This is a genomic window from Colwellia sp. BRX8-5, from assembly GCF_014077325.1.
GTDB lineage: Bacteria > Pseudomonadota > Gammaproteobacteria > Enterobacterales > Alteromonadaceae > Colwellia_A.
On the sequence record NZ_JACGVR010000001.1, the window covers coordinates 115,343 to 173,013 of the forward strand.

Consider the following 57,671-nt stretch of genomic DNA (forward strand, 5'->3'; position numbering starts at 1 on the left):
AGATTGAAATCCACTTAAAATTGAACAATAACAGTCTTTGCACTAAGCTAAAATAAGGTAGCTATGTTATTTAGGATGAATGATGGCAACGCCAAGGAAACAACAAATTAGTTTAGAAGACACCCTTTATTATCATTGTGTAGCTCGTTGTGTTCGACGAGCTTTCTTATGTGGTGAAGATAAATATTCAGGCCAAAGCTATGAACACCGTCGAGGCTGGATAGAAGACAAACTTCATTTTCTTACGCAAGTATTCGCTATCGATGTCTGTGCTTATGCTGTAATGAGTAACCATTATCATGTAGTAGTATTTATTGATGAAGCAAAAGCTAAGCAATGGAGCATGATAGAAGTTCTTGAACGTTGGCATACTTTATACAAAGGCACTTTACTGACCAAGCAATATTGTCAGGGGGAAGCCTTAGCAAAGCCATTACTTGATATAGTTAAGTCAACCGCTAAGGTTTATCGAAAACGTCTGATGAAAATTAGTTGGTTTATGGGTTATATTAATGAGGGTATTGCTAGGGCCGCTAATCAAGAAGATAACTGCACAGGTAGATTTTGGGAAGGTAGATTTAAATCACAAGCGCTATTAGACGAAGCTGCTCTTGCATCTTGTATGGCATATGTTGACTTAAATCCTATTCGAGCTAATGCCGCAGAAACACCAGAAAATTCAGAACATACGAGTGTCAAACTTCGATGTGAACAGGCAGCAAAAAGCAAACAGCCCAGCACGCTATTACCCTTTATTGGCAATCCAACAAAGGGTATGCCAAAAGGTTTACCTTTTGAACTCAAAGATTATCTTAAATTAATTGAGTTAACAGGTCGATGCATTAGAGAAGGTACATGTGGTTTCATAGAAAAAAGCCAACCTGCAATACTTAATCGATTAAATATATCCGCTGAAAATTGGTTGGTAATCACCACTGAATTTAATACCCAGTTCCATGGTGCCATTGGTCATGAAGTTGCACTGAGTGACTACTGTGAGCATCAACAGTTAAAGCGACGACAAAACTTGAGTCATTGCAACCAACTATTTTCTTAAATAGTTAATCCATAAAAATACTTTCAGATTGCTGATCAGGTTTTTCCTGTGGACGAAAATTGTCGAAATATCGATGATTTAAGGAAAATAAAGTTGAAAACTGTTTTAGTACACTTTCATATGACTAAAAATCGATATGACTGACGACAGAATATCAGTTATTAAAATATCTATGTCTTTTTGAATTAGGGTGAGTGTCTATGTTGTTTTTTTTACTTTTTATATCGGAACGAGACCTTAACATTGTTGTTAAGGTTTTGTTGCTTTCTATAGAAGGCTATTCTTAAATGCCATCAGTAGCAGCATTTTTTTGATAGCTACCGCCCCAAAAACCTATAAAATAAAAACTTAGAGCTGTTCGCTATCTGCTCTCGTGCTACTTGCTTTAGGTGCAGTTATCACACTTTATTTTTTAACCCATTGCCCCGCGCTATTTTGGATAAAGTGGCCTGGTTGAGTTTTATCATAAGCTTTTTTACCTGCTAAAGCGGTGACTTGTTGCATGGTGATTTTATTGGTGCGCGCTAAATTCATATAAATACTTTTGCGCTTTTCGTTAACACTGGTGACTAGGCTCTTCGAGTCTGGGCTATCAATAATAAGACCTAAGTAACCATTAGACATTTCACCAACTAAACCTTGTTGTTTTGCATCGTCGAGTGAAATAGCCCAAGCGGAAAAGGCTATAGTAGAGACCAATAGAGCACAGCTTATTTTTTTTATGAATTTCTTTGTTAAATTTTTCATGGCGTTCCCCTAAAATATGTCGCTTTCAGCACTAAATATGTCGTCTAGTTGTTTATCTACCTTCACCTTTATTTCATGATCAATTTTCAAATTTAAATTAATGGTGATCGGTTCTTTTGCACTAACTTCTATCTTATGTGTACAAGCACTGATAATGAAAACAGTGAATAGCACGATTAGTATTTTACTCATACTTACTCCTTCTTTTTTTGTAAACCTTTGATAAGGCTTTCTTCAAAACGTTGTGTTATTGATAATGATTCAAGTAAGCCAAGCAAGTCGTAACTCAAATTCAAATTTAAATTAACATCGTTATCAATATCTGGATTTCGACCTTTTATTACCGTATTTAACTGCATGTAACCGTCGTCTGCCATAGTAACTGCGGAGGAAAGCTGATGATAATGCAAGTTTTGCAGTGCATCAAACGCCAGTTTTAGTTGACTGTTGTTTGCTTTAAGCTCTTCTACGGCTGGGTTATCAATGACCTGTATCAGTCCGTTGCTAATATTGTGCAGTTCACCTTTTTCAATAATATATTTATCACCATCAAAAGTAACGGGAAGTTGACCTGATATATTACCCGTTACAACAATACCTTGTTTTTCATCTAATGCTAATACTTGCTCTAAGTCTATACTATTAAGCTGAACATTAACTGAATGCCCATGTTCGACCGGCCATTGTATATTTGGAATAAAGAAGCTGCCCCCTAAAACATTCGCCTTAAGTTTGTTGGCTGAAAGCTGAAAGCTTTTATCGAATGTCCAGTTGGTGTTAATTGATAGCTTTGAAATAGGAGTCACAGTTTCAATTAATTCAACGGTTAGGTTTTCTTTAGCATTGGGCTGAGTTGTTATTTTTCCTGCGAGTAATGAAAAATGTTGTTGCCAATTGAGCTCTTGCAACCAAATGCCATTGATTTCACCACTGAGTGAGGTAATTGCCACCGAAACGTTAAAGGGGGTGTTTTCAATATTGTTTAAAGCGTTTATTTGACCAAAAATATTGTAATCTAATAGGCCATCAATCAATTCAACTTCAGTCGGCAATTGGATATTTAACGATAATAAGTCGGTAAGTTGTAAATTTTTGGCGGCGATAACTAGATTAGGTGACTTGACTGGGCCAGTCAAAACAATGTTGCCTAGCTTCACTCCGTCAGCACTGGCTTGAGCATTAAGCTGAATATCGTCAAAGTTGCCGTTGAGTTCACTAAAAATATTAAACGAAGTTATCTTTAGTTTTTTAGGAATATTCAGCTGTGAAGCGTGATTATCGACTTTTAGTTTAATGTTTAGATTGTTGTCCTCTAACAGCGCTACGCTACCCGTTAACTTTGTTGTTAATTTTTTTAGGCTCAACAGTGCTTGAGGTTTTTGTGCAGTTGACGTTTTTGTGGTGATTTTATTGTGCGTTTTATTATTATTTTTGTCCTCAGTCATCTGTTTAAGCACCACAATATTATTTAAGGTGATTGAAGAGTCTGCTGTTAAATTAATCGTTGTTGTTTGCTTGGTTTTATTTAGTGAGCCAATTAAATGTAATGCAACAGGCGCAGGAGTGTATTTCGCTATGTTAACCAGCTTCAGCTGACTATCAATAACAAAACGCTCTACTGCTAATGCATAAGGTGTTTGTGGGGTAGGTAAGGCAAAAGTAATATTATCAAATTTTACTTGGTGAGGTCGTGCACCGCTAAAGGCGCTTATTTCAAGATGACTAAGGTAGCCCTTACTATCGTTCAGTGTTAATCGTGCATCGCCTTGCGGTTTTATGGTTACGTGCGTTAACGGATTCTCTTCAAGTATTGACATCATTGTTGGCGATAGCCCGGCTTGGGTTAACTTCGCTAACAACTGTGGCTGACTATATTCCACTGATATTTCATTTTTTCCAACAAAGGTTAATGCGACTGTTATCTTGTCTTTAGCGGAAATTTCATTAGTCGTTTCTTTGGCGATTAAATCAAATTGACTATCGAAGTTCAGCGCACCTAATAGTTTAAACGGGCCGCTATTGCCTATGCCGTTTTCAGAAATTATCGAGATATTGCTTATTTGATTTTTCAAGCTAATAGAGCTCGCTCGATATTTTATCTGTGTGTTGAAATCACCTGAGATTTCGCTAGCCGTTAAGTTGTCTGTTAATGCTGCGGTAATAGGTAATCGATGGGCGCTTAAAAAGCTTTTGAGTAAACTTAATTTACTTGAGATCGCAATGGAAAAACCTTCTTTCTCTCGGGTTAGCTTAGCCTCAATAATCGCTACGCTTTCGGATGTTGTTAGTGTAAAAGACAAGTTATTAGCTAGTGTCGATAAATTAGCAATATATTTTGTCTCAGTTTTATTGCTAAGCGTAAACGGTGAATAGGAAAGTTTAGTGACATTTATTTTTGCCGGTAAATTAAACTGCTTAATTTGTTGTGCATAAGTTTGTAAGCTTGTTGAAAGCAATTGGCTTAAGTTTTGATTTTCTTGCTCTTTGTTTAAGAGAGCATCATCTTTTTTGGAGAATAAATGATCTGTACCTTTAATCTCTGCCAACCCTATATCAATATCCGTTATATTAAGGCTAGGGGATAGTTGCCATTGTATTGTCATACCTACAATTTGAATGTTAGCCTTTGGGGTCTGTAAGCATGCCTTGTTGACTCTAATGGCCATATTACTGGTAAGGCTTACATTTAGGCAAGTCAACGCTATTTTGTCTGAATTGAATTGTGTTTTTACAAGGTAATTGAGAACTGAAACTCTAGCACTGTAAGTGATAGTGAAAATAATCAGTAAGGTGATAACAGCAATTAAGATAAATTTAAGAAATCGCACTTAGGCTCCCTTGCCATAGCTACTTTTTTAACCCAAGTAGAAAATATGTTAATTGCTATTAATCGTTGATGACCGTGAGTCGACAGTCTATTTATGGTCACAACAGTTAACAGGGTAGCCTAATTTTACACAATCGAATATAGCTAGTGATTGATGAATTACAGGAAAAAACAAGATTACAGGTACTTTTTACCATATCAGTAGGTGGTTTTACTTTTCTTAAGACGAAAAAAAACCTTAACATTGCTGTTAAGGTTTCGTTCCTTCCTTTCGGAATGGATGGTGCCGACTGCCGGAGTCGAACTGGCGACCTACTGATTACAAGTCAGTTGCTCTACCAACTGAGCTAAGTCGGCACACAAAGATGTGTGCGATAAATTTATTCTATTGAACTATTTATCTTGGCACCGAACAAATGTTTCTACACTATTTCTATATTAAAAAAGTAAGCAACAAATATTCAAATAGGTTGAATAGATGGTGCCTCGACCCGGAATCGAACCAGGGACACGAGGATTTTCAATCCTCTGCTCTACCGACTGAGCTATCGAGGCAGTGTCTAATCTGCTGTCTTTTCGGCTTTGCCTTGAAGACGGGGCGTATTAAACTGTTTTTCGATTTGTTCGTCAACCCTTTTTTTTAAATAAATGTTTGTTTGCTTGTTTTTTCTGCTTATTGGCGGAATAGTCAGCGTAAAATCACCATTTAATCAAAATTATCAATAAAAAAAGTTGTTGAACCCTTACTTTTTCGGTGGAACGTAACCTTCAATTTCAGGTTCTTTTCCTTCAAAAAGATAAGCAACCATAGCCGTTTCTAAAAAAGCACGGTCATTTGGCTCCATCATGTTCATTTTTTTCTCATTAATAAGCATGGTTTGTTTTTGTTGCCAGTTTTTAAATGCTTCTTGACTGATATTATCAAAAATACGTTTACCGACTTCTCCAGGATAAAGTTGAAATCCTAGTCCTTCAGCGTCTTTTTTTAAATTTTGGCAAAATATAATACGGCTCATAAGTTAATTCTCTTGTTCTAGGTTGTAAGTTGGTCTGTGCATTTATACTTTTACCACTTTAATATTCATCTGTATCTTAAAGTGGTATCGATATATAAATATCATGGCTTTAATAAGCTGATCAATTTTTGAGTTGATGCTGCTAAGCCAACCGATGCAGTTGTGGCTAAATTGTACCACTGTTGTTGGTTGTTTTCGTTGATTTCTTTTGTTGGTAATTGTTCACAATCAATCACTACTGGCGATATATCTAAATGAAAGTGACTAAAGGTATGGCGAAATTTTACTAAGGGTACAACGGACGTTTGTTTCAAGTGGAGCTTCGCTAATAATGCGGCAATCTCTTCTTCGTGCTGGACCTCTAAAAAACACCATAAACCTCCCCATATGCCACTTGGCGGACGTTTCTCTAATAATACTTGCTGGTTAATACGAGGTATCACCATAATAGTTTGCTTTTCTGGAATGATTTTCTTTGGTTTTTTTTGTGGGTAACTACTTTGTTCATTCAGTGAAAAAGCTAAGCAAGTGTCACTTAACGGGCACAGCTCACATTTAGGTTTACTGCGAGTACAAATAAGTGCGCCTAGATCCATCATCGCTTGATTAAACTGCGCAACACCTTCTTTGGGCGTTAATACCTCAGCAATCGGCCATAACGCTTTTTCATACTTACTCTGACCATTATGGCCTTCAACCATATAACAACGAGCTAATACCCGTTTTACATTACCATCTAAAATAGCGTGATGCTTATTCAATGCCAAACTTAAAATTGCACCAGCCGTTGAACGACCAATACCCGGTAGAGCAATAACTTGTTCAATGTCCTCAGGAAAAGTACCTTGGTATTGCTGAGTAATTATTTTTGCTGTTTTATGTAAATTACGAGCTCGAGCGTAATAACCTAATCCTGTCCAGTGATGTAAAACGTTATCTTCATCGGCATTAGCTAAATCGGTAATTGTTGGGAAACTGTCCATAAAACGATGATAGTACGGAATAACCGTTGCTACCTGTGTTTGTTGCAGCATTATTTCAGAGATCCATACACGGTATGGGGTTTTATTGTGCTGCCAAGGTAAGTGCTTTCTGCCTTGGGCTTGATACCAGTCGAGTGTTTGCGTGGCAAAAAACTGTGCTGATTTCGGTGATATTTGAGTTTTATTTGTCATAGCGACTTAGTTTACCTAATAAACGGGCACGAATAAATGTGCATTTTTTATTGCAAAAATTTATAATGCCATTATGCTCTCGTCCATATTAATCTCGAGATTATCACTCGAAATATACTTGCTAAGATTTAAGGAATTAAAATGAAATTAAATGCTAAAAACCGTAACCGCCGTTTACGTAAAAAATTACGTGTTGATGAATACCAAGAATTAGGTTTTGACGTCGCTTTTAAATTAGCTGACGGTACAGACAATGATACGGTTGATACTTTTTTGAATAACTTTTTTAATGAAGTTATTCAACCTAATGGTTTAGGTTTTGGCGGTGAAGGCGATGTTTTATGGCATGGTATCGTTTGTACTCAAAATATCGGTAAGTGTACCGATGAACATCGTACCGCTGTAGAATCTTGGTTGAATGAAAATGGCGCTACAGCAGTAGCTGTTAGTGATCTTTACGATGTTTGGTGGGCTGAATAACTTTATTCATCATAAATGAACTTTACCCGGCATTGTCAGCATTTTTCAGTGCCATTACTTATGTACAATAAGTGCAGACTCTGAAAATTTTGGCTGCTTTGTTTAAAGCGCATTTATTTAGAATAAAACTTGGATTATATTGAAGAAATATATGGTAGATAAAACTGAAAACACCCACAAAAGCATTGAAGAAGCTGAAAAAGAAGGCAAATATATTCGCAAAGTACGTAGTTTTGTTAAGCGCGAAGGGCGATTAACAAAAGGACAAGCGAATGCATTGGAGCAATTTTGGCCAACAATGGGCTTAAACCATCTTGATGGAATGATTGATTTTGCTCACTTATTTAATAACAGCAATCCTATTATCTTAGAAATTGGTTTTGGCATGGGTAAATCTTTAGTCGAAATGGCAAAAAATGCCCCAGAACTAAATTTTGTTGGTGTTGAAGTGCATCGTCCGGGTGTTGGCGCTTGTATTTCATTAGCAGATGAAGAAGGCGTTCATAATTTAAAGGTTTTTGAACACGATGCGATAGAAGTGCTTGCTGACTGTATTCCTAATAGTTCATTAACGACCGTGCAATTGTTTTTTCCTGATCCTTGGCATAAAAAGAAGCATCATAAACGTCGAATTGTTTCGTTAGAATTTGTCGAAACTATTCGTCAAAAGCTAAAGGTGGGTGGTGTTTTTCATATGGCTACTGACTGGGAAAATTACGCAGAATGCATGATTGAAGATATGAACTCAGCGCCGGGCTATAAAAACTTAGCCACCGATGGTGACTTTGTGCCACGTCCTGATTCTCGGCCATTAACGAAATTTGAAAACCGTGGTCATAACTTAGGTCATGGCGTTTGGGATATTCAATTTAAACGCCAAGATTAATCTAGAATGGACAGTTAATTTAAGTACTCTTGTTCAACGTGAAAAAGATGCTGGCTATTACGTAAGTTGCCGGTGTCTTTTAACCACTGCGTACTAATGATTTCTCGTTGCAAGGCGGCTTGCAAAATACGCACTTTATACTGCGACCAATAATAAATCGTTGCTTGTTGATGAATTTCGTTATTTGGAAAAATATCACTTCTGCTTTCTTCTAATTCGGCTAAAATATCAGCAATAACTTTTGGCTTTAACTCTTTTTCTATCTGTAGCTTAAATTTAGTGAAACGTTTTGCTTTAACTAATAACCATGCCATCCACAATATTACGGCAACAGCAAAAACAAATAAAATATCTATACTCATAACTGATTTATTCTATAAAAACATTGTGGGCATCTTATCAGTCAAATTGAATTTGGCTAAAGCTTATTTTTATTTTATAACTCGGGTATTTACAAAAATTAAACCGCTAGCCCTCTTAACTCTATGTTAGGTTAATTAAACGCTGAACTGTGCTTGTTCATGCATCAGTAACTTTGCTTTTAAAGCTAAACCACCAGCATAACCTGTTAATTTTCCATTGGTGCCTATAACACGATGGCAAGGGATAATTAAAGCGATCGGGTTTTTTCCGTTTGCTGCGCCAACCGCTCGTACGGCCTTTTCATTATTAATTTTTTTTGCTATCCATAAATAACTTTTGGTCTCACCTTGTTTGACAGTCAGCAATGCTTGCCATACTTTTTGCTGAAATGGTGTACCTTGTGGTGCAAGTGCCAAGTCGAAGACAGTACGATGACCAGAAAAATATTCTGCAAGCTGTTGAACCACTCGGGTAAAATGAGTAGGGCTCTCTGTGTAACTTTCATCAATAATCAGCGGTAAAGCGCCATCTTGAAAAGCAAGCGCCGTTAGCCCTTGGTCATTAGCGGTTAATGCGATATTGCCGTAAGGAGAAGGGGTGATAGTAAAGTACATATTTATTCCTTTGTTAAAGCATAACTCATGAAATATTGTGAGGATAAATAACTATTTTAAAGATAATTAACGATAATGCACAGCACTAAAATTGCTTCTTCAGTTAAAGCGCTAAACTAAAATAAAGCATAAGTCGTTTTGTGTCAGCCATTATTTATTAGTGGCTAACTTGTTACGGTATTGTCGTGCAATAACTTTTAAAATATCACGCCAACTGATAATACCAATAGGTTGCATTTCATCATTTACAATCGGCAGACATGAAAGGTGATTGTCATGAAACATTAATACTGCGTCATTCAAACTGACTTCTGCCTTGGCTGTTGTTAGGTCTCTGTTCATGATGAGGTGTAGCTTCTTTTGTAACATTGAATGGTCACGGGGCGTTTCGTTTTTAGTGCCAATTGTTGGACTTAAATGCTTGTATATATCTCTATCGGTGACCACCCCGACAAGTTGTTTATCACAAAGTATCAAAATATGGTGAATGCTGTGTTGGTCAAATATTGCTTTTGCTTTACTTAAATCATCGTCAAGTTCTAAGGTAATTAAGTCTGTCGACATAATTTTACTTAAGCTCATCATTCTCTCCTAATATTTGATTTTTGTTTGCTCATCACGATAAACAAAACTTTGTTAATTAACAATAATCTTTTAGTCAAAACTACCTCTTTAGTGATTTATATAAAACTAATTGTTGGCTGTCACAAAAGTGTCATACAACTGTCTTATAATTCATATCGTACTAAAGTCTCCATAATTGAAGGTGTTTAAGTGGCAATTGCATTAAAATCGACTGGCCCACGTCAGTTGAAAAATACATTAGCACAATGGTTAATAACGGTAGGCGGTATAAGTGTTTTGTTTACACTGGTGCTGATCTTTTTATATTTACTCTATGTGATAAAACCTATTTTTGAGTCGGCAACAATAGAGCCTGTTGGTCAATTTGAAATCAGTACCACGGCACCCACGTTATCTGCGGGTGTTGATGAACTAAAAGAAATCGCTTTTCAGATTACTCAGCAAGGTGATATTAACTTTTATCAGCTCGTCAAAAGTGCTGCTCATGAAAAAGGTACGTTAGTACTCAGTGAAAACTTATTGAGTGATGATAAAACCTTAATTAATGTTGTTAATTCTGGTGTAGAAAAGAAACTACTCATTGATAGTGACGGCAACATGCAGCTTATTGCCGCTAAATTCTTTTCTAATTTTGATTCGGGTACACGAGAAATTATTCCTAGTGTTGCCTATCCGTTAGGAGAAGAGTCGATAGCCGTTGACGAGAGTGGCGAAGTTCTTACTGAACTTTCATTTGGTATGAATGATGAAAAAGCGGTTTTTGTTGCGTTTACGCAAGACCAGCGTTTAATTAAGACCAGCTTAATTGCAGAAGATGACTTTACTTACGACAGCGCTTACGAAACTATTTATCAAGAAATTGATTTTCCTGCTGATCATGTTAACGAAATCCTAGTGACTCCTGATATGGGCTTAGCTTTTGTTCGTAGTGATGATCAAGTTTTTGTTTTTGATCTTACCGATGAAGATGACGTTGAACTTAAAGCCACAATTATTCCCTCTTTAGAACAAACCAGAAGCAAACCCCATCATGTTACAGCAATGGCATTACTTTCTGGTAGTAGCTCAATCTTATTAGGTAGCAGTGCGGGTAAAGTTACACAATGGTTTGAAGTGGCTACTGACGATGGTCGTCAATTTAAAAATGTTCGTAGCTTTAACGTTAGTGATACCGAAGCTGTTACTCAAATTCATACCGAACAATTTCGTAAAAGTTTCTATACTTTAACGACCTCAGGAAATATGGGGGTTTTCTACACCACCAGTGAAGCTGATTTATGGCGTGGTCAACTAACAACTACCGAACCTAGCGTATTTGCAATTTCTCCTCGCGCTGATGGTTTAGTCGTGATTGACGAAAACCAGCTGAAAATATTCAGCGTTGAAAATGAACACCCCGAAGTTACTTGGAGTGCTTTGTGGGAAGAAGTTTGGTACGAAGGTTACCCAGAGCCCGAGTATATTTGGCAGTCAACTTCCGGTTCAGATGATTTCGAAGGTAAGTTTTCTTTAGTACCCATTTCATTTGGTACCATGAAAGCGGCCATGTACGCGATGTTATTTGCTGTGCCTATTGCGTTAAGTGCTGCGATTTATACCGCTTACTTTATGACCCCTGGTATGCGCCGAAAAGTTAAGCCAACAATTGAGTTAATGGAAGCATTGCCAACAGTTATCTTAGGGTTCTTGGCGGGTTTATGGTTAGCACCAATAATCGAAAATTATTTGCCAGCAATCGCAATGCTATTAATTATGTTACCGCTTTCAGTCTTTGTAACTGCATTTGCTTGGCATAAACTGCCTAAAGATATGAAAAATACTATTCCTGAAACATGGGCGCCGATCATACTTGTTCCTGTCTTGTTAATTGCCGGTGGTAGTGCATTTTTGTTATCTCCTTTCTTTGAAACCTTGTTTTTTGGTGGCGATGTTCGTCAGTATATTACTAACGACCTCGGTATTGACTTTGACCAACGTAATTCATTAGTGGTTGGTTTAGCGATGGGATTTGCCGTTATACCGACCATTTTTTCTATGGCAGAAGATGCAATATTTAGTGTACCTAAACATTTAACCAGTGGTTCACTCGCTTTGGGGGCTACACAATGGCAAACGCTTGCGAAAGTTGTTTTGTTAACCGCTAGTCCAGGTATTTTTTCTGCAGTGATGATGGGCTTAGGCCGTGCAGTAGGCGAAACCATGATAGTGCTGATGGCGACGGGTAATACTCCAATTTTAGATTGGAGTATCTTCCAAGGTATGCGTACCTTAGCAGCAAATATTGCTGTAGAAATGCCAGAATCCGAGGTAGGGAGTTCGCATTATCGAATTCTATTTTTAGCTGCTTTTGTTTTATTTGTTTTCACCTTTATTTTTAACACGTTTGCTGAGCTGATACGTCAGCGCTTACGTGAAAAATACAGCTCGTTATAGTTAAGGAACTGAGTTTATGAATAGTTGGTTTAAATCTGGTTCTCCGTGGGTGTGGTTGTCTGCTGGCGGAGTAAGTATCAGTTTAATTTCAGTTCTAGGTTTATTGTGGTTAATTGCTTCACGTGGTTTATCTTACTTTTGGCCTGCAGACATTTATCAATTTGAGACGGTTAATGAAAAAGGCCAAGCAGTTACCGTTATTGGTGAGATATACGATCGTGAAAGCCTGCCAAGCAAGCAGTTATCGCATTTAAATTTAGGTTTAGATCCTACTAAAGAAACCATTGAGCGAATTTTAGTGAAAACGGGTAACCGTGAATTAGTTAATCTAGATTTTCGCTGGTTGTTAATGCCGCTTATTAACAAAACCACCATGCCTGAAGATGTTGTGGTGATTGAACGTCGCACCAATGGTAATTTTTATGGCTTCATTGAAGGGATTATCTTAGATGGTCAGCCTGAAGGCCTAGACAAAATGGCTGAGTTGCTGGAACGTGTTGATAATTTTCAAGACGAAATGGACGAATTACAAAAAGTTGATATCGGCGCCATCAATTATCAAATAGAACGCTTACGACTGAAAAAGCGTAAACATAAACTTGATGAGACCTTAACCGTTGAGCGCGAACAAGAAATTGATGCAGAAGTTGCTCGTTATAACGCTGATTACCAAGTACTAGAAAAACAGTTAATGGCTATCCGTGACAAAGTATCTCGTGATCAACTTGTGGTACGCGCTATGGGCGGTGAGGTTATTGAGATAAATTTTGAAGAAATACTCAAAGTTACTTATAACAATAAACTGTCTGTTTTTGGCCGAGCTGCGGTATTTATTCAGCAAATAGGCAGTTTCTTAATTGATGACCCACGAGAAGCAAATACCGAAGGTGGCGTTTTTCCTGCAATATTTGGTACTGTTTTAATGGTTTTACTGATGACAGTCATTGTTTCTCCTATGGGCGTTATAGCGGCTATTTACTTACATGAATATGCGGGTAAAAATGCCCTGACTAAACTACTTCGTATCGCTGTTATTAACTTAGCAGGTGTACCGTCAATCGTTTATGGGGTGTTCGGTTTAGGTTTCTTTGTTTACATGGTGGGTGGTAGTTTAGATCAACTGTTTTATGCCGAGACACTGCCTAGTCCAACTTTTGGTACGCCAGGTGTTATGTGGTCTGCTATTACTCTAGCGATACTAACATTACCGGTTGTTATTGTTTCAACCGAAGAAGGCCTATCACGCATTCCTTCAGCTATGCGTCACGGGTCTTTAGCGCTAGGTGCAACCAAAGCAGAAACGTTATGGCGTATTATTCTACCGATTGCTAGTCCAGCAATTATGACGGGTATCATTTTAGCGATTGCTCGTGCGGCCGGTGAAGTTGCACCACTGATGCTAGTTGGTGTTGTAAAAATGGCGCCAAATTTACCGCTTGATGGTAACTTCCCATATTTACATTTAGACCGTAAGTTTATGCATTTAGGTTTTCATATTTATGATGTAGGCTTCCAAAGCCCTAATGTTGAAGCGGCAAGACCATTAGTTTTTGCAACCGCATTTTTATTGGTGACAATTATTGTCTCACTGAATATGACAGCGGTTACCATACGTAACCGTTTAAGAGAAAAATATCGCATGTTAGAGCATTAATTTTATTGAAGAATACCATTCTTATTTTAGTTAAATATACTGACATAAGAATGGCTCAAAATATAAAGTAAAAAAGTTTTAACAGTCACGAACAAAATTTAAGCATTGAAAGAGAAAACTATGATTTCAGTCAGCCCAAGAACATTAGATCCAAAAGTTAAACTTGATCTTAACAACTTATCGCCAGAACAAGTGGCGTTAGAAATTAAAAATTTAAACCTATACTATGGTGACAAACAAGCACTACAAAATATCAGCATGTCTATTCCTAAAGGACAAGTTACCGCGTTTATTGGTCCTAGTGGTTGTGGTAAATCTACGTTGTTACGTTGTATTAACCGTATGAACGACTTGGTTGATATATGTAAGATTGAAGGTGAAATTAATCTTCATGGCGAAAATATTTATGGAAAACATGTTGATGTTGCAGCGCTGCGTCGTCAAGTAGGTATGGTTTTTCAACGACCTAATCCATTCCCTAAAAGCATTTATGAAAATGTTGTCTATGGTTTACGTATTATGGGCGAAAATAATCGCCGTGTATTGGATGAAGCCGCAGAAGTTGCGCTGCGAAGTGCGGCATTATGGAATGAAGTAAAAGACCGTTTGCACGATAGTGCACTGGGACTTTCTGGTGGTCAACAGCAACGTTTAGTGATTGCTCGCGCCATTGCGATTAAGCCAGAAGTTTTATTGCTTGATGAACCTACTTCGGCACTTGACCCTATTTCAACATTGACGATTGAAGAATTGATTAATGACTTAAAAAAGCAGTTTACTGTGGTCATTGTTACCCATAATATGCAACAAGCTGCACGTGTTTCAGATCAAACAGCATTTATGTACATGGGTGACTTAATTGAATACAGCGATACTAATACGCTGTTTACCACGCCGGCAAAAAAGAAAACTGAAGATTATATTACTGGCCGTTACGGTTAATAGAGACGATTAATATTCTACTTTTAATATAGAATAACAAGGAAAAACAATGGATAACATCAATCTTGGTCGTCATATATCAGGCCAGTTTAACGAAGATTTAGAAAATGTCATCAACCATGTCATGCATATGGGTGGTCTGGTTGAAAAACAATTAAGCGATTCACTCACGGCTGTTTATGATGCGGATGAAGTCTTGGCAAAAAATGTCTTAGCGAACGATTATAAAATTAATGCCCTAGAAGTCAGTATTGACGATGAATGTACACGCATCATAGCTAAGCGTCAGCCAGCTGCTGGCGATTTACGTTTAATTATGGCTATTGTAAAAACAATTGCTGATTTAGAGCGTATCGGCGACGAAGCACAGAAAATTGCTCGGGTAGCACTCGAAAACTTCTCTGGAGAGCAAAAAGCGCTATTACTTAATTTAGATAATTTAGGTCGTAAGGTTTTAGAATTTTTACAAGCAACTCTTGATGCTTTTACACGTATGGATGTCGACTCAGCTGTTTTAACTCATGGCAATGACGAGAAGATTGATCGTGAATACGAGGCGCTAATGCGCCAATTAATGACTTACATGATGGAAGACCCGCGTTCTATCCCACAAATAATGAGTGTTATCTGGTCAGCTCGTGCTTTAGAACGTATTGGTGACCGTTGTCAAAATATTTGCGAATACATTATCTATTTTGTCAAAGGAAAAGATGTTCGCCACACAACAGCTGAAGATATTAAATCTTTGTAAATTTGGAAAAAGCCGCTACGTTTAAATAACTTTCTATATACCTGTTATGTTTCGACAAATCATAGCTATATCTAGTTAAAAGCACAGGAATTGTCAGGTGATCGTGATAAAACGCTTGAAGATCGTGTTAAATGGGTTAATATCCGCGACGAATAATAACAAAGAGCAATTTGGCTCTGGGAATAAATTATGGCTAGAAATTCAATACTAGGTGTCTTTGCAAAATCACCTATTAAACCATTAGAAAAACACATTCGATTGGTCACTAAGTGTTGTAATCAACTAACTCCTTTCTTTGCTGCTTGTGCTGAACAAGATTGGTCAAAAGCAGGGAAACTTCGCAGTAAAATCTCAAAATATGAACGCGACGCAGACAAATTAAAACGCGAAATACGCCTTGAACTTCCGGGTGGCTTATTTATGCCTGTTGATCGTGCTGATTTGTTAGAGTTACTTTCACAACAAGACAAAATTGCTAATAAAGCAAAAGATATTGCCGGACGTATTTTAGGACGCAAACTGATAATACCAGAAACACTACAAGATTCTTTTGTGGCGTATGTTGCTCGAAATATTGAAGCCGCAGAAAAAGCAGCTGACGCGATTAATGAATTAGACGACTTATTAGAAACAGGTTTTCGTGGTCGAGAAGTAGCATTGGTTGAGAAGATGATTAACCAATTAGATGAAATAGAAGATGATACAGACGGCATGCAAATTAAATTGCGTAGCGACTTATTGGCGATTGAGAATGACTTAAATCCTATTGATGTAATGTTTTTATATCAAATTATTGAATGGATAGGTGATTTAGCCGATTTAGCCGAACGTGTTGGTGCTCGTTTAGAAATTTTACTGGCTAGAAAATAAGGCTTATTCATGGATATATTATTAACACATGGCCCTATGTTGGTCATTATTGCCGGCGTTGTTGGTTTCTTTATGGCGTGGGGCATTGGTGCAAACGATGTGGCTAACGCAATGGGTACATCAGTTGGCTCTAAAGCGCTAACGATTAAACAAGCTATTATCATCGCGATGATTTTTGAATTTGCTGGTGCATATTTAGCGGGTGGTGAAGTTACTTCAACTATTCGTAAGGGTATTATTGATGCTTCTTACTTTGTTGATAGTCCGGAATTACTTGTTTTTGGTATGATTTCAGCATTATTTGCTGCTGCTACTTGGTTACTTATTGCTTCTATTTTAGGTTGGCCAGTATCTACAACACACTCAATTGTTGGCGCCATTGTTGGTTTTGCTGCCGTTGGTGTTAGTGTTGATGCTGTTGAATGGGCTAAGGTTATCGGTATAGTAGGTAGCTGGATAATTACGCCACTTATCTCAGGTATTATTGCATTTATTATTTTTAACAGCGCACAAAAATTAATTTTTGATACGGATAACCCATTAATTCAAGCTAAACGTTGGGTACCTTTTTACATGTTTTTAGCGGGCTTCGTACTTGCTTTAGTCACTATTAAGAAAGGTTTGAAGCATTTAGGCTTAGACATCGGCTCTGTTGAGGGTTATGTATATGCAATTATTGCCGCAGTTATTGTCGCTATTATAGGTAAAATATTCATAAACCGTTTAGAATTTGATGAAAGTGCTGCGAAGAAAACACATTATGCCAACGTAGAAAAAGTATTTGCGGTATTAATGATCGTTACTGCCTGTGCAATGGCATTTGCTCATGGTTCAAACGATGTTGCTAATGCGATTGGTCCACTAGCTGCGGTAGTAAGTATTGTTGGTAATGACGGTCAAATTGCAGCTAAATCAGCTATCGCATGGTGGATTTTACCACTAGGTGGTTTTGGTATTGTTGCTGGTCTTGCATTATTTGGTCACAGAGTTATTGCAACCATAGGTAATGGCATTACACATTTAACGCCAAGCCGTGGTTTTGCAGCTGAATTAGCAGCAGCATGTACAGTTGTTATCGCTTCAGGAACAGGTTTACCTATCTCAACCACACAAACGTTAGTAGGCGCTGTGTTAGGTGTAGGTATGGCTCGTGGTATTGCTGCAATTAACTTAACGGTTGTGCGTAATATTGTTGTTTCTTGGGTTGTTACCTTACCGGTTGGTGCAGGTTTATCTATCATTTTCTTCTGGGGAATGGTGGCAATTTTCACCTAGGCACACTTAGAAAATTTACTTTTAAAAAACCAACATTGATGTTGGTTTTTTTTATTTAAACTCCTGAATTTGTAAACTTTCAGTGGTAACCACTATATAATTAAAAAGTGATTAGGTAATGCTTGCCTGAACCACTATTACCCTATATTATAACGCCTCTTTGATGTTCTTTAGAATTTCAAACTGCCTTGATAGCTCAGTCGGTAGAGCAGAGGATTGAAAATCCTCGTGTCCCTGGTTCGATTCCGGGTCAAGGCACCATATTTCTCTTTATTGAGACGAAAAAGCCCACAAGCAATTGTGGGCTTTTTTTGTTTACACAGAAAAATTTATTTTCAATTAAATGAGTATCACTTCACTAAATTCCCGTTTTATATCAAACTTTCTTAATAGACATTATGTTATAAATATTGCCCTTGATATCTCTAGAACTTAATGATGATGAGTACAAAACAAGCGGATGAATCATTAGGCATTTTTTTTGCTTCATGGAGTGAAAAAAGAGCAGGGCGAATACCTGGTAATATCCCTATTTGGGTAGGAATATTATCTGAGTTAACAGAGTTTGGTATTTTTTTTGTCGCCTATTTTATCGCTAAAGTATATTATCCTGAGATATTTTCTCGTGGCCCACAAAGCTTAAATACAACTATAGGTGTATTGAACACTATTGTTTTGTTGTCTAGCAGTTACTTTATGGCTAAGGCCATGGCTAGTGTCCGAGTTAATAATTTAGTGAAATGCGAACGGTTTTTATGGCTTGCTCTACTTTGTGGCTGTAGTTATTTATGCTTAAAAACCTGGGAATTTCACTGGAATGACTTACAAGGATATAGCACTAACACCAATGAATTTTTCACTGTCTATTACTACATGACGTTTAATCATTTTTTACATGTTGGCTGGGCCTCATGTGCCATATTATGGGTGATCTTCAGGCTAAGAAAAGGGGCATATTCAGCAAAAAGTCACACAGGTTTAGAGGCACTAGCTGTGTATTGGCATATGATTGACTTAATGTGGATCCTGATTTTTCCATTATTATATGTATTAAGGTAGCGTTGAAATATGAAAGGTATTGGAAAATTAGAATACTACTTAGTGGTATTAATTTTAATTACTTTGTTGAACACTTTTTTAGGTGAAAACTTTCAGTCAACGACAGTTGTTAGTGTTTTAGTTGCAATAACAATAATGTGCAAAGGTATTGTCGTTATTGATCACTTCATGGAACTTAAGGGGGCACATAGGTATTTGAGACTAATGATGAAAACTTACTTTGTAATATTCCCTTCGTTAATCATATTAACTGTTTTTTACTGAGCTAAGCGTCTTATTGACGTTTACTTAGTTATGGGTTTAATCATCCAAATTGAAAACTAATACCACTCACCGTTTTATTCAGGTTATTCATCGCAATAAATTTTTTGAAAGTAAACTTTTGTAAAGTCATTACAGCTTTTGATTAATACTGATTACAATTAAAGCATTAAAAATACTATAAGTGGTTTCATCTTTTATGGAAAACCGTTTTCGAATACAGATCAAACACAGTGTTATGACTGTCCTAGCAACAACCCTGTTGTTGGCTTGCTCGAGTACATCTGAGCTTGATAAAAATATTAGAAATATTAACTTACCTGCGACTTGGCAACAAAGTGAACAGAATTTGCAAGTTGAAAATAACTGGCTAGAACAGCTTGATAGTCCTCAAGTTCAACAATTAGTGAGAACAGCACTAGCATCAAATCACCAATTAAAAATTCAAGCGTATAATGTTGAAATTCAAAAGCAACAACTGATCATTTCTGGCAGTACACTTTGGCCATCGCTTGACTTGTCTTTGCGTTCGGGTCGAAATAAATACAATGACTCTGATACTTACACTAATTCAAGTTCAGTTAATTTGAATTTAACTTATGAACTTGATTTATGGGGGAAACTATCTTCAGCTGACCAACAAGCTAACTTAACGTTTATGGCTGAACAGTCGAATTTTGAGCAAAGTAAACAGCAATTAGTGGTTGATGTTGTCACTACGTGGTTCGCGGTTGTTGAGGCAGAAAAGCTACTGTCACTTTATCAAGCTCGTGTAAAAAACTCCCAACAAAATTTAGACATTATTGAATCAGGCTATAACAGTGGCTTAAGTGAAGCACTTGATGTTTACCTAACACGTAATGAGCTAAACAATGAGTTAACTCGTGTTTGGGAACAAAAAACAGTAAAAACTCAATTAATTAGACAGTTGGAACGTTTAGTTGGTGAGTATCCCACAGGAACATTGTTAGTTGATGCTGATTTACCGCTACTAACCTCTGATATTCCCTTAGGATTGCCATCGGAGCTTATTAGCAGAAAACCTGAGTTAAAGTCTAGTTGGTATTTACTACTTGCTAAAGATGCTGGCCTCGCTTATGCACACAAACAACGTTTTCCAAGCCTAAGTTTAACAGCGTCGGTAGGAGACAGCGGTATTGATATAGATGACTTGCTATCAGGATCATCATTAGCATGGTCATTGTTTGGAAATATTTCTGCACCACTATTCAATGCTGGTCGTTTGGCTGCTAATGAAGAACAAGCGCGGTTAGCATTGAAACAAAACGAACAGCAATATCTTGAGCACTTATATAATGCATTTACTGAGGTTGAGAATGCGGTGACCCAAGAAAAAAGTTTAAAAAATAGCTATAAAAGTATGTTAGCTGCACAAGAAAATGCCAAAGTTGCCGCGACACTTTCTTTTGAACAATATCAAAGTGGTTTGGTTAATTATACTACGGTGCTTGATGCTCAATCACGATCGTTTGATGCACAAAGTACCTTGATAAAGCTTAAAAATCGCTTGATTGCCAATCGCATACAACTACATTTAGCACTCGGTGGCGACTTTACTGTGCCTGAGAAAACTGCCACAACTATTAATCCAAAGGCTGAATAATAATGTCTTCACAACCAAGTTTACATACAGAAATAACACAAAAACCAAGCACGCTAAAAAAATTGATCATCCTAGCTGTTATTATTGGCGTTACATTATCATTAGTCGCTTTGATTTATAGTAACCCGCCACAATCGAAAAGGGCTAAACCCTCAAAAGCGCCCCAGATGACAGTAGCAACAAAGATTTTAGCGCCGCAACGTTATCAAGTTATGGTGGAAAGTTTTGGTACGGTAAAACCTCGTACACAAAGCATACTTTTTGCGCAGGTTGCTGGCCAAATCACTCAAGTTAGTGGTCAATTTCGTGACGGAGGTTTTTTTGAAAAAGGTGATGTTTTAGTACAACTTGATGATCGAGATTACCGGTCAGAAGTAAAAGTATCACAAGCAAACCTTTTATCTGCCAACCAAGTATTACTTGAAGAACAAGCAAGAGTTCAACAAGCAGAAGCTGACTGGCAGCGGTTGGGAAATGGTAAAGTAGCCGGTGTTTTAGTGTTACGTCAGCCGCAACTTGAGTCAGCAAAAGCAAAAGTACTTTCTGCACAAGCACAATTAGATAAAGCTAAGCTATCGTTAGAACGCACCCAAATAGTGGCACCTTATGCGGGACGCATTTTGAAAAAACAAGTTGATATTGGTCAAGTTGTTACCAGTAACAGTCAACTTGCCACCATTTTTGCTGTTGATTATGTAGAAATTCGCTTACCGATTAATAATAAAGATCTTTCCTTGATTAACTTACCTGAAGTATATCGAGATATTGGTGAACAGGGTAATAAGGACGATGTAAAAATAAGCTCTGATTTAATTGGCCATCAATCATGGAATGGAAAAATAATTCGCACCGAAAGTGCTATCGATGAACAGTCTCAGCAGCTCTATGTTGTAGCACAAATTAATCGCCCCTATGATGCAACAACCTCTTTGGGATCACCGATAAAAATAGGTCAATATGTTACTGCCCAGATAACAGGGAAAGAACTAAGCAATGTTTTGGTTATTCCCAGCAATGTTATTTATCAGGGAAGCTATGTTTACACAGTCGAAAATGGCTTGTTAATTCGTAAAGAGGTTTTACTAGGGTGGCAAAACGGTAAAGAGTCAATTGTTGAGTCTGGGCTCGTTGCCGGTGATGAACTTGTGCTAACTTCTTTAGGACAAGTGAGCTCTGGAACTCCCGTAGCCATTGAAGGAAATATCCCGAGTAAAGCAAGACAAAATAACCCAAAAGCTCGTCAAAATAAGGCAAAACTTGAAGGCACTAAAAGATCAAAGGGTGAAGCACAATGATCGCCTGGTTTGCTCGAAATCACGTAGCTGCGAATCTGTTATTAATTACTATTTTAATTTTAGGTCTATTTAGTCTATCTGTGCGGATACCGGTTGAGGTTTTCCCCTCATTTGCCTCTGATCGTATCAATGTGAATGTCTCGTTACGTGGTGCTACGCCAGAAGATGTTGAAAAAAGTATTTCTATTCGCATAGAAGAGGCGATACAAGACCTAGAAGGTATTAAGCAAATTGCTAGTCGTTCATCTGAAGGCTCTTCAGCGGTTAATATCGAAGTTGAAAGTGGCTACGATGCACGAGAAGTTTTGGCTGATATTAAAAGTCGTGTCGACTCTATCAATACTTTTCCATCAGATGCTGAAAAACCTGTAGTGTCGTTAGCGACTCGAAAAAGAGAAGTTATCTCGGTTAGTGTCGCCAGTATTTATGGTGAAAAAGAAACGCGCGAGTATGCAGAGAAAGTACGCGATGAGTTGTTAAAAATATCTGAAATTACTCAGGCAGAGCTTAGTGGTGTTCGTAACTACGAAGTTTCTATTGAAATACCTCAAGATAAATTACAACAATATAACTTAACTATCTCCCAAGTGTCAGCCGCGATAAATAATTCTAGTACCGATGTTTCTGCGGGCAATCTAAGAACCGAAGGAGGGGATGTTTTATTATTGTCAAAGGGGCAAGCTTATCGTAAAAATGAGTTTTCTGACATCGCGATAAAGACTCACACTGATGGTTCTATTTTACGTTTGTCTGATATTGCGTTGATCACCGATGCTTTTGAAGAAACACCGGTAAGAACCCGCTTTAACGGTAAGCAAGCCGCCTTTATCGACATCTATCGTATTGGTCCACAAAGTGCCATTGACGTTGCCGATGCAGTAAAAAACTATATTGATGAACAACAAGGAAATGTGCCGGTAGGTGTTGAGTTAAGTTATTGGGATGACGACTCTCAAATTGTAAAAAATCGTATTGCAACGTTAACAACAAGTGCGTTGCAAGGTGGTATTTTAGTCTTAGCACTACTGAGCTTATTTTTACGCCCGTCGATCGCCTTCTGGGTTTTTATTGGCATTCCTATTTCATTTATGGGGGCTTTTATAGCAATGCCTTTTTTTGGCATTACCCTTAATGTTATGAGCCTATTTGGCTTTATTCTAGTACTCGGTATTGTCGTGGATGACGCCATTGTCACCGGAGAAAATATTTATACCCATTTAAAAACAGCTAAGTCAGGGGAAGAGGCAGCCATAAGAGGTACTGAAGAAGTGGCTACACCAGTCACTTTTGGTGTATTAACCACTATTGCCGCTTTTTTACCTCTGGCATTTATTGAAGGTGCGCGAGGGGCATTGTTCGCACAAATTCCGGTTATTGTTATTCCTGTTTTATTGTTTTCTCTAATCGAGTCAAAGTTTGTTTTACCGTCACATTTAAAGCATTTAAAACTCCGTAGTCAAAAAACAAAAACATCTAAATTTAGCCAATTACAACAACGCTTTGCGGATGGCTTTGAAAACACAATTTTACGTTATTATCAGCCTTTATTAAAAAAAGCCATTAATTTTAAAACAGCGACATTTTTTGGTTTTGTTGGTGTTTTCTTAATTATCATTACCTTGGTCATGAGTGGCTGGACTAAATTTATCTTCTTTCCAAGAATACCCAGTGAGACGGTAAGAGCTTCATTAACCTTACCAGCAGGCTCACCATTTGAGGTAACGAATAAACATATCTTAAAAATGACAGAGAAAGCGGAAGAGTTACGTGAGAAATATATTGATGAGGCGACGAATGAAAGTATCATTATTAATATTTTGGCGACAACGGGTGGCAGAGGTGGCACAACCAATCAAGGCAGTGTTCGTTTTGAAATAACGCCGCCAGAGTCTAGAAGCTTATCAATTGGTTCAACACAGTTAGTTCGAGAATGGCGGGAGCTTATTGGGCCAATTCCTGGCGCTGAAAGTATGACCTTTAGAGCCGAAATAGGTCGGTCATCAGACCCTATTCAAGTACAGCTAAAAGCAAGCTCTTTGGACTCGCTTAAAGAAATTACCGATAAGGTAAAGATACGCTTAGCCACTTACCCCACTGTTTTTGACATAGAAGATAGTTTGTCTGACGGAAAAGAAGAGCTACAAATCGAATTAACTGAGCAAGGCAAAGCGCTAGGGTTAACCAGAGTAAGTATATCAAATGAAGTACGCCGCTCGTTCTTTGGCTCACAAGTTCAGCGTATTCAAAGGGGTAGAGACGATGTCCGGGTAATGGTTCGTTTACCTTTGAGTGAGCGTCGCACGACTGCTGATTTAGAAAATATTCTTATTGGAACTCCCAATGGTGGTTCAGTGCCTTTGGCGCATGTTGCTCGCTTAATTCCAGGGAAAAGTCCATCAACCATCTCTAGAATCGATCGTTATAGAACGGCAAATGTCAGCGCTGATGTCGATAAAGAAAACACCAATATGACAATATTACAGGCCGATTTAAAAACTTACTTGGATGAGCTTCTTTTACAATATCCTGGTGTCAGTCATTCGCTCGAAGGTGAAGCTAAAGAGCAACGTGAATCATTTGGATCGTTAGCTTGGGCATTAGTTTTTGTTTTCTTTATTATTTATGCTTTGCTGGCCATTCCATTTAAGTCTTATCTACAACCTATTATTGTAATGAGCGTTATTCCTTTTGGTATGATAGGTGCCGTTATAGGTCACTGGATCATGGGCATGGAATTAACGATTATGAGCTTATTGGGCATGCTGGCATTAATTGGTGTGGTGGTGAATGACTCCTTGGTATTAGTTGATTTTATCAATAAAAAACGAGCCGAAGGTATTAAGCTTATGGAAGCAGTACTTACCGCGGGCGCTTCACGTTTTCGTCCTGTGATGTTAACTAGCTTAACCACCTTTATTGGTTTAATGCCGTTACTTTTTGAGCAATCAACTCAAGCACAATTCCTTATTCCAATGGCTGTTTCTCTTGGTTTTGGTATATTGTTCGCGACATTTATTACCTTGATTTTAGTGCCGGTTAACTACTTGCTTGTTGAACAGATAAAGGCGTTTTTTGGTGTTAAGCCTACGGGGTATGTTCTAGAGCAAGTTTAGCTTTTACATTTATGGTATTTCAAGCAATAAAAAACCCAGTTAAAAACTGGGTTTTTTCATTTGAAATAAAACTAGAAATCTTCCAGCATAAATTCTAACGAGTCTTCATATGCTTTTAGCTCTTTTTCTAATTGGAATCTTTCTTTTATAAGTTCTATTTCACGCCATTTTCTTTTCTTATTAGTGCTTTCTGAGGACTTAGGTCTTTTACCAAACGAGCCCATTACTTGTTCAAGTTTATCCATAGAACACTCCTTTTTATTTAACAGCACCTTTTTAATAACACATTCAAGATGATAAGCAAATAATTAAAGCAATAAACTCCGATAATACTTGGTGATAAAGTAACTCTTTTTAGGCTTTATTTTAAACTAACCGTATGAAAAATAGCTATTAAAGTAACTCAGCAAGCTGTTTTTCTAATTTTATCTGGTCAAGGGTAAAATTTCTGATCCCTTCAGCAAGTTTTTCTGTGGCCATAGCATCTTCATTCATTGCCCAACGATAGCTACTTTCTGATAATTTTTCTTGAACGGCTAATTTGGGTTGCTCACTAAATAATTTTTGCTCAAGCGGGTCATTACACTTTGATAGTTCGTCTAATAGGTTTGGACTTATCGTTAAACGATCACATCCGGCAAGTTGACGTATCTCATCTATGTTTCTAAAACTTGCTCCCATCACCACCGTTTTATAACCTTTACCTTTGTAATAGTTATAAATGCTAGTTACCGAAATCACACCAGGGTCTTCATCCGCTGCGTATTCACTTTTGCCGCTATCCTTTTTGTACCAATCTAAGATCCGGCCAACAAAAGGCGAGATTAAGTAAACCCCTGACTCGGCACAAGCTTGTGCTTGAGCAAAACTAAACAATAAAGTTAGGTTACAGTTAATACCAACCTTTTCTAGTTGCTCTGCCGCTTTAATACCTTCCCAAGTTGATGCCAGTTTAATAAGGATACGATCGTTATTAATACCTGCTTCTTTATACATCGCCATAAGCTTATGCGCTTTGGCAATTGAAGCTTGAGTATCAAAAGATAAACGTGAATCTACTTCTGTTGAAATACGACCTGGTACAGTTTTTAAAATTTCTAAGCCAATTAATACTGATAGTTTATCAGCGGCATCAATAACTTGTTGTTCTGTATTTGATGACTGTGCTTTTGCCCATGTTACCGCTTCGGTAAGTAAATGTTGATAACCTTTAAGTGATGCTGCTTTTAATAATAGCGATGGGTTTGTGGTTGCATCTTGTGGTTGAAAATTTGCGATTGCTTCAATATCGCCGGTGTCAGCAACTACAGTAGTCATTTTTTTTAATTGAGAAAGCTGGTTAGTCATGTCCTTTACCTTTTTACGAAAAACTTAAAATTGGAGAATTATTACAACATAAATGGCTGAAAAAGTGATAAACCTTTGATGTAATGCCTAATATGACTATATTTGTAACAAATTTTCAATATATAGCAAGTATGTTCGACATTTTTTTAACTATGACGGTAATTGGCTTATCATTTATCTTCATGTTTAGCGGATTTATTGTATTATATGGGTTATATATTTTGATATTGTATTAAACGGGACCGTTATGCTACTTGTTGTTTCTCCAGCTAAAAACTTAGACTTTGAGTCACCATTACCCACTAATAAATTTTCTCAACCTGAGCTTTTAGCGCACAGTAAAGATTTAATTGACCATTGCCAAAAATTAACACCTGCAGAGATATCAACCTTAATGGGCATTAGTGATAAACTTGCTGGGTTAAACGCTGCTCGATTTGGTGAATGGTCAATGCCTTTTACTGTTGATAATGCTCGCCCAGCGGTATTAGCGTTTAATGGTGATGTTTATACCGGATTAGACGCCAAAACATTTAATGAAGATGATTTTGATTTCGCACAAAAACACATGAGAATTTTGTCAGGATTATACGGTTTACTCAAACCTCTTGATTTAATGCAAGCCTACCGCTTAGAAATGGGTTCAAGGTTAGCGAATGATCGTGGCAGCAACTTGTATCAGTTTTGGGGAGACATTATTACTGACCATGTCAATGAAGCATTGGCCCAGCAGGGTGATAAAGTGTTAATTAACCTAGCCTCTAATGAATATTTTAAATCAGTAAATAAAAAAAAGCTTCAAGGTGAAATAATTACTCCAGCATTTAAAGATTGGAAAAATGGTCAATTTAAAATGATCAGTTTCTTTGCCAAAAAAGCACGAGGTTTAATGGCACGTTATATCATTGAACATCGCTTAACAGAGGTTGAACAACTTAAATCCTTTGATGTTGCTGGCTATCAATATAGTGAAGAAATGAGTCAAGGTAATGATTTTGTTTATACCCGTAAAGAAATGCAATAGTAGCGCTAATGCATAAGCCTGCTTTAGTTTATTTACTTAGTTATACTTAACCCACTAAGCTTTAAGTGGTAAATACATAGCAAGAGAACACAAAAAAGGAAAAGGAATGCTTACATTACTCGCTAAACTGTTCAATGCACTGAACTCAGAAAGCTCTACTCGGCAAATATCATTGGCCATAGCGTTAGGTTTTATCGTTGGACTATCGCCACTGCTTACCTTGCATAATATTGCTTTTATATTCGTGGTTTTATTTTTAAGAGTCAATATCGGCGGTTTTATAGTCGCTTGGGGATTCTTTAAAGGGTTAAGTTATTTGTTGTCATCATTGATCGTTACTGTTGGTGAGTCATTACTAACAGCAAAGTCATTACACCCTTTATTTGATGCTTTATATCAGTCTTCGTTATTTAAACTAGGCCATCTTCACCATACTTATACGTTGGGTGCTTTGGTGCTTGGCTGTTTATTAGCGGTGCCGTTATATTATCTAAGTAATTTTTTAATTGAAAAGTATCGACTACATATTAAAGCCTTCTTTGAGAAGTTCCGTATTGTTAAGGCATTAAAAGCATCAAAGTTCTACCGTATTTATAGCCACGTTTCTGGCCAAGGAGAGTTGTAATGAGTCGTTTTATTCGTTGGAAAGGGCTAGTTGGTTTTTTTGTGGTCATGGGATTAATGATCGCTTTTATTTATTTATTTGCAGACGCTTTAGTTAAGAAAGGTATAGAAAAATCAGGCGAATGGTATCTAGGTGCAGAGGTTAATGTTAGTGAAGTTGAAATTAACTATTTACCCTTAACACTGAGTATTGAAGGTTTCCAAGCAACCGATCCTGAAAAACCTAGCCATAATTTGGTGAGTTTTTCACAAGCCTCAGCCGGTGTCGATGTTTGGCAATATTTATTTGGTAAGTTATATATTAGCGAGTTAAACGTTGCTGAGTTAAGAATCGATCAGCCTAGGCAGTCTGTAGGTGAAGTCTATAGGCTTGGTGATGATACTGAAAATGGCAGTGACGGTGTAGGTGATTCAATGTTACCTAAACTTGATGTTAGCCTACCTAAAGCTGAAGATTTACTCAATAATAGTGATTTGCTAACGGTCAAACGTGGCAAAGCTTTAGAGCAAAGTTATCAAATCGAAAAGAAAAAGCTGCAAGCTGCTTATGAAACACTTCCGACTAAAGACGCGTTAGCAGACTATAAAAAGCAAGTAGAGCAACTCGCTAATATTAAGATAGAAAGTTTAGCCGATCTTGAAAAGCTTAATAAAGATTTTACTGCGCTAAAAACGAAGTTCGAAGCTGATCAAGTGGTCATGAACAAAGCAAAGCAGCAAGTTAGCGCTTCAAAAACATTATTAAGCGAACAGACTAAAGCTTTAAAAGATGCGCCAAGCGCGGATTGGAAAAACATTGAGAGCAAGTACCAACTTGACAGTGTCGATGGTGCTGATTTTGCTCACTTGTTGTTTGGTGAGCAAGCAAGAGAATACTTTGGTTATGCTGATACTGTTTATCGAAATATAGCACCGCTAATTAAATCTTCAAAAGTCGACAAAGAAGCACCAGTAGCAAGTGATCAAGGTCGTTATGTGCAGTTTAATGATGAAACACCTTTGCCCGACGTACTTATCGAACAAGCAAATTTTTCTTTAATATTGCCACAAGGTGAATTTGCAATTAGCGGCAAAGAATTGACACATCAGCACTGGGTACGAGGTAATAACAGTGTTATTAACGTTAAAAGTGACAATGTACAGGGCTCGGGGAAATTAACCTTAGGGTTAGCTTTCTCACTAGATAAGCAAGATGTTTTAACAGGTAAGGGGCAGTGGCAACTTGCCGATGTCACCTTAAAAGATGTTTCACTACAAAAATCAAGTGCTTTTACTTTAGATCTTAACAGTGGTTTATTATCAGGTAAGGGGTCTTTTTCATTCATTGATGACCAAATTGACAGTGAAAATAAACTTAACCTAGCTAATACTCAATATAGTGGTGCTGGCACTTCGAAGTTAAGTACACTCTTTATTGACACAGTTCAGTCTCTTAAGTCGTTGGCGTTAACCATAGCTGCAAAAGGTAAAATAACGGCTCCGACGTTATCTATCTCATCACCACTTGATAACCAATTAAAAGATTCAATGGTGCAGCAAGTATCAACTAAATTAACAAGCTTCAAATCTGACATTAAAGCAGGGTTAAACACTAAGCTTACTCAAGCTTTAGGGGGAAGTAATAAGGAAGCCGAGTCTCTAATGGATGTTGAAGCACTGATTGGAGATAGCGATAAAGCATTAGATGAGCTGATTAACTCAGATATCGTCGCAGCGAAAAAGAAAGAGTTTGAAGATAAACAAAAAGATAAGCTCAAAGATAAAGCAAAAGAAAAACTAGGGAAACTATTTGGTTAGGCTTGCTTAGCTTACTCATCATTAATGACAAGTTTACGCTCAGCTATCGTAGCTGCCAAGGGGGGAGCTGAGCGGCCAAGCTAAACTCGTTTAATAAAGTCGTTTTAGTTTTTTCTGTAAAAAAAGCCTCAGCTTATTGTTAAGTTGAGGCTTTTTGTTGTTAATTAGCGTGTTGTTTTTACTAAGCTTTAATGCCTAAACTGCTAAGGCCACCACTTTTCTTGCCCTTACTATTGTAGGTCATTGATGAGCGGTTATGATTCTCAAGCAAGGAGTTTTTCATGCGTTCAGCGGCAAGTGAAGATTGCTGTATGATTTGACCGTTAACCTGATTTTTGTCTTTACAACGCAGTAAAATAGCTTCAATTTCAGCAATCTCTTGCTGATGAATACCTGATTTAACTTCGTTTTTCAAAATAATATTTTGAGCGTTTTGTTCATCAAGTTGCTGTATGGCTTTTAGCAAAGCCTCTTTTTGCTCGGTAACGGCAGTTAATGCTTGTGGGCTTTGTTTTTGTAAGACTTCTTTTTCAACGCTGAGCAGCTCTTCAAGCTGCTGTAGGTTATGTAACTGTTGAGCAATTAATTGCTCTGCTGCTAACGCTGTCATCAGGTGTAACTCCTGTGATTAGGTTAACAGTAAACTGTTAGCCTAGTTTAAATTCGAAATTTGCTATACTGGCAGCAAGCTTTTCAGGATCAACTTTATACTCACCATTTGCAATGGCTTTTTTGAGTTGATCGATTTTTTTCTGATCAACGGCTGGTGCGTCATTCGCTTTCTTTTGTAACTCATTTAACTGTTGAGCTTGTGGTGTTAAAGAGACTGAATCTTTACCTACAGATCTTCCTTGTTCACTACTTGCTGCATTTTGTGTGGCTTGCTGTTTGACTTGTACTTGTTGATCAAGCTTTTGCTTTACCTGACTGTTGTTTGACAAGTTATTGATATTTATAGCCATAATACTATCCTATAGATAACGGGTTGATATTCACTATCTTGTTATCGGCAAGCAGCCTAATAACTTAACCATTATTATAAATTAATTATCACTTCGTTGATAGCCGATACTCGCCCTGTTACCGTTCTACCACTGCCTTCATTTTCAACCGCTATTTGCTCGCCAAGCCCCCCGTCTTCAAGGGCTATGCCGGAGGTTTTTATTGTCAAGGTATTCGATTGCGCAATAAGCGTGACATGGCTGCCTTTGCAAACAAAACAAATATTTTTTTTAGTTAGAATCACACCCGCCCTCAACTTTCTTTTAGCTCGGGTACCAATAACGATTCTGGTATCATCTAAGCTCTCACCACGAATTCTATATTTATCGCGATATTCAATGGTGACATTTGAACTATCAACTCTACTGCCCTTACTAATGATACTTTTTGCAACAACTACCGGTATGACCACTTGAATTTTTGCAGGAATATAAAGATACCAAGACGATGGGTCGTCGCAATTTATTTTAACATTTACGTTTCTACCATTATGATTTTCAGGTATATTTGCGATTAAAGGTGTTAAACAAGGTTGAATAATAATTCTGGGATCTAAAGTAGAGACTGAAACGTTTATCTTTCCTTGCTTTGGCAATGGCGTGTTATTTTTTATAAATTGGGTAACAAAATCTTGAAGTTGCTGTCTGTCCATCGTTTGGGCAAAGGCTAGATTTGAAAAAAGCGCTGAGATTAGCGAAAGAATGATAAATATCTTGAATATGCTCATAAATTTGTCAACTATTTGCTAGGGAAATTAAAATACTCGTCTATGCTTAATTTATGTATAGTTTAACAATAATTAAAAACAGACGAATACGCACTAAACGTCAAAAAATTGAACGTTCAATATGTATCTGTAAGCACAATCAAGAAGTGTGCCTTTTTGTGAATTAAGTAAAATGAGGTTTGTATGGCAGGAATTTTAGACTCAGTAAATCAACGCACTCAGTTGGTTGGACAGAATAGGCTTGAATTATTACTTTTTCGTTTAATCGGACCACAACGTTTTGGTATTAATGTTTTTAAAGTACGTGAAGTTATGCCTTGTCCGCGCTTAACCTTACTGCCAGGACAAGACCCTTTTATTAAAGGTGTTGCCCATATTCGTGGCCAAACCATTTCAGTGATCGATTTGAGCAAATCGACAGGTGGCCCAGAAATAGTGCCAGATGAAAATTCCTTTGTCATTATTGCAGAATATAATCGCAGTGTGCAGGGCTTTTTAGTTGGCGGTGTTGAGAGAATCGTCACGTTAAGCTGGAAAGATATCATGCCCCCTCCAGAAGGTGCTGGCAAATCAAGCTATTTAACGGCGGTTACAGAAATAGACAAAAAAATGGTCTCTATTTTAGATGTAGAGAAAATTTTAAATGAAATTAGTCCTATTTCAACAGAACTCAGTGAAGGTGTTGTTGATGCGAGTGTCGGAGTTAGTCTTGGCGAACGGGTAATTATGATCGCGGATGATTCAACCGTAGCTCGAAATCAGGTGAGAAGAGCTCTAGAGCCATTAGGCTTAACAATGTTGTTAGCTAAAAATGGCCAAGACGCTTTAGATCAATTACTTGCTATAGAAGCCGAGTGTCATACATCAATTACCGAAAAAGTGGCTTTACTTATCTCTGATATAGAAATGCCTGAAATGGACGGTTACACCTTAACCGCTGAGATTAAAAATAATGATCGATTGAAAGCCATGCCGGTTATTTTACATACTTCGCTAAGTGGTGTTTTTAATAATGCCATGGTTGCTAAAGTTGGTGCAGAAGATTTTATTCCAAAGTTTCATCCTGATGAGTTAGCCACAGCAGTAAAAAAATGGTTAAAGAAAGATGAACTAGCAAATAATGCTAATTAACCCATTATTTTTAGCGTATTCTATCGTTAATAAATGATAATAATAATTTAAGGCGGAATATCGAAGTGTCAATCCGACAGCTTGATGATAGCAGTTATCATCAGTTTAGAGTCTTCCTAGAGAAACAATGTGGCATCGTCTTAGGTGAAAATAAACAATACCTAGTAAAAAGCCGTTTAGCCCCTTTAATGGCTAAATTTGATGTTACCACATTAGGTGATTTAGTCACTCGTACTCTCAGTCCAATTGAAAGGCAGTTACGCGCCGCAGTTATCGACGCCATGACGACCAACGAAACCTTGTGGTTTCGCGATGAGTACCCCTTTGAACTATTGAAAAAACGCTTACTTCCTGAGTTTAAAAATCAAAGAACGCCTTTAAAAATTTGGTCAGCGGCAAGTTCTTCAGGTCAAGAACCTTATTCTATTGCGATGGCAGTTCAAGAATTTAAGCAAAGTAATCCTGCTGCGTTTTCGGGAGGTGTTCAAATTATTGGCACTGATATCTCCAATACTATGCTTGAGCATTGTAAGTATGGCCATTATGACAATTTAGCTTTGTCACGAGGTTTATCAGCCGAACGCAAAAGAATGTTTTTTGAAAATGGCGATAAAGGTATGTCAAAAGTCAAAGACTCGGTTAAGAAAATGGTTAGCTTTAGGCAACTAAATCTCCTAAATAGTTATAGTTTAATGGGTAAGTTTGATATTGTATTTTGCCGTAACGTATTGATTTACTTCGCACCAGAAATTAAAAAGCAAATAATATCTCAAATTGAAGGCGTGCTAAATCCTAACGGCTATCTCTTTCTTGGCGCCTCGGAATCCTTAACGGGTTTAAACCAAAACTTTGATATGGTTCGCTGTAATCCTGGTATCATTTATCAAAAAAAGACTTAATATCCCCCCACTAAACTCCCCGTTGGCATAGAAATTGTATAGTTATCTTCATTGATTTGGAGGTAACACTATGGCTATCACTTTTGAAAAAGCACTTGGCATTCACCCACAAACACTTGCTGTTCGTTCTAAACGTGCAGAAGTTATTGCTAGTAATATTGCTAATGCAGATACACCTGGCTATAAAGCCAAGGGCATGGACTTTAAGTCTGCCTTAGCGCAAGCCTCTCAAAAGCAACAATCAGGTATGTCACGAACCCACGAAAAGCATTTTGATGTTCGCATTGCAACCAATAATGGGGTGCAATTTAGAACACCAGATCAACCAGATACTGGCGATGGTAATACCGTAGATGCACAAGTGGAACGAAACTTGTATCTAGAAAACTCAATGCAGTATCAAGCCAGCATTCAATTTCTTACTGGCAGGATTAAAGGCTTGAAAAAAGCCATCACCGGAGCAGGGCAATAATTATGAGCCTATTTAACGTATTTACTATATCTGGCACGGGTATGAGCGCTCAATCTGTTCGCTTAAATACCACCGCAAGTAACATTGCTAATGCTGATAGTGTTAGCAGTAGTGTTGATGCAACCTATCGAGCACGGCATCCGGTTTTTGCCGCAGAGATGCAAAAAGCTGCCGCAGGACAAGATGACTCAGGCGTAGGTGTCAAAGTTTTAGGCATTGTGGAAAGCGATCAGCCTTTAAATATTCAGCACTCTCCGGGACACCCAATGGCAGATAAAGATGGTTTCATTTATAAACCCAATGTAAACGTGATTGAAGAAATGACCAATATGATTTCAGCATCACGCTCATATCAAACAAATGTTCAATTGGCTGAATCAGCAAAAAATATGCTGAATAAAACCTTACAGCTTGGCAAGTAACAATTAAAGGTGGGATAAAATATGGAAACAGTAAGCGGAAGTAAACCTTTAGATGGCATGCGCTGGCAAAAGGAAGATGTTACAACGACGGATAATGGCAATGGTATGTTAACGCAAGAAGATTTCTTTGCGTTACTGACCAAAGAGCTTTCTCATCAAGATCCGACTAAGCCCGTTGAAAATAATGAAATGATTTCGCAAATGACTGCGTTTTCAACGACTGACGGTGTGGCAACGCTAAATGAACAATTTACATCATTTGCTGCATCCATGTCATCGAGTCAAGCATTACAAGCCTCCTCGTTAGTGGGTCGTAGCGTTCTAGTTGATGATAATGTTTTTGGTATGGCTGAAGGTGAAGCCGTTAAAGGCAAAATGATCACTGATAAAGCGGCAAGTAATGTGAATATTTATGTTGAAAACACCGCTGGAGAACTTATTCAAACAGTTCCTGTTGGCAGTGTGGCTGCAGGTGAGTTTACCTTTAATTGGGACGGCAAGATGACAAATGGCGAGCCCGCTCCACAAGGTGCTTATCGTTTTAGAATTGCAGGATTAGTGGAAGGTGAAGCATCAGAATTACAAGCGATGACCTATCGTAAAGTTGATAGTGTGACGTTAGCCGGTGCAGGTGGAAATATTTTATTAAATCTTAATGGTGGCAGTTCCATGGCACTAGCAGATGTGGTGGAAGTATCAGAAGGTTAAATTAATAGTTCTTCGAACTAAATAAATTTAAGCCACTGTTATTTCAATGAAGAGTGAATACTCGAAAATTAGAAATAATTAAGATAAACAGTTTTTTATATGAGGTGCAATTATGTCATTTAATATAGCGTTGAGCGGATTAAACGCTGCTCAAAAAGATTTGGATGTTACATCAAATAACATCGCTAACGTTAATACCACCGGCTTTAAAGAGTCGCGTGCGGAATTTGTTGATGTGTATGCAGCATCATTACTTGCTTCTGGTAAAACAAAAGTGGGTGACGGTGTTTTGACGGCAGATGTCGCTCAGCAGTTTCAGCAAGGTAGTATTCAGTTTACTAATAACGCGTTAGATTTAGCCGTTACGGGTAATGGTTTTTATGCAACAGTACCTGAACTTGACTCCTTAGAAACGTCATATACCCGAGCAGGTCAGTTTAAATTAAACGACAGTAACTTTGTTGTTAACTCTGCGGGTGAGCATTTATTAGGTTTCCCAGTTAACCCTGACGGCACCTCTGCGTCGGTAAGTTTAAGTACGGCAGAGCCTATTCGTATTCCTACGGCCTCTGGTGCTCCTCAAAAAACCAGTGAAGTAGATGTACGAATGAACTTACCTGCGGGTGATTCTTTCATTAGTAGTGCGCCAGGTAACTTTGATCCCGATGATCCTTTGACTTTTAACCATTCAACTTCAGTGACTATTTTTGATTCATTAGGTGATAGTCATATAATGACTTATTACTTTATTAAAGATAATCCTTCGTCTGATGCTAACGAGTGGATGATGTTTGCTGGCGTTGATGGCATACCGGTAGATTTAGCTGATCCAGGTGGACAGACAGATCCAGATCCAACGGCAGCTCCAGGAACGCTAATAACAAATCCACAAGGTGGCGGTAGTTCAGGTCCGTTATCAGCAAGTGGCGGTGTTACTGGCATGCGTATGTACTTTGATTCTTCAGGTGATTTTGTTGCACAATTACCTATGCCAGGTGACGGTGGTGCTATTACCGTGGCACTTGGAGCGACAATATTAGCCAATGGTGCTGATCCAACTCAAACCGTGAAAATTAATTTTAATCTAGACCCTCTTGGCCCTAATCCAAATGAACCTACGCAGTTTGCTTCAAACTTTGAAGTGACTTCGCTTGAGCAAGATGGCTTAGCGGTTGGTCGATTAACCGGTATAGATATTGGTAGTGATGGTTTAATTCGAGCGACTTACAGTAATGGTACCTCAGAACCATTATCACGCATTGCTTTAGTAAACTTTGCCAATGAACAGGGCTTAACGCAAATTGGTAATACTTCATGGAAAGAAAGTATTAGTTCCGGTGAAGCATTGGCTGGTGAGGCGGGTTCAGGTACTTTTGGTACTATTAATTCATCGGCATTAGAGCAATCAAACGTTAACTTAACCACAGAATTAATCGACTTAATTTCAGCACAACGAAATTTTCAGGCTAACTCTCGTGCACTAGAAGTTGATAACCAGCTAAACCAAACTATTCTACAGATTCGATAAATAAATCTTTAAAATAATCTAGTCTATAATAAATAAAAGAGATAAAACGTAAAATGTTTTATCTCTTTTTCTGTTCAGGATGAACGGTATAGATGTAGAGCGAAACATAGCTATTCTTATGCATCCATGTCTTCATCGCATTAATACTTCTTTATGTGTCAATGCCCGAGCAGCGGATGGTCTTTATCAAACCACCTTTCTTTCAAAACCTCAGTCGGTTCCTTTTCGTTGACGATAAAACGATTATTTTTTCATCTTCCTTTTCCTGTTCTATTTCTTCTGGCACTGTTATTGCATTTCTCATTGTAAGATACAATTTTAGAGATCTGTTATGGACAAAATGCTTTATATCGCAATGAGCGGTGCGAAACAAAATATGCATTCGCTTGCCGTTAATGCTAACAACCTTGCTAACGCTAAGACTACGGGTTTTAAAGCCGATTTAGCACAGGCGCGTTCAATGCAAGCTTTTGGCGAAGGCTTGCCTTCTCGTGTGTTTGCCATGACAGAAAATGCCAGCCAAAACTTTGACAGTGGTTCTTTGATGCAAACTTCTCGAGATTTAGATCTTGCCATTCAAGGGCCGGGTTGGTTTGCTGTTCAAGCTGAAAATGGTACTGAAGGTTATACACGTGATGGCCAATTTAGACTCAACGAAGAAGGTGCTTTAGAAACCTCTAAAGGTGAGCTTGTCTTAGGAGATACTGGCCCGATATTTATACCTCTACCAGTCAATAATATTCATATCAGTAAAGATGGCACCATCATGGTTCAGCCTGAAGGAGCACCGAGTTCTCTTCAAGAAGAAGTGGGTCGTCTAAAAATGGTTAACCCGAGGGTGCAAGAGTTAGCAAAAGGTGCTGATGGCTTGTTTCGTCGAAAAGATGGACTAAATGAGAATGCTGACGTCAATGTCAAAGTCGAAAATGGCATGCTTGAAGCAAGCAACGTAAACCCTATTGGGGAGATGACCGCGATGATTTCTTTGCAACGTCAGTTTGAAATGCAATTAAAACTCATGAAAACAGCGGAAGAAGTTGATGCAAGTTCAGCATCTTTATTACGTGCTTTCTAATTTAAATAAATAATTTTTGAGGTGATTTATGAACCCAGCATTATGGATAAGTAAAACAGGGTTAGATGCGCAAACAAAAGATATTGCGGTAATTTCTAATAATTTAGCTAACGCCAGTACCATAGGTTTTAAGAAAAGTCGTGCCGTATTTGAAGATTTACTCTATCAAACGATTAATCAGCCAGGTGGTCGCTCTGCACAAGATACAGAGATGCCTTCAGGCTTAATGCTTGGCGCGGGTACAAAAGTGGTGGCTACGCAAAAAATTCATACCCAAGGTGATATGCAAACTACCGATAACGCTTTAGATCTAATGATCCAAGGTGAAGGTTTTTTTGAAGTGCAACTCCCTGACGGTACATCGTCATATTCAAGAAATGGTCAATTTACCATGGATGAAGAGGGCAATATGGTTACACCGGGCGCGGGTTATTTAATTCAACCACAAATAACTATTCCGCCTGATGCGTTAAGTATTATTGTTTCTCAAGATGGTGAAGTCTCTGTAACTCTTCAGGGGCAACCTGATCCTGCTGTTATCGGTCAAATTAATACAGTTAACTTTGTTAACCCGACCGGTTTGCAGCCAATAGGGCAAAATTTATACATTCAAACAGCGGTTAGTGGTGCTCCACAAGAAGGGGTTCCAGGTTTAGAAGGTTTTGGCATGATAGTGCAAGGCGCGCTAGAAACCTCGAATGTAAATACCACCGAAGAACTTGTTAACTTGATTGAAAGTCAACGGGTATATGAAATGAACTCAAAAGTAATTTCAGCAGTTGATGAAATGCTTAGTTATATTAATCAGCAGTTATAGCGTTAAGGAATCTCTTATGAAAATTCACTTAGTCTTAGTTATCTTTTTTTTATCAATAACGGGTTGTGCCAGTGTTGAACAGGCAAAAACGTTACCTGACGATCCTGACTTTGCGCCAATTTTACCCGAAATGGAAGAAGCCTCTATTATCCCGACGGGTTCACTATTTAGAGCTAACTACGTTAATAATATTTATTCTGACTCAAAAGCTCATCGTGTTGGTGACATTATTTCAGTGACGTTAAGTGAAAGTACACAAGCACAGAAAAATGCTAAAACAGAGTTGAGTAAAGAAAATAGTGCCAGTTTAGATCCTATTATTGGTTTAGGCGGCGCTGCAGTAAACTTTAAAAATAATGCCATTCAATTTGGCTATAACCAAGGCTCTGACTTTAGTGGTGATTCAAAGTCTAACCAAGGTAATAGCTTAAACGGTCATATTTCTGTACATGTTTTGCGTGTTTTGCCCAATGGCAATTTGATGATCCGTGGTGAAAAATGGATGACTTTAAATAACGGTGACGAATTTATTCGCTTAACCGGTGTTATTCGCGCACAAGATATTAGCTCTAGTAACACCATTGTTTCTGGTAAAATCGCCAATGCGCGGATTGAATATGCAGGTACAGGGACTTTTGCTGATGTACAAGAACAAGGTTGGTTATCGAGTTTCTTTACTAGCTCTTGGTGGCCCCTGTAGGGTTAATTGAACAAAAACTTTCAATAGGTATTATTATGAACACTTTTTTCACAAGTATGAAAGTTACTGTCTTGGTGCTAACATTTTTGTTTAGTTCGATGAGCTCTGCACAGCGAATTAAAGATTTAGCCGATGTTGCTGGTGTCCGAAGTAATCAATTGATAGGTTATGGTTTAGTGGTGGGTTTACCTGGCACAGGCGAACAAAGTCCATTTACCGAACAAAGTTTTAAAACCATGCTAAGTAATTTTGGTATTACTATGCCGGCTAATTTAAAACCAAAAATTAAAAATGTTGCTGCGGTTGCTGTTCATGCTGAGTTACCCGCATTTACTAAACCCGGCCAAAGAATTGATATTACAGTTTCTTCAATGGGCAGTGCGCAAAGCTTACGTGGTGGAACATTAATACAAACTATTCTCATGGGTATTGATGGTAATGCTTATGCCGTTGCTCAAGGCAGTTTAGTCGTTAGCGGTTTAGGTGCTGAAGGTTTAGATGGCTCAAAAGTTATTGTTAATACACCAACCGTAGGCCGTATTGCTAATGGTGCTATGGTTGAACGTGAAGTTATTTCACCATTTACTTCTGGCGATTATATTACCTTTAATCTTAGAGATTCTGATTTCAGTAGTGCGAGAAGTCTAGAGCGAGTCATTAATAGCGAGTTTGCTAACATTAACGACCCCGCCACTTTTATTGCTCGCGCTATTGATGCAACCTCTATTCAAGTCAATGCACCAAGAGATGCGAGCCAACGAGTCAGCTTTTTGGCTGCCTTAGAAAATTTAGAATTTGAACCTTCACGTCCGGCGGCGAAAGTTATTGTTAACTCCCGTACTGGTACCATCGTGATCGGCTCTGATGTGCGTTTATTGCCTGCCGCCATTACTCATGGTGGTATTACGGTAACGATTAATGAAACACGAGATGTCTCTCAGCCTAATGCTTTTGCTGATGGTAATACGGCGGTAACGAATCAATCTATCGTTAACGTTAATAAAGATGATAACCGGATGTTTGTTTTTGATCCGGGGGTAAGCTTAGACACACTCGTTCGAGCGATTAATGAAATTGGGGCGGGCCCTGGTGATGTTATGGCTATTCTTGAAGCGCTATCACAAGCGGGTGCATTACGAGGAGAATTGATCATTATTTAATGATCAATAAAGCTTATGATTACACCGAATCAATCATCACTAACTTCATTGGCACCGCAGGCATCTGTGACCGCTAATTCTCAGAATTTTTTAGACATCAATGGCTTGAATTCTATTCGCCAACAGTCTAAAGAAACTGATAAAGGCTCAAAAGATGCGGCTTTACAAACAGCGGCCAAGCAGTTTGAAGCGATTTTCATGCAAATGCTGATGAAAAGTATGCGTAAAGCACAAGACGTTTTAGAGTCAGATAGTCCCTTTAATTCAGAAAGTACAAAATTTTATCGTGATATGCATGACCAACAAATGTCATTAGAATTATCAAATAACGGCTCTTTAGGTTTATCGGACTTAATCGTTCGCCAGCTAGGTGGTGACACTGAAAGTTTTACCCCGCAGTCATTTTTACAAAGTGATAATCGCTTCAGTAAAAGTAACGGCTTACTCAGTGAAGATAATAATAAAGGCAAGTCAATTGTCGACACAGGGATCCTTATTTCGGCCGAGGATCGTCAAACTAATGACTCGGGTGATCGTTCAACTAATAATCGACAAGCATTATTTGATATGCCACAACGAGCGCCTTCTTCGTCTAACACGGTAAATTCGTTAGATAACAAACCGTCTGTTTATGAAATGCTTGCCATGCAAGAGCCTCAGTATCAGCAACCTAAAGACTTTGTTATGGCATTAACTGAAGATGCTAAACGAGTTGAAGAAAAGTTAAATATTCCCTTTGAAGTTGTTATAGCTCAAGCCGCATTAGAAACTGGCTGGGGACAAAAAATCATCAAAACAGAAAGTGGTCAAAGCTCTAATAACTTGTTTAACATTAAAGCGGATAAACGCTGGGATGGCGACAAAATCAATAAGGAAACCCTTGAATTTGAACAAGGTGCTATGGTTAAAAAACGTGAGCCCTTTCGCGTTTATGAAACCATTAGTGACAGCGTTAATGATTACATGCAGTTTCTCTCAAACAGCGAACGCTATAAAAATGCATTAGACAAAGCTGGCGATGTGGAACACTTCCTGCATAACCTACAGAGTGCTGGTTATGCGACGGATCCCAAATACGCAGAAAAAATTAAGGGAACACTACGAACCGTAACCAGTTTACTAAATAAGTAAATAAGCGCTCAGCATATAAATGCATTGAGTTTTGGTTAGGTTAGGAGTGAAGTCATGTCGGTTAACTTATATAACACAGGTGTTAGTGGTTTACTTGCCGCACAGCAGCAGCTGGCGACAACGGGTCATAATATTGCCAATGTTAATACAGAGGGTTATAGCCGACAACGCGCAGAACAAAATTCATCGGTGGGTTTATTCAGTGGCGGCAACTATGTTGGCTCTGGTACCTATGTTAACGATATCACTCGTCTATACGAACAATTCTCCCATAAAGAACAACTGCTTAATCAAAGTAAGGTCGGTAATGCTGACTTATTACAAGGGCGTTTAACACAACTTGACCAAGTAATGAGTACCTCAGGTAACGCCGTGGTGGGTTCACTTGACAGTTTTTACCAATCACTCAATGGCGTTGCTGACAATCCTAATGATTTAGGTTTACGCAGTATTGTGCTTAATCAAGCGAATATTTTAAGCAAAGACTTTAATGAGCTGACTAATAATTTTGACAATATGACCAAAGCGGTCAACGGTGAAATTGAACAAATTGCTACTAAGATTTCTGAAATATCCAATGAATTAGCAAAAATTAATGAAACCATTATGCAAACTCAAGGATTAAATCAAACAGGGCAACCTAATGATTTACTTGATAAACGAGATCAACTAATTGGTGAGCTAAGTAAGTTTACCAAAGTGACTACCGTAGAAGATGCTAACGGTGTACTCACTGTAATGATAGGACAAGGTACGACACTGGTTGCCGGTATTACGCCAATGACAGTACAAGTTAAGGCTGGCGATCCCGATCCAAATAAAACCCAGCTAAGTTTAGTCAGTGGCAATAGTCGTGTGGCATTAAATGGTTCTACGTTAGGTGGCTCTTTAGCGGCAAATTTTGAATTTAGAGACCAGCATTTAAATCAAACGCGTAAAGAAATTGATCGCTTAGCTATGTCTATATCGTCAATATTAAATGACAGTCAAGCCAGTGGTTTAGATCTAAATGGTGTTCAAGGGGCAAATTTTTTCACCGATATTAATGCAACACAATTACAACAAGGTCGTGTGCTAGCTCCTTCATCAAACACGGGTACCACACAACCTCAAGTGGTTATCAACGACGTTTCTTTATTATCTACTGATGACTTTGAAGTACGTTACGATGGTACTGATTTTACGTTATATAATTTGACTACCGGTGGAAGCGAAAATCTAGGGATGCCTGGTACAGGTTCGCCTGCAGGAACGCATACTGCCACTACACCCAATTACGGTTTCTCATTTATTGAAACAGCGGGTGGAACGCTTCAGGCAGGTGACAAGTTTACTATTGTACCGACCAAAAACAGCGCAGCATTAATGCAAGCGACATTAACTGACGCTAATGCCATCGCAGCAAGTACAGCGATTGCGGTGACACCGTCGAGTAACAATATTAGCAATGGTAAAATAGAAATTACTAATGTGACTAACCCTGTTGCAGCGAGTGCATATGATCTCACTGTTGATGTATATGAAACACCACCACCACCACTGCCAGCACCACAAATACCTACCGGAATATTTGAGTATCGAGTCTATAACACATCAACGCCACCACCTGGAACGCCGGCCATAGCATCAGGCAGTTATGCAACAGGGGCGAGTGCTATTATTGATATTCCTGCCGGCTCACCTGATTTTCAAATTGAAATTAAAGGTGATCTTGCTGGTTCAGGCGCTAATGCACGTGAAACGTTTACCTTAGGTAATGCTTTTGGCGTTGGTAATGGTAACCATGCAGTTGCTATGGCAAAGACCCAAGAAATAGGTGTGGTCAATGCGGGAAAACAAACCTTTAGCGAAAGCTTAGCTGTTTCAACCTCAATAGTAGGTTCAAAAGCGAGTAATGCTGATTTATCAGCAGATACCGCACAGGCCTTATTTACTCAAGCTTATAACCGCAATCAAGCGACATCAGGTGTAAATCTTGATGAAGAAGCTGCCAACCTTTTGAGATATCAACAAGCTTATCAAGCGGCATCACAAATAATCTCTACAGCAAATACTATTTTTGACACCATTTTATCGGCAGTCAGGTAAGGAATTTTTATGCGCGTTTCTACAGCTCAGTTTTACTTACAAAGTTCACAGCAAATGAGCCAAAAAAGCTCTGATGTTAATGATCAAATGGCTTACTTATCAAGTGGTAAACGAGTGTTAACCGCAAAAGATGATGCTATTTCTTATAGTACCTTAGCTGGCTATAACAATGACTTAGCCAACATAGAAAAATATAAACGCAATATTACTATGGCTGAAAGTCATAATAATATGCAAGAAATTGTTTTTGCTGGTGTAGAGGATATATTAAATAACATCAAAGATCAGATGTTACAAGCAAACAATGGCGCAATGACTGATGTGGATATACAAGCCATAGCCAAACAAACTAGAAATAGTTTTGAGCAAATACTTGAACTTGCCAATAGTCAAAATGCAAACGGCGATTATATATTTTCTGGTTTTAAAACTGATCAACAACCCTTTAGTCAACATGTTGACGGTAGTGTTTCTTATAGTGGTGACTCTGGTGTAAAGGAGTTACAAATAGCTAAAAATATAAAAATACCCACCAATCAAACTGGCGATGCTACTTTTTTAAAGGTAGATAACCCTATTGGTGATTTTACCGCTAACTATACTTCTAATACGTCAGGCGTAGCCTTAGCTAGTGCTAATGTTACCGACAGAGGTACTTATAACACGAGTGCCATGCCGCATGATTATACGTTTACTGTTGACGCTTTAACGAATGATTTAACCGTAACGGATGTTAATGGTAACATTGCTTTTCCAGTTGCACCCGCGACACCTGCGCCCCACGTAGCAGGGCAAACAATCTCTTTTGATGGTATAGAAGTTACCCTAAGCGGCAATCCTTTGCCGGGTGATAGCTTTACCATGAGTGAGCAGGAGAACGTTAGTATATTTGAAACCATCAATGATGCTATTTCTTGGATGGAAAACAGCGCAGTTTCTACAAACCTTGAACAACACCAAGTGGATTACAATACTCTACTCGACCAGTTTAATTCAGCCATGACTCATATTACATCAAAACGAGTAGATTCGGGTGTTCGCTTACAGGTGCTTGAAAGCCAACAGAGTAGGCATCTAGATATGGAATTAAACCTTTCTAGCGGTAAGTCAAGCATCGAAGACTTAGATTTTGCCAAAGCGATTTCTGAGTTTGAACAATCAAAAATAGCGTTACAAGCATCACAACAAGCATTTACCAAAGTACAAGGCTTAACCTTATTTAATTATATATGATTTTATTACTGCAACTTTTTAAGTGGCACGGTTCATGCTTTATTTTTTGTAGTAATAAAAAACAAAAAAATCTGTCAGTGTAAATTAAATTAATTTAATGGGACAGTATTTTATTAATAAAAGAGCAGAGGCTTGCTTTACAAGCTTCTAATAACACTATTAAATGTAAAAATTAGGAGCTATATCATGGCCATAACAGTCAATACCAATGTAACATCGTTGAATGCTCAACGTAATTTAACAAAATCTGGAGAAAACTTAGCCACTTCAATGCAACGTCTATCTTCTGGTATGCGTATTAATGGCGCTAAAGATGATGCCGCAGGTATGCAAATATCAACGCGCTTAACGTCACAAATTAGTGGTTTAGCAGTTGCGCAACGTAATGCCAATGATGGTATTTCTATGGCGCAAACTGCAGAGGGGGCTATGCAGTCCTCTACCGATATTTTACAACGTATGCGTGACTTGTCTCTGCAATCAGCTAACGGCTCAAATTCAAAAACAGATCGCGAAGCACTACAAAAAGAAGTGTCAGCATTACAATCAGAGTTAACGCGTATTGCCGATACAACTACCTTTGGTGGTCAAAAACTATTAAATGGTACTTATGGTACGCAGCAGTTCCAAGTAGGCTCAGATAGCAATCAAACTATTGGTGTTACGTTGGAGTCAGTGGGTGCTGAGGATATAGGTTTGATTGGTAAGGGATTTACATTAGCGGCAATTGCTGGTTTTTCAGGGGCGAGTGAAACGGCAAAAACGTTTGCAACGACTGATGGCTTAAGTGTTACAGCGGGTGCCACGACAAATAATATTAATTTGACTACAGGTATGAGTGCAGCCGATTTAGCGGGTCAAGTCAATGGTACTGAAGGTGTTTTTGGTGTCGGAGCCAAGTCTGAAATGTCTGTGGGAGCTTTTTCAGCAACAGCAAATGGCGGGGATACTATAACTCTAAATGTTGCAGGCGTAGAGATTACAGCCGCTTCAGGCATTACCAATAACGCTACTGTTACAAGTTTAGATACCGCTATTGATAGTGCAACAGAGGCCGCATTAGCGGCTAAAGGAATCTCGGCAGCGATAGTAGTGGATGGTTCAGATAACTTATTAGTCTTTACCAATGCTACGGGTGAAAATATTGATGTTACTATGGAGATTAATGGCTCTTCGAGCGATGGTGAGACAGGTACAATTTCAGCGTACGATAGTGATGCCGCTTCACCAGGTAATATTGGTACGGCTGTAGTCGTAACTTCGTTAACAACTGAAACGAAAAGTAAAAGTGCAGCTATAACAGGACGCTTAGATGTTTCTAACGCGGTATTGAATGTTGATTTCTCTAGTTTAAGTGTTACAGGTAAAGGCACACTTAATGGTGCTACTACATCAAATGCTGTACTTGATACATCGACAAGCTTAAGCTCAATTGCTAACCTTGATATCTCAACTGCCGGTGGCTCTCAGTCAGCAATCGATGTCATTGATGCGGCTTTAGCTTCAATTGGTGATTCTCGTGCTGATTTAGGTGCTACACAAAACCGTTTCAGCCAAACTATTGGTAATTTAGCTAATATTCAAGAAAATGCCTCAGCATCACGTAGTCGTATAATGGATACTGATTACGCGACAGAAACTGCGGTAATGACTAAGAACCAAATATTGCAACAAGCAGGTACGTCAATCTTGGCGCAAGCGAACCAAATACCACAAGCAGCGATTAGCTTGATTGGTGGTTAGTTTTGATTACCTAGCTCTCTTTAAAATGTAAAACTGCTAGTTTAAGATAGAAATAAAACAAAGGCTGAATAAGAAATTATTCAGCCTTTTTCTATTGTGGAACTTTATTTTTATATGATTAATTACCCAGCAGTCATTTATTAGTTAGCAAACTTGTACTTAAATCAACAAATGGCTGGATTGACATTATTTAATAACTCATGAGATAACCAATTTTTATAGGGGGAAGTAAATGTTTATGAGTTTTTTGTAAAAAAGATTAAAGTTAATTTAATAGCTGCCGTTACTGTTATTAGAACGGGTACTTAATGACACTTTCCATCATTTGATTTACAAAATGAAAAGCATCAAATTAGGTTCCTGACTTATAAAAATTGTTTAACTAACGTATTACATATTGTAATCAGGAGTTTTAAAAATGGCTATTTCAGTAAACACTAACGTTACTTCATTAAATGCACAACGTAACTTATCTAAATCAGGCGCAGCGTTAAGCCAGTCTATGGAGCGCTTATCGTCAGGTATGCGTATTAACAGTGCAAAAGATGATGCAGCAGGCATGCAAATATCAACGCGTTTAACCTCACAAATTAGTGGGCTAGGTGTGGCACAACGTAATGCTAATGATGGTATTTCAATGGCGCAAACAGCTGAGGGAGCATTACAATCATCGACTGATATTTTACAACGTATGCGTGACTTGTCATTACAATCATCAAATGGTTCGAACTCAAAAACAGACCGTGAAGCACTGCAAAAAGAAGTAACAGCATTACAATCAGAGTTAACCCGTATTTCTGACACCACCACCTTTGGTGGCCAAAAATTATTAAATGGTGATTACGGTACGCAACAGTTTCAGGTCGGCTCTGACAGTAACCAAACTATTGGCGTAACCTTGAAGTCATCAGCAGCAGAGGATATCGGCTTAACTGGTAAGGGTTTTACATTAGCGGCAATTGCTGGTTTTTCAGGGGCGAGTGAAACGGCAAAAACGTTTGCAACGACTGATGGCTTAAGTGTTACAGCGGGTGCCACGACAAATAATATTAATTTGACTACAGGTATGAGTGCAGCCGATTTAGCGGGTCAAGTCAATGGTACTGAAGGTGTTTTTGGTGTCGGAGCCAAGTCTGAAATGTCTGTGGGAGCTTTTTCAGCAACAGCAAATGGCGGGGATACTATAACTCTAAATGTTGCAGGCGTAGAGATTACAGCCGCTTCAGGCATTACCAATAACGCTACTGTTACAAGTTTAGATACCGCTATTGATAGTGCAACAGAGGCCGCATTAGCGGCTAAAGGAATCTCGGCAGCGATAGTAGTGGATGGTTCAGATAACTTATTAGTCTTTACCAATGCTACGGGTGAAAATATTGATGTTACTATGGAGATTAATGGCTCTTCGAGCGATGGTGAGACAGGTACAATTTCAGCGTACGATAGTGATGCCGCTTCACCAGGTAATATTGGTACGGCTGTAGTCGTAACTTCGTTAACAACTGAAACGAAAAGTAAAAGTGCAGCTATAACAGGACGCTTAGATGTTTCTAACGCAGTGTTGGATGTTGATTTCTCTAGTTTAAGTGTTACAGGTAAAGGGACACTTAATGGTGCGACTACATCAAATGCTGTACTTGATACATCGACAAGTTTAAGTTCAATTGCGAAGGTAGATATTTCAACTGCAGGTGGTTCGCAATCAGCAATCGATGTCATTGATGCGGCTTTACAGCAAATTGGTAATGAGCGTGCTGAATTGGGTGCTACACAAAACCGTTTTAGTCAAACTATTGGTAACTTAGCAAACATTCAAGAAAACGCTTCAGCATCACGTAGCCGTATTCAAGATACTGATTATGCGACAGAGACTGCGGCAATGACTAAAAATCAAATATTGCAACAAGCAGGTACATCAATCTTAGCTCAAGCTAACCAATTGCCACAAGCAGCGTTAAGCTTAATCGGTTAATTGAATAGGCATTCGCAAGTAATTAGTAAGATTATTAATTAACCTTACTAATTAGGAAAACATGAGGAAGGCCTATTAGTTAATAGTTCCTTCCTTTTTCCGTATTTACTTGTGATATTTTAGTTTCATGTTTAGGAGTTAGTGATGAGTGCAATAAACACTTCAACGGTTAATAGTATTAATGTTAACTCAAGCAGAGCTGATAATGTTGAAAATGACTTTCAAGCCCACGATAGTTCCGTAGCAAAAAGTCCGATGTCTGATATTGTCACAGGTAACAAAACTATTGAATTAGTGGCTAAGGCGGATAGTTCAGAACAGCAAGGTAAAGTGCTAATATCTTCAGAGCAGCTAGAGAAGGTGGCGCAAAATTTGCAGGATTTTGTTGGTGAAATGAACAAAGGCTTAGAGTTTTCTGTAGATAAAGACTCAGGCCGAGACGTAATTAAAGTAATAGATAAAAAAAGTGGTAATTTAATAAAACAATACCCCACAGAAGAAGTATTAGATTTAGTAGCGAAGCTTTCTGAGGCAACAGGTAATTTTATTAATACTGATGTATAGTTATAAAAGTATCGCCATAGGTAAATGGTGTTTATAACATTTAGTCAATAATATTTAATGAGAATTAATATTATTAATTATAGGTTGCTGTAAGTAGATAGTATAGCTTGTTAATATAGCTATTATAATAGATGAAACGTGGTGGTTTATGCCTAATATTACATTTAATGGTTTAGGATCTGGTTTACAAGTAGCCGACATTGTCAACGCTATTGTAGGCGCTGAAAAAGTGCCCTTTGAAACGAGACTTAATCGTAAAGAAGCGGCAATGACAACAGATATCTCTGCTGTTGGTGCACTTAAATCAGCATTACAAAAAGTGCAAGATTCTATGTCTAATTTAGCGGATGCTGATCGATATCAATTACGTGAAGCAAAAGGTAATGATGATTTCATCTCTATGGCGTCAAATAAAGATGCCGAAGTTGGTAATTATTCGGTAAAAGTAGATACGCTTGCCGAAAAACACAAATTAGTTTCTGTAGGGATCGCCAGTGAAGAGGCTGTCGGTGAAGGTACATTAACTATAAATTCAGGTGATAATAGCTTTGAGGTTGTGGCTTCAGATACGGCGACATTAGCGGATATTCGTGATGCCATAAACGATAGTGACGATAATGATTCAGTCATCGCTACGATTATAACTGATGACGACGGTCAGCATTTAGTGCTCTCGAGCAAAGAAACAGGGCTAGCAAATGCAATTACTATCGTTGTAGATGATGTTGGCGATGTTGGCGTAGATGGCTTTAATAACACCGATGCGGATGGTCTTTCACGTTTAGCCTATGAACCTAATTCTGAATCACCTAATTATTCCTTAAGCATGGATGAAGCAACACCTGCTGTTGACGCACAGATAACCATTGATGGTTCTTTGGTTGTTACTAATAGTACCAATACGTTTACCAACGTGATTGATGGTGTAGATATTACAGCGAAGAAAAAACACAGTGTGGATGATGACTTAAGCAGCGTAACATTAAGTGAGAATAACGCTAATATTGAAGCAGGGATTAATGACTTTGTTAAAAACTACAATAGTCTTTTATCGCTAAGTAAAACGTTAGGGCAAGCAGGAGAAGGCAGTACTGGCCCGCTAGTAGGCGACTCTCTATTAAGAGGCGTTATGAGTAAATTACGTCAACAAGTCAGCACTCCTTTTGAGACCAGTGGTGGTGAAAGCATATCGTTATCGCAGTTAGGTGTTCGAAGTGATCGTTATGGTGTATTGACGTTAGATAAAAGTGACCTAAATGAATTTGTTGCAAAAGATGTAGATGGTATTCAAAACTTTTTTGTTGGCTCTGAATATGCCCCTGGCTTCGCCGCATCAGTTGATACATTGATGAAGTTTTATACAGATTCTGATGGGGTGATTCAAAGTCGAATTGATAGTAAGAAAAACCAATTAGAAAATTTAGATGATGATCGTCTTTCTTTTAGTCGAAGAATGGATGATTTGGAAGCACGACTGTATAGCCAATATAATGCAATGGATTTGTTGGTAGCCAATCTAAATGCTACAGGTAGCTATATTACCGCGCAGTTAGATAATATGCCAGGTGTGGTTAAACAAAATAAGTAAACCCTGAATCTTTAAGTGGAAATGCTTATATTTCAAAATCTTATTTCGAAAGCTCTAGTGTGTTTTTTAATTAGTGTCTGTTTACCCCATTGCTTATTGACTTAATAATAAATGCTACTTTGATTGCAATCCTTTTTTTTGTTAAGTTGAATATATGACTTTCTATAATTAATATAAATTAACTTACAATAAACTAGCAATTTTACTATAGAGTAGTTGCTTGGCTGTTAGTTAAGTTCCAATTGTTCGCGCCCTACCTATGATTGTAATAACGCTGATGACGTCATTGGCAATATCTTCTATGTCTCTTGATGCATCTATTTGAGTTTCCTTTTGTTATTGTTGTTCAAGACTAAGTTGTGAAATTTCAACGATGTCCTTTGTAAAAACTCCTAAACCAGGCTTTAACGGCTTTTCTTTGATCGCAGGACTTGCGTTAGACATAATGCTAAGTGAGATATTACTACTTGCAGTTAATGGGTTAGCAACAGACATATTGCACTCCAGTTTTATTGAACTAGGTAATGACGGTTGCCAATTATTACCTAGCGCATAGTAAAGTATAGTTGTGTTTATTTGAAAATTAAACGTTTTCGTAATGTAGGAGGATATACTTAGCAGTGAACACCAATAAATAAGGTGTTAACTTGCCCGCATGGCCTTGTAAGTGATTGATATTTATGTGATTTACTTATGGTTGATTAGTGTTTTTGATAAGGTTTTGATAAGATTTTGATACTTTTTTACTCTTTTTTAAGTTTAATACTTGCTCAGCTATTTCTTGTTTACAGCTTGCAGAATTGGTTGTTAACTCACTATCAAGGGTAAGCATCTCTTGTAGAAGAGACATGTGTGAACTTATATCTTCACTAGTGTTCTGTTCAAATAAGTCAGTGATTAATATTTGTCTAGCGGTCACTAAGTCAGTTAACTCTTCATTTGAGGGGGTTTCTTCAGTACTTTCTAAAGATGATTCATTTTGAGTGGGCTGTAGACTTGTCTGTACTGATAATATACGCGACAAGAGTTGTCGCGATATATCATTTATTTGTTCAATAAAACGTTTAGTGTTATTTGGCACTAAAAACTAACCTTACCCTGGCTTTCTACAGGAATGGAGTCCCAGCCAGACTTAATAGGCAATAATATTTGGATAACCTCCTCTAGCTTATCAGGGTCATTGTTAGTGCTAGCAACTAATAACTGTTCTGAACAATATTTATAAAGTGAAGCTAAGTTTTCTGAAACTTCACCACCTTGTTTAAAATCAAGAGAGCCCTCTAAAACACCAATAATAGCGATAGCGTTTGATAGTTCAGTGCCTTTTTTTTCAAAATTATTTTGTGAAATTGCGCCTTTAGCGGTAGCGATATTACCTAATAATTTTTGAAATAGCATAGCAACTAATTGATAAGGTGATGCCTGCTGAGCAGTACTTTTATTGGTTTGTTGATACTTTTTAAGTGATGCATGTGTCATAGACACCTCCTCGTTAGCTATACCTTCAGTATAGAAAATTTGTAGAATTGAAACAATACCTTTAGACGTTAACTTTTAAGTTAGCTAACTTAAACTAAAGGTTGGTTATTTACAGTTACCGCAAAGCCTTCATTTTGTGCTTTTTGATAAGCCTGCAGTAACACATCATGAGTTATATCTTCTTTGTTATTTAAAACACCGTTGCTTATTACCTCAATATTATCCCAACCGCGGGTGACTAAATACTCTTCTATTTGCATGATTTGCTGTTCAAAAGGCATTTCTTTTGAGAACATATTGAACTCGTGACGGGTTCCTTTAGTAAACTCTTTATTATCATGCATTAATTCAGCAGTGCCATTTATGATCAACATCTGATTTCCTATTTTTAAGATATGGTTATTGATAAATATAACCATGCTTTTATTATGCCAAACTTGTTAATTTATTAGTTTGTTACTGTTTTTAAAGTTAAGTTATTGAAGTTGATATAAAAATAAAAAATATTTTTCACGGTTCTTTCCGCATTAAAATTGAAAAGTGATTATTTATATTGATTACAACTTTTTGACACTAGTATTAGCTTAACAATTTTAAATATTGATTCTGTTGCAATATTTATTTTTTATCTGTAGTTGTTTTTACACAATAAGCTTGCCATATTTGTATTTATAGGAACTATAGGACTCTGCTATAAACAAATTATCCTGAAGCATTTATCGGCAAATTATTACTTATCTTTAGATATTTTATATTTATATGAAGGTAACGATATTTATCATTAAGATAGAGTCTCGCTATCTGACTTTATTTATCGAGTAAAAATATCATACTATTTAAGTCAATTTTATGACGTTACAGTGTCAATTTATTGTTGCTTATTTACTATATCTCGCTAGAATAAAATTATAGATAACAAAAATATGGTTTTTTTAGATATATGCAGGGTCAAAAACATGTACTTGTCGTTGATAACGACATTGCCAGACGCGATCAAATAGCGACCGTATTATCATTTGTCGGTGAACATTTTTATGTGTGTCCTGAAGATGATATTGAGCAGTATTTTAAAGAAACTGATAATATTCTTACGGTGGTTTTGTGTGGCAAGGTCAGTGATTTACTGGTCGATTTTGTTAAAAAACACCCTGAAACACCTTTTATCCTCCATGATGTACTCGACGCGACTTTATTAAGTGGTGCTGTTAATGTTTTAGGCAGTTTAGCTGTGCCTTTAAATTATGCTCAGCTTACCGAGCAAGTACACCACTGTCATCAATACCATAACCAATTACCCTCAAAGCGAAATCACAACGGTCCTAATTTGTTATTCCGCTCTTTGGTGGGCGCCAGTGAACCTATGTTACAAGTGCGCTTTTTAATTGAACAAGTGGCTAGTACGCAAGCGAGTGTCTTGGTTTTAGGTGAGTCAGGTACGGGTAAAGAAGTTGTGGCACGTAATATTCATAATTTATCTGACCGCGCTAAAGGGCCTTTTGTTCCGGTTAACTGTGGCGCTATACCCGGTGAATTATTGGAAAGTGAATTATTTGGTCATGAAAAAGGTGCCTTTACGGGCGCTATTTCTACCCGTAAAGGGCGTTTTGAAATGGCTGAGGGTGGCACGTTATTTCTTGATGAAATAGGTGATATGCCTCAACCCATGCAAGTGAAGCTACTTCGTGTTCTGCAAGAACGTACTTTTGAGCGTGTCGGTGGCGCAAAGAGTATTAAAACCAATGTGCGTATTATTGCTGCAACCCATCAGCACTTAGAAGATATGATCACCGCGGGCACATTCCGCGAAGATTTATTCTATCGTCTTAATGTTTTTCCTATTGAAACACCGGCATTACGTGATAGAAAAGAAGATATTCCATTACTGATTAAAGAACTTATTTCTCGTTTTGAAGCAGAGCAAGGACAAAGTGTTCGTTTTACTGAGCAAGCGATTGAATCTTTAAAATTACATGCTTGGGCAGGTAATGTTCGAGAATTATCTAACTTAATTGAACGTATGATCATTATGTTTGCTGAGCAAGTGGTTAATGTCAGTGAATTACCAGCAAAGTATCGTCATATTGATGTTGAAGAGTATCAACCTGAATACCCTGATGAGTTGCAAGAACGTGATGCGATAAATGAGCTATTTTCTGGCTTTGATTATGATGACGAAGAAGATACCAGCAGTTTTGCTGACCAACCAGAAGAAGCATCTGTGGTTGATGTTTTGCCAAACGATGGCTTGAATTTAAAAGAATACTTAGCAGATCTTGAAGTGTCGATGATAAACCAAGCACTTGAGAAAAATGACTGGGTTGTTGCACGCTCGGCAGAACTATTAGGGATGCGTCGAACTACATTAGTTGAAAAAATGCGTAAGTATAACTTACAAAAAAACACGAACTAATATCCTACGTTAACCAGGTGTATTGATTGTTATATCCGTTATTACACCAGCCGTTGTACTGGAAAGTATCGCGACGGTTAGCGTCTTTGTCTTTGGTTGAACTGAATATTATTAGACAGTAAAGCCAAATCTTTGACGGCAAGAATTGTTCTAAAAATCGCTTCTAACATCATGTAAATTAATATAAAACCTCTTTGGCATAATTAATGCTTTATTCAGTTGGTATTTTTAAATTGAGTAAAGTATATGGCCGTTGCAGTTTCACATTCATCAGCATCTTCTAAATTGTCTACACCCATTCATTGTGTGGAAGATAATCTGTTTCATAAAGCTAAATTTGTTTTTACTCCGCAGTCATTTGCTCATAGCGATACGTTAGAAAGTGAAGCATACCGTGGCGAGCTATCGTTACTTCGTCAAAAGTCTAATCAACTTGAGCAAATTATTGATGTTATGCCGACCGGGATGATAATGCTTGATGGTAACGGTATTGTTATTAAAACCAATAAAATTGCTAGTTTGTTACTCGATGAACCGATTCTTGGTCAAGCTTGGTTTGATGTTATTAAACGCTCGTTTAAACCTCGTGCCGACGATTGGCATGAAGTGTCATTGAAAGACGGCCGCCGGGTTAAATTAGAAATTACTGCTTTAGGTGATCAACCTGGCCAGTTAATTATGATCACTGATTTGACCGAAACGCGTTTATTACAAGATAAGCTTAGCCATATGCAGCGTTTATCGTCATTAGGTCATTTGGTTTCAAAGCTTGCTCATCAAATTCGCACACCACTTTCTGCCGCTATGTTATATGGTGCAAATTTAAAAAATAAAAAGCTTTCTTCAGACGATCGAAGTAGCTTTCAAGACAAATTAATGGCGCGCTTGCACGACTTAGAACAGCAAGTAAACGATATGTTGTTGTTTTCAAAAAGTGGCAAGCAAAAAGTTGTTGAACCACTTTCAATTAATAAATTGATTACGCATTCAGTTAACGCCGTAGAAGCATTAATCGTTCAGGCCAAAGCGAAAGTAAACATTAAGCTTTGTGATGATGATTGCCAAATCTTAGGTAATAAACGTGCGTTAAGCGGTGCTATTGAAAACTTAATTCACAACAGTTTACAAGTTATTAAGCAGGGTGCGGAGATTTCCATTACCACCTACTGCCAAAATGAATACGCTTATATTAGTGTACAAGATAATGGTCAAGGTATTAGTGAAGAGCTTGCCAATAAAATTTTTGAACCTTTCTATACATCAAGGGCACAGGGAACCGGCTTAGGTTTAGCGGTGGTAAAGTCAGTTGCTAAGGCTCATCAAGGCGATGTTCGCTTAGTGAGTAAGCCAGGAGAGGGCGCGCACTTTTGTATTCACTTACCTATTTTAGACACAAACAATGTTAACGGGGAGAACACTAATGAATCAAAGTAAAATATTAGTTGTTGAAGATGATGCAGGATTACGTGAAGCCCTGATGGATACTTTAAAGTTATCAGGTTATCAATGTATTGAAGCTCAATCAGGTGAAGATGCTTTACTCACGCTTAAAGAACAAAGTGTTGATCTCGTCGTTAGTGACGTGCAAATGGATGGTATGTCGGGCTTAACACTGCTCAATAGTATTAAAAGAAATTGGCCAAATTTACCTGTGCTGATAATGACGGCATACGGTACGATTCATGATGCTGTTCAAGCGATGCGTGATGGCGCCTGTAATTATATGGCAAAACCTTTTGCGCCAGAAGTGCTACTCAATATGGTTAACCAATATGTGCCATTGAATGTGACTAGTCGGCATGAACCTGTGGTTGCTGACGCACAAAGTATTGAACTATTAGCGTTAGCAAAGAAAGTCGCGACCACAGATGCTTCTGTTATGGTGCTCGGCCCCAGTGGCTCTGGCAAGGAAGTATTAGCACAATACGTTCATTACCATTCGAACCGAAGTGATAAGCCCTTTGTTGCTATAAACTGTGCTGCAATTCCAGAGAATATGCTGGAAGCGACTTTATTTGGTTATGAAAAAGGTGCCTTTACCGGAGCCATTCAAGCGTGCCCAGGTAAATTTGAACAAGCACAGGGCGGTACTATTTTATTAGACGAGATCACTGAAATGGATCTTGGCTTACAAGCAAAAATTTTACGGGTCTTACAAGAGCGAGAAGTTGAACGCTTAGGAGGTCGTAAAACAATTAAGCTTGATGTTCGTGTTATAGCAACCAGCAACCGTGATTTAAGAGTTGCTGTAAAAGATGGTATATTCCGTGAAGATCTCTACTACCGTTTAAATGTCTTTCCATTAACTTGGTTAGCATTAAATAAACGCAGAGATGATATTGTGCCATTAGCCAAACATTTAATTACTCAAGCATCGTTAGCGAATAACATGGCTATTCCAGAACTAACCGCTTCGGCGAGAAATAAACTGACGAGTTACGATTGGCCAGGCAATGTTCGTGAATTAGACAATGTTATTCAACGAGCCATTATTTTGCATAGCGACCAGATTATTAATGCCGGTGACTTGTTAATTGAAAATTTCGACAGTGAAATTATTACTGATGTGGCGTTAGAAAATAATAGCGAAGACATGCTTGGTAATGAATTAAAAGTACAAGAGCATCAAATTATTCTTGATACCCTCACCGCTTGCCAAGGTAGCCGTAAAGATGTTGCTGAACGATTAGGCATTAGCCCTAGAACGCTTCGCTATAAAATAGCAAGAATGCGTGATTCGGGCATTCAAATACCAGCCTAACAATAGCTAAAAAGGGTAATATTCCTATAAAGCCAATATTTTCATTTAAAATATTGGCTTTACTGTTATTTGCAGTTTTCACTCATTAAACCTTCCATAACCTCGATAATTCTTTAATTCTCATACTGGCACCATGCTTGCAATATCATCGTTATATCGTTACTTAAACCGTTATTTATAGGCTTAGTAGCAAAAAATTGACACAAGTGAGTAGCTCATGAATATCGATACCAATTCTTTAT

The 57,671-nt window shown here is 37.9% G+C and carries 55 protein-coding genes and 3 tRNA genes (1 of these 58 cut by a window edge); 39 read left to right on the top strand and 19 right to left on the bottom strand.

Annotation, left to right across the window (positions count from 1 at the left end):
- The first annotated feature begins 82 nt into the window (after window positions 1-82).
- On the top strand, window positions 83-1,057 hold the full coding sequence (locus tag H4J62_RS00440) for a transposase (protein WP_182213457.1): 975 nt from the start codon (window positions 83-85) through the stop codon (window positions 1,055-1,057).
- A gap of 405 nt (window positions 1,058-1,462) precedes the next feature.
- On the opposite strand, the gene H4J62_RS00445 is transcribed toward H4J62_RS00440, so the two are convergent.
- From H4J62_RS00445 to mutY, 7 genes are all read right to left on the bottom strand, one after another.
- On the bottom strand, window positions 1,463-1,804 hold the full coding sequence (locus tag H4J62_RS00445; RefSeq protein WP_182213459.1) for a YdbL family protein: 342 nt from the start codon (window positions 1,802-1,804) through the stop codon (window positions 1,463-1,465).
- 9 nt (window positions 1,805-1,813) lie between these two features.
- Window positions 1,814-1,996, bottom strand: coding sequence for a YnbE family lipoprotein (locus H4J62_RS00450; protein ID WP_182213460.1), 183 nt, complete (start codon window positions 1,994-1,996; stop codon window positions 1,814-1,816).
- Window positions 1,997-1,998: 2 nt separating this feature from the next.
- Window positions 1,999-4,632 (bottom strand): YdbH domain-containing protein, encoded by a 2,634-nt coding sequence (locus tag H4J62_RS20590; protein WP_182213462.1) that lies wholly within the window; start codon window positions 4,630-4,632, stop codon window positions 1,999-2,001.
- Between the two features lie 280 nt (window positions 4,633-4,912).
- Window positions 4,913-4,988: transfer RNA gene (locus H4J62_RS00460), tRNA-Thr, on the bottom strand.
- Between the two features lie 122 nt (window positions 4,989-5,110).
- Window positions 5,111-5,186 (bottom strand) — tRNA-Phe (locus H4J62_RS00465).
- A 188-nt stretch (window positions 5,187-5,374) separates the two neighbouring features.
- The gene (locus tag H4J62_RS00470; protein ID WP_070374680.1) at window positions 5,375-5,647 is read right to left on the bottom strand and encodes an oxidative damage protection protein; all 273 of its coding nucleotides are present in this window, start codon (window positions 5,645-5,647) and stop codon (window positions 5,375-5,377) included.
- Window positions 5,648-5,748: 101 nt separating this feature from the next.
- Complete coding sequence (gene mutY / locus H4J62_RS00475; RefSeq protein WP_182213464.1) at window positions 5,749-6,822, bottom strand: A/G-specific adenine glycosylase; 1,074 nt, start codon at window positions 6,820-6,822, stop codon at window positions 5,749-5,751.
- 141 nt (window positions 6,823-6,963) lie between these two features.
- Between mutY and H4J62_RS00480 the strand changes: the two genes are divergently transcribed.
- Window positions 6,964-7,302 carry a 50S ribosome-binding protein YggL gene (locus tag H4J62_RS00480; protein ID WP_182176192.1) on the top strand — a complete coding sequence of 113 codons (339 nt, stop codon included), beginning with the start codon at window positions 6,964-6,966 and terminating at the stop codon, window positions 7,300-7,302.
- A 151-nt stretch (window positions 7,303-7,453) separates the two neighbouring features.
- Complete coding sequence (gene trmB / locus H4J62_RS00485) at window positions 7,454-8,188, top strand: tRNA (guanosine(46)-N7)-methyltransferase TrmB (RefSeq protein ID WP_182213466.1); 735 nt, start codon at window positions 7,454-7,456, stop codon at window positions 8,186-8,188.
- Between the two features lie 14 nt (window positions 8,189-8,202).
- Here trmB and H4J62_RS00490 read toward each other — a convergent pair whose 3' ends face one another.
- The 3 genes from H4J62_RS00490 to H4J62_RS00500 all read right to left on the bottom strand — a co-directional run bounded on the left by H4J62_RS00490 (window position 8,203) and on the right by H4J62_RS00500 (window position 9,747).
- On the bottom strand, window positions 8,203-8,550 hold the full coding sequence (locus H4J62_RS00490; protein WP_220465200.1) for a hypothetical protein: 348 nt from the start codon (window positions 8,548-8,550) through the stop codon (window positions 8,203-8,205).
- A gap of 135 nt (window positions 8,551-8,685) precedes the next feature.
- Window positions 8,686-9,165: a methylated-DNA--[protein]-cysteine S-methyltransferase gene (locus H4J62_RS00495; protein ID WP_182213467.1), complete on the bottom strand. Its 480-nt coding sequence runs from the start codon at window positions 9,163-9,165 to the stop codon at window positions 8,686-8,688.
- 150 nt (window positions 9,166-9,315) lie between these two features.
- On the bottom strand, window positions 9,316-9,747 hold the full coding sequence (locus H4J62_RS00500) for a CBS domain-containing protein (RefSeq protein ID WP_182213469.1): 432 nt from the start codon (window positions 9,745-9,747) through the stop codon (window positions 9,316-9,318).
- 192 nt (window positions 9,748-9,939) lie between these two features.
- Here H4J62_RS00500 and H4J62_RS00505 point away from each other — a divergent pair, with 192 nt between their 5' ends.
- The 12 genes from H4J62_RS00505 to H4J62_RS00560 all read left to right on the top strand — a co-directional run bounded on the left by H4J62_RS00505 (window position 9,940) and on the right by H4J62_RS00560 (window position 25,027).
- Window positions 9,940-12,183: an ABC transporter permease subunit gene (locus tag H4J62_RS00505; RefSeq protein ID WP_310733496.1), complete on the top strand. Its 2,244-nt coding sequence runs from the start codon at window positions 9,940-9,942 to the stop codon at window positions 12,181-12,183.
- A gap of 16 nt (window positions 12,184-12,199) precedes the next feature.
- Window positions 12,200-13,837 carry a phosphate ABC transporter permease PstA gene (gene pstA, locus H4J62_RS00510; protein WP_182213470.1) on the top strand — a complete coding sequence of 546 codons (1,638 nt, stop codon included), beginning with the start codon at window positions 12,200-12,202 and terminating at the stop codon, window positions 13,835-13,837.
- 120 nt (window positions 13,838-13,957) lie between these two features.
- On the top strand, window positions 13,958-14,779 hold the full coding sequence (gene pstB / locus H4J62_RS00515) for a phosphate ABC transporter ATP-binding protein PstB (protein WP_070374673.1): 822 nt from the start codon (window positions 13,958-13,960) through the stop codon (window positions 14,777-14,779).
- Between the two features lie 49 nt (window positions 14,780-14,828).
- The gene (phoU, locus tag H4J62_RS00520) at window positions 14,829-15,530 is read left to right on the top strand and encodes a phosphate signaling complex protein PhoU (RefSeq protein ID WP_182176185.1); all 702 of its coding nucleotides are present in this window, start codon (window positions 14,829-14,831) and stop codon (window positions 15,528-15,530) included.
- Between the two features lie 189 nt (window positions 15,531-15,719).
- Window positions 15,720-16,400 (top strand): TIGR00153 family protein, encoded by a 681-nt coding sequence (locus tag H4J62_RS00525; RefSeq protein WP_146799161.1) that lies wholly within the window; start codon window positions 15,720-15,722, stop codon window positions 16,398-16,400.
- 9 nt (window positions 16,401-16,409) lie between these two features.
- Window positions 16,410-17,675: an inorganic phosphate transporter gene (locus H4J62_RS00530; RefSeq protein WP_182213472.1), complete on the top strand. Its 1,266-nt coding sequence runs from the start codon at window positions 16,410-16,412 to the stop codon at window positions 17,673-17,675.
- Between the two features lie 185 nt (window positions 17,676-17,860).
- Window positions 17,861-17,936 (top strand) — tRNA-Phe (locus H4J62_RS00535).
- 177 nt (window positions 17,937-18,113) lie between these two features.
- Window positions 18,114-18,734: a cytochrome c oxidase subunit 3 family protein gene (locus tag H4J62_RS00540; RefSeq protein WP_259364626.1), complete on the top strand. Its 621-nt coding sequence runs from the start codon at window positions 18,114-18,116 to the stop codon at window positions 18,732-18,734.
- Window positions 18,735-18,743: 9 nt separating this feature from the next.
- On the top strand, window positions 18,744-18,998 hold the full coding sequence (locus tag H4J62_RS00545; RefSeq protein ID WP_182213473.1) for a cytochrome C oxidase subunit IV family protein: 255 nt from the start codon (window positions 18,744-18,746) through the stop codon (window positions 18,996-18,998).
- A gap of 196 nt (window positions 18,999-19,194) precedes the next feature.
- Window positions 19,195-20,619 carry a TolC family protein gene (locus H4J62_RS00550; protein ID WP_182213475.1) on the top strand — a complete coding sequence of 475 codons (1,425 nt, stop codon included), beginning with the start codon at window positions 19,195-19,197 and terminating at the stop codon, window positions 20,617-20,619.
- A gap of 2 nt (window positions 20,620-20,621) precedes the next feature.
- Window positions 20,622-21,914, top strand: a complete 1,293-nt coding sequence (locus H4J62_RS00555) for an efflux RND transporter periplasmic adaptor subunit (protein WP_182213477.1) — start codon at window positions 20,622-20,624, stop codon at window positions 21,912-21,914.
- Entirely contained in the window at window positions 21,911-25,027 is a 3,117-nt protein-coding gene (locus tag H4J62_RS00560) for an efflux RND transporter permease subunit (protein ID WP_182213478.1), read from the top strand. The genes H4J62_RS00555 and H4J62_RS00560 overlap by 4 nt, the downstream gene beginning before the upstream one ends.
- A gap of 71 nt (window positions 25,028-25,098) precedes the next feature.
- On the opposite strand, the gene H4J62_RS00565 is transcribed toward H4J62_RS00560, so the two are convergent.
- Both H4J62_RS00565 and tal read right to left on the bottom strand, forming a co-directional pair.
- Window positions 25,099-25,272, bottom strand: a complete 174-nt coding sequence (locus tag H4J62_RS00565; RefSeq protein WP_083277925.1) for a DUF3545 family protein — start codon at window positions 25,270-25,272, stop codon at window positions 25,099-25,101.
- 148 nt (window positions 25,273-25,420) lie between these two features.
- Window positions 25,421-26,374: a transaldolase gene (tal, locus tag H4J62_RS00570; protein WP_182213480.1), complete on the bottom strand. Its 954-nt coding sequence runs from the start codon at window positions 26,372-26,374 to the stop codon at window positions 25,421-25,423.
- A gap of 247 nt (window positions 26,375-26,621) precedes the next feature.
- Here tal and yaaA point away from each other — a divergent pair, with 247 nt between their 5' ends.
- The 3 genes from yaaA (at window position 26,622) to H4J62_RS00585 (ending at window position 29,819) form a co-directional block, all read left to right on the top strand.
- A complete protein-coding gene (yaaA, locus tag H4J62_RS00575; protein WP_182213482.1) occupies window positions 26,622-27,398 on the top strand; it encodes a peroxide stress protein YaaA in 777 nt (258 codons plus the stop codon).
- A 106-nt stretch (window positions 27,399-27,504) separates the two neighbouring features.
- The gene (locus H4J62_RS00580; RefSeq protein ID WP_070374661.1) at window positions 27,505-28,023 is read left to right on the top strand and encodes a TIGR03546 family protein; all 519 of its coding nucleotides are present in this window, start codon (window positions 27,505-27,507) and stop codon (window positions 28,021-28,023) included.
- On the top strand, window positions 28,023-29,819 hold the full coding sequence (locus tag H4J62_RS00585; protein ID WP_182213483.1) for a TIGR03545 family protein: 1,797 nt from the start codon (window positions 28,023-28,025) through the stop codon (window positions 29,817-29,819). The genes H4J62_RS00580 and H4J62_RS00585 overlap by 1 nt, the downstream gene beginning before the upstream one ends.
- Before the next feature lie 181 nt (window positions 29,820-30,000).
- Here H4J62_RS00585 and flgN read toward each other — a convergent pair whose 3' ends face one another.
- From flgN to flgA, 3 genes are all read right to left on the bottom strand, one after another.
- Complete coding sequence (gene flgN, locus H4J62_RS00590) at window positions 30,001-30,429, bottom strand: flagellar export chaperone FlgN (protein ID WP_182213485.1); 429 nt, start codon at window positions 30,427-30,429, stop codon at window positions 30,001-30,003.
- A 37-nt stretch (window positions 30,430-30,466) separates the two neighbouring features.
- Entirely contained in the window at window positions 30,467-30,781 is a 315-nt protein-coding gene (gene flgM / locus H4J62_RS00595) for a flagellar biosynthesis anti-sigma factor FlgM (RefSeq protein ID WP_070374658.1), read from the bottom strand.
- Between the two features lie 74 nt (window positions 30,782-30,855).
- Window positions 30,856-31,548, bottom strand: a complete 693-nt coding sequence (gene flgA, locus H4J62_RS00600) for a flagellar basal body P-ring formation chaperone FlgA (RefSeq protein WP_182213486.1) — start codon at window positions 31,546-31,548, stop codon at window positions 30,856-30,858.
- Between the two features lie 183 nt (window positions 31,549-31,731).
- Between flgA and H4J62_RS00605 the strand changes: the two genes are divergently transcribed.
- The 17 genes from H4J62_RS00605 (at window position 31,732) to fliD (ending at window position 50,779) form a co-directional block, all read left to right on the top strand.
- The gene (locus H4J62_RS00605) at window positions 31,732-32,679 is read left to right on the top strand and encodes a chemotaxis protein (RefSeq protein ID WP_182213488.1); all 948 of its coding nucleotides are present in this window, start codon (window positions 31,732-31,734) and stop codon (window positions 32,677-32,679) included.
- A gap of 65 nt (window positions 32,680-32,744) precedes the next feature.
- The gene (locus tag H4J62_RS00610) at window positions 32,745-33,578 is read left to right on the top strand and encodes a protein-glutamate O-methyltransferase CheR (RefSeq protein WP_182213490.1); all 834 of its coding nucleotides are present in this window, start codon (window positions 32,745-32,747) and stop codon (window positions 33,576-33,578) included.
- A gap of 70 nt (window positions 33,579-33,648) precedes the next feature.
- Complete coding sequence (gene flgB, locus H4J62_RS00615; RefSeq protein WP_070374654.1) at window positions 33,649-34,050, top strand: flagellar basal body rod protein FlgB; 402 nt, start codon at window positions 33,649-33,651, stop codon at window positions 34,048-34,050.
- 2 nt (window positions 34,051-34,052) lie between these two features.
- Window positions 34,053-34,472 carry a flagellar basal body rod protein FlgC gene (flgC, locus tag H4J62_RS00620; protein WP_070374653.1) on the top strand — a complete coding sequence of 140 codons (420 nt, stop codon included), beginning with the start codon at window positions 34,053-34,055 and terminating at the stop codon, window positions 34,470-34,472.
- Window positions 34,473-34,493: 21 nt separating this feature from the next.
- Window positions 34,494-35,180: a flagellar hook assembly protein FlgD gene (locus H4J62_RS00625; RefSeq protein WP_182213492.1), complete on the top strand. Its 687-nt coding sequence runs from the start codon at window positions 34,494-34,496 to the stop codon at window positions 35,178-35,180.
- A 112-nt stretch (window positions 35,181-35,292) separates the two neighbouring features.
- Window positions 35,293-36,708, top strand: coding sequence for a flagellar hook protein FlgE (gene flgE, locus H4J62_RS00630; protein WP_182213494.1), 1,416 nt, complete (start codon window positions 35,293-35,295; stop codon window positions 36,706-36,708).
- 331 nt (window positions 36,709-37,039) lie between these two features.
- Window positions 37,040-37,783 (top strand): flagellar basal-body rod protein FlgF, encoded by a 744-nt coding sequence (gene flgF, locus H4J62_RS00635; RefSeq protein ID WP_146799142.1) that lies wholly within the window; start codon window positions 37,040-37,042, stop codon window positions 37,781-37,783.
- A gap of 28 nt (window positions 37,784-37,811) precedes the next feature.
- Entirely contained in the window at window positions 37,812-38,600 is a 789-nt protein-coding gene (flgG, locus tag H4J62_RS00640; protein ID WP_070374649.1) for a flagellar basal-body rod protein FlgG, read from the top strand.
- 16 nt (window positions 38,601-38,616) lie between these two features.
- Entirely contained in the window at window positions 38,617-39,300 is a 684-nt protein-coding gene (flgH, locus tag H4J62_RS00645; protein WP_070374648.1) for a flagellar basal body L-ring protein FlgH, read from the top strand.
- Between the two features lie 35 nt (window positions 39,301-39,335).
- Window positions 39,336-40,460: a flagellar basal body P-ring protein FlgI gene (locus H4J62_RS00650; protein ID WP_404842388.1), complete on the top strand. Its 1,125-nt coding sequence runs from the start codon at window positions 39,336-39,338 to the stop codon at window positions 40,458-40,460.
- 15 nt (window positions 40,461-40,475) lie between these two features.
- Complete coding sequence (gene flgJ, locus H4J62_RS00655) at window positions 40,476-41,591, top strand: flagellar assembly peptidoglycan hydrolase FlgJ (RefSeq protein WP_070374647.1); 1,116 nt, start codon at window positions 40,476-40,478, stop codon at window positions 41,589-41,591.
- A 54-nt stretch (window positions 41,592-41,645) separates the two neighbouring features.
- A complete protein-coding gene (gene flgK, locus H4J62_RS00660) occupies window positions 41,646-43,679 on the top strand; it encodes a flagellar hook-associated protein FlgK (protein WP_182213496.1) in 2,034 nt (677 codons plus the stop codon).
- 9 nt (window positions 43,680-43,688) lie between these two features.
- Window positions 43,689-44,912 carry a flagellar hook-associated protein FlgL gene (gene flgL, locus H4J62_RS00665; RefSeq protein WP_182213497.1) on the top strand — a complete coding sequence of 408 codons (1,224 nt, stop codon included), beginning with the start codon at window positions 43,689-43,691 and terminating at the stop codon, window positions 44,910-44,912.
- A 186-nt stretch (window positions 44,913-45,098) separates the two neighbouring features.
- Window positions 45,099-46,655 carry a flagellin gene (locus H4J62_RS00670; RefSeq protein WP_182231308.1) on the top strand — a complete coding sequence of 519 codons (1,557 nt, stop codon included), beginning with the start codon at window positions 45,099-45,101 and terminating at the stop codon, window positions 46,653-46,655.
- Window positions 46,656-47,073: 418 nt separating this feature from the next.
- Complete coding sequence (locus tag H4J62_RS00675; protein ID WP_182231309.1) at window positions 47,074-48,627, top strand: flagellin; 1,554 nt, start codon at window positions 47,074-47,076, stop codon at window positions 48,625-48,627.
- A 144-nt stretch (window positions 48,628-48,771) separates the two neighbouring features.
- Complete coding sequence (locus H4J62_RS00680) at window positions 48,772-49,191, top strand: flagellar protein FlaG (protein ID WP_259365003.1); 420 nt, start codon at window positions 48,772-48,774, stop codon at window positions 49,189-49,191.
- Window positions 49,192-49,339: 148 nt separating this feature from the next.
- Window positions 49,340-50,779 carry a flagellar filament capping protein FliD gene (gene fliD, locus H4J62_RS00685; protein ID WP_182213502.1) on the top strand — a complete coding sequence of 480 codons (1,440 nt, stop codon included), beginning with the start codon at window positions 49,340-49,342 and terminating at the stop codon, window positions 50,777-50,779.
- A gap of 336 nt (window positions 50,780-51,115) precedes the next feature.
- On the opposite strand, the gene H4J62_RS00690 is transcribed toward fliD, so the two are convergent.
- The 4 genes from H4J62_RS00690 to H4J62_RS00705 form a co-directional block, all read right to left on the bottom strand.
- Entirely contained in the window at window positions 51,116-51,274 is a 159-nt protein-coding gene (locus H4J62_RS00690; RefSeq protein WP_182213504.1) for a hypothetical protein, read from the bottom strand.
- Window positions 51,275-51,470: 196 nt separating this feature from the next.
- Entirely contained in the window at window positions 51,471-51,860 is a 390-nt protein-coding gene (locus H4J62_RS00695; RefSeq protein ID WP_182213506.1) for a hypothetical protein, read from the bottom strand.
- Window positions 51,860-52,258 (bottom strand): flagellar export chaperone FliS, encoded by a 399-nt coding sequence (fliS, locus tag H4J62_RS00700; RefSeq protein ID WP_182213508.1) that lies wholly within the window; start codon window positions 52,256-52,258, stop codon window positions 51,860-51,862. The genes H4J62_RS00695 and fliS overlap by 1 nt, the downstream gene beginning before the upstream one ends.
- 89 nt (window positions 52,259-52,347) lie before the next feature.
- Window positions 52,348-52,632 carry a hypothetical protein gene (locus H4J62_RS00705; RefSeq protein WP_182213510.1) on the bottom strand — a complete coding sequence of 95 codons (285 nt, stop codon included), beginning with the start codon at window positions 52,630-52,632 and terminating at the stop codon, window positions 52,348-52,350.
- 566 nt (window positions 52,633-53,198) lie between these two features.
- Between H4J62_RS00705 and H4J62_RS00710 the strand changes: the two genes are divergently transcribed.
- The 4 genes from H4J62_RS00710 to fliE form a co-directional block, all read left to right on the top strand.
- Window positions 53,199-54,668, top strand: a complete 1,470-nt coding sequence (locus tag H4J62_RS00710; RefSeq protein WP_182213512.1) for a sigma-54 dependent transcriptional regulator — start codon at window positions 53,199-53,201, stop codon at window positions 54,666-54,668.
- A 246-nt stretch (window positions 54,669-54,914) separates the two neighbouring features.
- Window positions 54,915-56,102, top strand: coding sequence for a PAS domain-containing sensor histidine kinase (locus H4J62_RS00715; protein WP_182213514.1), 1,188 nt, complete (start codon window positions 54,915-54,917; stop codon window positions 56,100-56,102).
- Window positions 56,089-57,429, top strand: coding sequence for a sigma-54 dependent transcriptional regulator (locus tag H4J62_RS00720; RefSeq protein ID WP_182213515.1), 1,341 nt, complete (start codon window positions 56,089-56,091; stop codon window positions 57,427-57,429). The genes H4J62_RS00715 and H4J62_RS00720 overlap by 14 nt, the downstream gene beginning before the upstream one ends.
- Window positions 57,430-57,646: 217 nt before the next feature.
- Window positions 57,647-57,671, top strand: partial view of a flagellar hook-basal body complex protein FliE gene (fliE, locus tag H4J62_RS00725; RefSeq protein ID WP_070374634.1) — the beginning only. The gene runs 341 nt beyond the window's last position; only the first 25 of its 366 coding nucleotides appear in the window; the start codon lies at window positions 57,647-57,649; its stop codon lies off the right edge, out of view.

Coding starts and splice junctions, on each gene's coding strand:
- H4J62_RS00440 (WP_182213457.1), top strand. CDS start 83: ATGGCAACGCCAAGGAAACAACAAATTAGTTTAGAAGACACCCTTTAT.
- H4J62_RS00445 (WP_182213459.1), bottom strand. CDS start 1,804: ATGAAAAATTTAACAAAGAAATTCATAAAAAAAATAAGCTGTGCTCTA.
- H4J62_RS00450 (WP_182213460.1), bottom strand. CDS start 1,996: ATGAGTAAAATACTAATCGTGCTATTCACTGTTTTCATTATCAGTGCT.
- H4J62_RS00470 (WP_070374680.1), bottom strand. CDS start 5,647: ATGAGCCGTATTATATTTTGCCAAAATTTAAAAAAAGACGCTGAAGGA.
- mutY (WP_182213464.1), bottom strand. CDS start 6,822: ATGACAAATAAAACTCAAATATCACCGAAATCAGCACAGTTTTTTGCC.
- H4J62_RS00480 (WP_182176192.1), top strand. CDS start 6,964: ATGAAATTAAATGCTAAAAACCGTAACCGCCGTTTACGTAAAAAATTA.
- trmB (WP_182213466.1), top strand. CDS start 7,454: ATGGTAGATAAAACTGAAAACACCCACAAAAGCATTGAAGAAGCTGAA.
- H4J62_RS00490 (WP_220465200.1), bottom strand. CDS start 8,550: ATGAGTATAGATATTTTATTTGTTTTTGCTGTTGCCGTAATATTGTGG.
- H4J62_RS00495 (WP_182213467.1), bottom strand. CDS start 9,165: ATGTACTTTACTATCACCCCTTCTCCTTACGGCAATATCGCATTAACC.
- H4J62_RS00500 (WP_182213469.1), bottom strand. CDS start 9,747: ATGAGCTTAAGTAAAATTATGTCGACAGACTTAATTACCTTAGAACTT.
- pstA (WP_182213470.1), top strand. CDS start 12,200: ATGAATAGTTGGTTTAAATCTGGTTCTCCGTGGGTGTGGTTGTCTGCT.
- pstB (WP_070374673.1), top strand. CDS start 13,958: ATGATTTCAGTCAGCCCAAGAACATTAGATCCAAAAGTTAAACTTGAT.
- phoU (WP_182176185.1), top strand. CDS start 14,829: ATGGATAACATCAATCTTGGTCGTCATATATCAGGCCAGTTTAACGAA.
- H4J62_RS00525 (WP_146799161.1), top strand. CDS start 15,720: ATGGCTAGAAATTCAATACTAGGTGTCTTTGCAAAATCACCTATTAAA.
- H4J62_RS00530 (WP_182213472.1), top strand. CDS start 16,410: ATGGATATATTATTAACACATGGCCCTATGTTGGTCATTATTGCCGGC.
- H4J62_RS00540 (WP_259364626.1), top strand. CDS start 18,114: ATGATGAGTACAAAACAAGCGGATGAATCATTAGGCATTTTTTTTGCT.
- H4J62_RS00545 (WP_182213473.1), top strand. CDS start 18,744: ATGAAAGGTATTGGAAAATTAGAATACTACTTAGTGGTATTAATTTTA.
- H4J62_RS00550 (WP_182213475.1), top strand. CDS start 19,195: ATGGAAAACCGTTTTCGAATACAGATCAAACACAGTGTTATGACTGTC.
- H4J62_RS00555 (WP_182213477.1), top strand. CDS start 20,622: ATGTCTTCACAACCAAGTTTACATACAGAAATAACACAAAAACCAAGC.
- H4J62_RS00560 (WP_182213478.1), top strand. CDS start 21,911: ATGATCGCCTGGTTTGCTCGAAATCACGTAGCTGCGAATCTGTTATTA.
- H4J62_RS00565 (WP_083277925.1), bottom strand. CDS start 25,272: ATGGATAAACTTGAACAAGTAATGGGCTCGTTTGGTAAAAGACCTAAG.
- tal (WP_182213480.1), bottom strand. CDS start 26,374: ATGACTAACCAGCTTTCTCAATTAAAAAAAATGACTACTGTAGTTGCT.
- yaaA (WP_182213482.1), top strand. CDS start 26,622: ATGCTACTTGTTGTTTCTCCAGCTAAAAACTTAGACTTTGAGTCACCA.
- H4J62_RS00580 (WP_070374661.1), top strand. CDS start 27,505: ATGCTTACATTACTCGCTAAACTGTTCAATGCACTGAACTCAGAAAGC.
- H4J62_RS00585 (WP_182213483.1), top strand. CDS start 28,023: ATGAGTCGTTTTATTCGTTGGAAAGGGCTAGTTGGTTTTTTTGTGGTC.
- flgN (WP_182213485.1), bottom strand. CDS start 30,429: ATGACAGCGTTAGCAGCAGAGCAATTAATTGCTCAACAGTTACATAAC.
- flgM (WP_070374658.1), bottom strand. CDS start 30,781: ATGGCTATAAATATCAATAACTTGTCAAACAACAGTCAGGTAAAGCAA.
- flgA (WP_182213486.1), bottom strand. CDS start 31,548: ATGAGCATATTCAAGATATTTATCATTCTTTCGCTAATCTCAGCGCTT.
- H4J62_RS00605 (WP_182213488.1), top strand. CDS start 31,732: ATGGCAGGAATTTTAGACTCAGTAAATCAACGCACTCAGTTGGTTGGA.
- flgB (WP_070374654.1), top strand. CDS start 33,649: ATGGCTATCACTTTTGAAAAAGCACTTGGCATTCACCCACAAACACTT.
- flgC (WP_070374653.1), top strand. CDS start 34,053: ATGAGCCTATTTAACGTATTTACTATATCTGGCACGGGTATGAGCGCT.
- H4J62_RS00625 (WP_182213492.1), top strand. CDS start 34,494: ATGGAAACAGTAAGCGGAAGTAAACCTTTAGATGGCATGCGCTGGCAA.
- flgE (WP_182213494.1), top strand. CDS start 35,293: ATGTCATTTAATATAGCGTTGAGCGGATTAAACGCTGCTCAAAAAGAT.
- flgF (WP_146799142.1), top strand. CDS start 37,040: ATGGACAAAATGCTTTATATCGCAATGAGCGGTGCGAAACAAAATATG.
- flgG (WP_070374649.1), top strand. CDS start 37,812: ATGAACCCAGCATTATGGATAAGTAAAACAGGGTTAGATGCGCAAACA.
- flgH (WP_070374648.1), top strand. CDS start 38,617: ATGAAAATTCACTTAGTCTTAGTTATCTTTTTTTTATCAATAACGGGT.
- H4J62_RS00650 (WP_404842388.1), top strand. CDS start 39,336: ATGAACACTTTTTTCACAAGTATGAAAGTTACTGTCTTGGTGCTAACA.
- flgJ (WP_070374647.1), top strand. CDS start 40,476: ATGATTACACCGAATCAATCATCACTAACTTCATTGGCACCGCAGGCA.
- flgK (WP_182213496.1), top strand. CDS start 41,646: ATGTCGGTTAACTTATATAACACAGGTGTTAGTGGTTTACTTGCCGCA.
- flgL (WP_182213497.1), top strand. CDS start 43,689: ATGCGCGTTTCTACAGCTCAGTTTTACTTACAAAGTTCACAGCAAATG.
- H4J62_RS00670 (WP_182231308.1), top strand. CDS start 45,099: ATGGCCATAACAGTCAATACCAATGTAACATCGTTGAATGCTCAACGT.
- H4J62_RS00675 (WP_182231309.1), top strand. CDS start 47,074: ATGGCTATTTCAGTAAACACTAACGTTACTTCATTAAATGCACAACGT.
- H4J62_RS00680 (WP_259365003.1), top strand. CDS start 48,772: ATGAGTGCAATAAACACTTCAACGGTTAATAGTATTAATGTTAACTCA.
- fliD (WP_182213502.1), top strand. CDS start 49,340: ATGCCTAATATTACATTTAATGGTTTAGGATCTGGTTTACAAGTAGCC.
- H4J62_RS00690 (WP_182213504.1), bottom strand. CDS start 51,274: ATGTCTGTTGCTAACCCATTAACTGCAAGTAGTAATATCTCACTTAGC.
- fliS (WP_182213508.1), bottom strand. CDS start 52,258: ATGACACATGCATCACTTAAAAAGTATCAACAAACCAATAAAAGTACT.
- H4J62_RS00705 (WP_182213510.1), bottom strand. CDS start 52,632: ATGTTGATCATAAATGGCACTGCTGAATTAATGCATGATAATAAAGAG.
- H4J62_RS00710 (WP_182213512.1), top strand. CDS start 53,199: ATGCAGGGTCAAAAACATGTACTTGTCGTTGATAACGACATTGCCAGA.
- H4J62_RS00715 (WP_182213514.1), top strand. CDS start 54,915: ATGGCCGTTGCAGTTTCACATTCATCAGCATCTTCTAAATTGTCTACA.
- H4J62_RS00720 (WP_182213515.1), top strand. CDS start 56,089: ATGAATCAAAGTAAAATATTAGTTGTTGAAGATGATGCAGGATTACGT.